Annotated in this window: 53 protein-coding genes and 1 tRNA gene (2 of these 54 only partly in view); 31 read left to right on the forward strand and 23 right to left on the reverse strand. The window is 66.4% G+C overall.

Going from position 1 to position 55,887, the window contains the following annotated elements:
- Nucleotides 1-440, reverse strand: partial view of a LysR family transcriptional regulator gene (locus ACW9UR_RS08030; RefSeq protein ID WP_458916444.1) — the 5' portion only. It extends 436 nt beyond the left edge of the window; only the first 440 of its 876 coding nucleotides appear in the window; the start codon lies at nt 438-440; its stop codon lies off the left edge, out of view.
- A 123-nt stretch (nt 441-563) separates the two neighbouring features.
- Between ACW9UR_RS08030 and ACW9UR_RS08035 the strand changes: the two genes are divergently transcribed.
- Nucleotides 564-776 (forward strand): hypothetical protein, encoded by a 213-nt coding sequence (locus tag ACW9UR_RS08035; protein ID WP_458916445.1) that lies wholly within the window; start codon nt 564-566, stop codon nt 774-776.
- 69 nt (nt 777-845) lie between these two features.
- Here ACW9UR_RS08035 and ACW9UR_RS08040 read toward each other — a convergent pair whose 3' ends face one another.
- On the reverse strand, nt 846-1,547 hold the full coding sequence (locus tag ACW9UR_RS08040) for an arylesterase (RefSeq protein ID WP_458916446.1): 702 nt from the start codon (nt 1,545-1,547) through the stop codon (nt 846-848).
- On the opposite strand from ACW9UR_RS08040, the gene ACW9UR_RS08045 reads away from it, so the two are divergent.
- The 6 genes from ACW9UR_RS08045 (at nt 1,546) to ACW9UR_RS08070 (ending at nt 7,172) form a co-directional block, all read left to right on the forward strand.
- On the forward strand, nt 1,546-2,235 hold the full coding sequence (locus tag ACW9UR_RS08045) for an ABC transporter ATP-binding protein (RefSeq protein WP_458916447.1): 690 nt from the start codon (nt 1,546-1,548) through the stop codon (nt 2,233-2,235). The genes ACW9UR_RS08040 and ACW9UR_RS08045 overlap by 2 nt on opposite strands.
- Nucleotides 2,232-4,790: an ABC transporter permease gene (locus ACW9UR_RS08050; protein ID WP_458916448.1), complete on the forward strand. Its 2,559-nt coding sequence runs from the start codon at nt 2,232-2,234 to the stop codon at nt 4,788-4,790. Before ACW9UR_RS08045 ends, ACW9UR_RS08050 begins: the two co-directional genes overlap by 4 nt.
- Before the next feature lie 181 nt (nt 4,791-4,971).
- Nucleotides 4,972-5,751: a Bax inhibitor-1/YccA family protein gene (locus ACW9UR_RS08055; protein WP_458916449.1), complete on the forward strand. Its 780-nt coding sequence runs from the start codon at nt 4,972-4,974 to the stop codon at nt 5,749-5,751.
- Nucleotides 5,752-6,001: 250 nt separating this feature from the next.
- A complete protein-coding gene (locus ACW9UR_RS08060; protein WP_458916450.1) occupies nt 6,002-6,412 on the forward strand; it encodes a DoxX family protein in 411 nt (136 codons plus the stop codon).
- 93 nt (nt 6,413-6,505) lie between these two features.
- A complete protein-coding gene (locus ACW9UR_RS08065) occupies nt 6,506-6,715 on the forward strand; it encodes a hypothetical protein (protein ID WP_458916451.1) in 210 nt (69 codons plus the stop codon).
- Nucleotide 6,716: 1 nt separating this feature from the next.
- The gene (locus ACW9UR_RS08070) at nt 6,717-7,172 is read left to right on the forward strand and encodes a baeRF12 domain-containing protein (protein ID WP_458916452.1); all 456 of its coding nucleotides are present in this window, start codon (nt 6,717-6,719) and stop codon (nt 7,170-7,172) included.
- Between the two features lie 16 nt (nt 7,173-7,188).
- Here ACW9UR_RS08070 and ACW9UR_RS08075 read toward each other — a convergent pair whose 3' ends face one another.
- The 4 genes from ACW9UR_RS08075 to ACW9UR_RS08090 all read right to left on the reverse strand — a co-directional run bounded on the left by ACW9UR_RS08075 (nt 7,189) and on the right by ACW9UR_RS08090 (nt 9,254).
- Entirely contained in the window at nt 7,189-7,719 is a 531-nt protein-coding gene (locus ACW9UR_RS08075) for a GNAT family N-acetyltransferase (RefSeq protein WP_458916453.1), read from the reverse strand.
- A gap of 112 nt (nt 7,720-7,831) precedes the next feature.
- Nucleotides 7,832-7,999 carry a 50S ribosomal protein L33 gene (gene rpmG, locus ACW9UR_RS08080; RefSeq protein WP_008330537.1) on the reverse strand — a complete coding sequence of 56 codons (168 nt, stop codon included), beginning with the start codon at nt 7,997-7,999 and terminating at the stop codon, nt 7,832-7,834.
- A gap of 121 nt (nt 8,000-8,120) precedes the next feature.
- Nucleotides 8,121-8,798 (reverse strand): NUDIX hydrolase, encoded by a 678-nt coding sequence (locus tag ACW9UR_RS08085; protein ID WP_458916454.1) that lies wholly within the window; start codon nt 8,796-8,798, stop codon nt 8,121-8,123.
- Nucleotides 8,799-8,849: 51 nt separating this feature from the next.
- Nucleotides 8,850-9,254: a DUF983 domain-containing protein gene (locus ACW9UR_RS08090; RefSeq protein WP_458916455.1), complete on the reverse strand. Its 405-nt coding sequence runs from the start codon at nt 9,252-9,254 to the stop codon at nt 8,850-8,852.
- Nucleotides 9,255-9,471: 217 nt separating this feature from the next.
- On the opposite strand from ACW9UR_RS08090, the gene ACW9UR_RS08095 reads away from it, so the two are divergent.
- From ACW9UR_RS08095 to ACW9UR_RS08105, 3 genes are read left to right on the forward strand one after another with little or no spacing between them, the layout of a single operon-like run.
- The gene (locus tag ACW9UR_RS08095; RefSeq protein WP_458916456.1) at nt 9,472-10,047 is read left to right on the forward strand and encodes an RNA polymerase sigma factor; all 576 of its coding nucleotides are present in this window, start codon (nt 9,472-9,474) and stop codon (nt 10,045-10,047) included.
- Nucleotides 10,048-10,054: 7 nt separating this feature from the next.
- Entirely contained in the window at nt 10,055-10,423 is a 369-nt protein-coding gene (locus ACW9UR_RS08100) for a hypothetical protein (protein ID WP_458916457.1), read from the forward strand.
- A complete protein-coding gene (locus tag ACW9UR_RS08105) occupies nt 10,420-10,950 on the forward strand; it encodes a periplasmic heavy metal sensor (protein ID WP_458916458.1) in 531 nt (176 codons plus the stop codon). The genes ACW9UR_RS08100 and ACW9UR_RS08105 overlap by 4 nt, the downstream gene beginning before the upstream one ends.
- 15 nt (nt 10,951-10,965) lie before the next feature.
- On the opposite strand, the gene ACW9UR_RS08110 is transcribed toward ACW9UR_RS08105, so the two are convergent.
- Nucleotides 10,966-12,363: a diguanylate cyclase gene (locus tag ACW9UR_RS08110; RefSeq protein WP_458916459.1), complete on the reverse strand. Its 1,398-nt coding sequence runs from the start codon at nt 12,361-12,363 to the stop codon at nt 10,966-10,968.
- Between the two features lie 118 nt (nt 12,364-12,481).
- Between ACW9UR_RS08110 and ACW9UR_RS08115 the strand changes: the two genes are divergently transcribed.
- The gene (locus ACW9UR_RS08115) at nt 12,482-12,769 is read left to right on the forward strand and encodes a DUF3572 domain-containing protein (RefSeq protein WP_458916460.1); all 288 of its coding nucleotides are present in this window, start codon (nt 12,482-12,484) and stop codon (nt 12,767-12,769) included.
- On the opposite strand, the gene ACW9UR_RS08120 is transcribed toward ACW9UR_RS08115, so the two are convergent.
- The gene (locus tag ACW9UR_RS08120; protein WP_458916461.1) at nt 12,766-13,245 is read right to left on the reverse strand and encodes an acyl-CoA thioesterase; all 480 of its coding nucleotides are present in this window, start codon (nt 13,243-13,245) and stop codon (nt 12,766-12,768) included. The genes ACW9UR_RS08115 and ACW9UR_RS08120 overlap by 4 nt on opposite strands.
- A gap of 156 nt (nt 13,246-13,401) precedes the next feature.
- On the opposite strand from ACW9UR_RS08120, the gene ACW9UR_RS08125 reads away from it, so the two are divergent.
- The 5 genes from ACW9UR_RS08125 (at nt 13,402) to ACW9UR_RS08145 (ending at nt 18,164) form a co-directional block, all read left to right on the forward strand.
- Nucleotides 13,402-14,148, forward strand: a complete 747-nt coding sequence (locus ACW9UR_RS08125) for an HAD family hydrolase (protein ID WP_458916462.1) — start codon at nt 13,402-13,404, stop codon at nt 14,146-14,148.
- A 29-nt stretch (nt 14,149-14,177) separates the two neighbouring features.
- Nucleotides 14,178-15,764, forward strand: a complete 1,587-nt coding sequence (locus ACW9UR_RS08130) for a trimethylamine methyltransferase family protein (RefSeq protein ID WP_458916463.1) — start codon at nt 14,178-14,180, stop codon at nt 15,762-15,764.
- A gap of 69 nt (nt 15,765-15,833) precedes the next feature.
- Nucleotides 15,834-16,373 (forward strand): tetratricopeptide repeat protein, encoded by a 540-nt coding sequence (locus ACW9UR_RS08135; RefSeq protein ID WP_458916464.1) that lies wholly within the window; start codon nt 15,834-15,836, stop codon nt 16,371-16,373.
- Between the two features lie 103 nt (nt 16,374-16,476).
- Nucleotides 16,477-17,403, forward strand: coding sequence for an ABC transporter ATP-binding protein (locus tag ACW9UR_RS08140; protein ID WP_458916465.1), 927 nt, complete (start codon nt 16,477-16,479; stop codon nt 17,401-17,403).
- Nucleotides 17,403-18,164 (forward strand): ABC transporter permease, encoded by a 762-nt coding sequence (locus ACW9UR_RS08145; protein WP_458916466.1) that lies wholly within the window; start codon nt 17,403-17,405, stop codon nt 18,162-18,164. Before ACW9UR_RS08140 ends, ACW9UR_RS08145 begins: the two co-directional genes overlap by 1 nt.
- Before the next feature lie 13 nt (nt 18,165-18,177).
- On the opposite strand, the gene ACW9UR_RS08150 is transcribed toward ACW9UR_RS08145, so the two are convergent.
- From ACW9UR_RS08150 to ACW9UR_RS08185, 8 genes are all read right to left on the reverse strand, one after another.
- Nucleotides 18,178-18,621, reverse strand: a complete 444-nt coding sequence (locus ACW9UR_RS08150) for a hypothetical protein (protein WP_458916467.1) — start codon at nt 18,619-18,621, stop codon at nt 18,178-18,180.
- Between the two features lie 139 nt (nt 18,622-18,760).
- Nucleotides 18,761-18,835 (reverse strand) — tRNA-Gly (locus ACW9UR_RS08155).
- A gap of 79 nt (nt 18,836-18,914) precedes the next feature.
- Nucleotides 18,915-20,219, reverse strand: coding sequence for an MFS transporter (locus ACW9UR_RS08160; protein WP_458916468.1), 1,305 nt, complete (start codon nt 20,217-20,219; stop codon nt 18,915-18,917).
- 112 nt (nt 20,220-20,331) lie between these two features.
- Nucleotides 20,332-23,775, reverse strand: a complete 3,444-nt coding sequence (locus ACW9UR_RS08165; protein ID WP_458916469.1) for a pyruvate carboxylase — start codon at nt 23,773-23,775, stop codon at nt 20,332-20,334.
- Nucleotides 23,776-23,882: 107 nt separating this feature from the next.
- Nucleotides 23,883-24,776 (reverse strand): GntR family transcriptional regulator, encoded by an 894-nt coding sequence (locus ACW9UR_RS08170; RefSeq protein WP_458916470.1) that lies wholly within the window; start codon nt 24,774-24,776, stop codon nt 23,883-23,885.
- Nucleotides 24,777-24,847: 71 nt separating this feature from the next.
- Nucleotides 24,848-25,750: a phytanoyl-CoA dioxygenase family protein gene (locus ACW9UR_RS08175; RefSeq protein WP_458916471.1), complete on the reverse strand. Its 903-nt coding sequence runs from the start codon at nt 25,748-25,750 to the stop codon at nt 24,848-24,850.
- Nucleotides 25,747-27,726, reverse strand: a complete 1,980-nt coding sequence (locus ACW9UR_RS08180) for a monovalent cation:proton antiporter-2 (CPA2) family protein (RefSeq protein ID WP_458916472.1) — start codon at nt 27,724-27,726, stop codon at nt 25,747-25,749. Before ACW9UR_RS08180 ends, ACW9UR_RS08175 begins: the two co-directional genes overlap by 4 nt.
- Nucleotides 27,727-27,729: 3 nt before the next feature.
- Nucleotides 27,730-28,347 (reverse strand): NAD(P)H-dependent oxidoreductase, encoded by a 618-nt coding sequence (locus ACW9UR_RS08185; protein ID WP_458916473.1) that lies wholly within the window; start codon nt 28,345-28,347, stop codon nt 27,730-27,732.
- A 142-nt stretch (nt 28,348-28,489) separates the two neighbouring features.
- On the opposite strand from ACW9UR_RS08185, the gene ACW9UR_RS08190 reads away from it, so the two are divergent.
- Nucleotides 28,490-30,877 (forward strand): ATP-dependent helicase, encoded by a 2,388-nt coding sequence (locus tag ACW9UR_RS08190; protein ID WP_458916474.1) that lies wholly within the window; start codon nt 28,490-28,492, stop codon nt 30,875-30,877.
- Here ACW9UR_RS08190 and ACW9UR_RS08195 read toward each other — a convergent pair.
- Both ACW9UR_RS08195 and ACW9UR_RS08200 read right to left on the reverse strand, forming a co-directional pair.
- Complete coding sequence (locus ACW9UR_RS08195; protein WP_458916475.1) at nt 30,874-32,484, reverse strand: BCCT family transporter; 1,611 nt, start codon at nt 32,482-32,484, stop codon at nt 30,874-30,876. The genes ACW9UR_RS08190 and ACW9UR_RS08195 overlap by 4 nt on opposite strands.
- 133 nt (nt 32,485-32,617) lie before the next feature.
- Nucleotides 32,618-33,829 carry an aminopeptidase P family protein gene (locus tag ACW9UR_RS08200; RefSeq protein ID WP_458916476.1) on the reverse strand — a complete coding sequence of 404 codons (1,212 nt, stop codon included), beginning with the start codon at nt 33,827-33,829 and terminating at the stop codon, nt 32,618-32,620.
- Nucleotides 33,830-34,096: 267 nt separating this feature from the next.
- Between ACW9UR_RS08200 and ACW9UR_RS08205 the strand changes: the two genes are divergently transcribed.
- Genes ACW9UR_RS08205 through ACW9UR_RS08215 form a run of 3 tightly spaced genes read left to right on the forward strand, consistent with a single transcriptional unit; the run spans nt 34,097 to nt 35,269 of the window.
- Nucleotides 34,097-34,441 (forward strand): GerW family sporulation protein, encoded by a 345-nt coding sequence (locus ACW9UR_RS08205; protein ID WP_458916477.1) that lies wholly within the window; start codon nt 34,097-34,099, stop codon nt 34,439-34,441.
- 7 nt (nt 34,442-34,448) lie between these two features.
- Nucleotides 34,449-35,015 carry a hypothetical protein gene (locus ACW9UR_RS08210; protein WP_458916478.1) on the forward strand — a complete coding sequence of 189 codons (567 nt, stop codon included), beginning with the start codon at nt 34,449-34,451 and terminating at the stop codon, nt 35,013-35,015.
- Nucleotides 35,012-35,269: a hypothetical protein gene (locus tag ACW9UR_RS08215; protein ID WP_458916479.1), complete on the forward strand. Its 258-nt coding sequence runs from the start codon at nt 35,012-35,014 to the stop codon at nt 35,267-35,269. Before ACW9UR_RS08210 ends, ACW9UR_RS08215 begins: the two co-directional genes overlap by 4 nt.
- Before the next feature lie 87 nt (nt 35,270-35,356).
- On the opposite strand, the gene ACW9UR_RS08220 is transcribed toward ACW9UR_RS08215, so the two are convergent.
- A complete protein-coding gene (locus tag ACW9UR_RS08220) occupies nt 35,357-35,578 on the reverse strand; it encodes a DUF1127 domain-containing protein (protein ID WP_458916480.1) in 222 nt (73 codons plus the stop codon).
- Between the two features lie 384 nt (nt 35,579-35,962).
- Here ACW9UR_RS08220 and ACW9UR_RS08225 point away from each other — a divergent pair, with 384 nt between their 5' ends.
- The 6 genes from ACW9UR_RS08225 (at nt 35,963) to ACW9UR_RS08250 (ending at nt 42,581) form a co-directional block, all read left to right on the forward strand.
- On the forward strand, nt 35,963-37,243 hold the full coding sequence (locus ACW9UR_RS08225) for an MFS transporter (RefSeq protein ID WP_458916481.1): 1,281 nt from the start codon (nt 35,963-35,965) through the stop codon (nt 37,241-37,243).
- Between the two features lie 119 nt (nt 37,244-37,362).
- Nucleotides 37,363-38,547 carry an ABC transporter substrate-binding protein gene (locus tag ACW9UR_RS08230; protein ID WP_458916482.1) on the forward strand — a complete coding sequence of 395 codons (1,185 nt, stop codon included), beginning with the start codon at nt 37,363-37,365 and terminating at the stop codon, nt 38,545-38,547.
- Between the two features lie 88 nt (nt 38,548-38,635).
- Nucleotides 38,636-39,418, forward strand: a complete 783-nt coding sequence (locus ACW9UR_RS08235) for an ABC transporter ATP-binding protein (protein ID WP_458917164.1) — start codon at nt 38,636-38,638, stop codon at nt 39,416-39,418.
- A 148-nt stretch (nt 39,419-39,566) separates the two neighbouring features.
- A complete protein-coding gene (locus ACW9UR_RS08240) occupies nt 39,567-40,271 on the forward strand; it encodes an ABC transporter ATP-binding protein (RefSeq protein WP_458916483.1) in 705 nt (234 codons plus the stop codon).
- Between the two features lies 1 nt (nt 40,272).
- Entirely contained in the window at nt 40,273-41,286 is a 1,014-nt protein-coding gene (locus ACW9UR_RS08245) for a branched-chain amino acid ABC transporter permease (RefSeq protein WP_458916484.1), read from the forward strand.
- On the forward strand, nt 41,283-42,581 hold the full coding sequence (locus tag ACW9UR_RS08250; protein WP_458916485.1) for a branched-chain amino acid ABC transporter permease: 1,299 nt from the start codon (nt 41,283-41,285) through the stop codon (nt 42,579-42,581). Before ACW9UR_RS08245 ends, ACW9UR_RS08250 begins: the two co-directional genes overlap by 4 nt.
- On the opposite strand, the gene ACW9UR_RS08255 is transcribed toward ACW9UR_RS08250, so the two are convergent.
- The gene (locus ACW9UR_RS08255; protein WP_458916486.1) at nt 42,544-43,752 is read right to left on the reverse strand and encodes a multidrug effflux MFS transporter; all 1,209 of its coding nucleotides are present in this window, start codon (nt 43,750-43,752) and stop codon (nt 42,544-42,546) included. The two genes, ACW9UR_RS08250 and ACW9UR_RS08255, sit on opposite strands and share 38 nt — an antisense overlap.
- 22 nt (nt 43,753-43,774) lie before the next feature.
- Complete coding sequence (locus ACW9UR_RS08260; protein WP_458916487.1) at nt 43,775-44,788, reverse strand: LysR family transcriptional regulator; 1,014 nt, start codon at nt 44,786-44,788, stop codon at nt 43,775-43,777.
- Nucleotides 44,789-44,847: 59 nt separating this feature from the next.
- Between ACW9UR_RS08260 and ACW9UR_RS08265 the strand changes: the two genes are divergently transcribed.
- The 3 genes from ACW9UR_RS08265 to ACW9UR_RS08275 all read left to right on the forward strand — a co-directional run bounded on the left by ACW9UR_RS08265 (nt 44,848) and on the right by ACW9UR_RS08275 (nt 46,794).
- Nucleotides 44,848-45,501, forward strand: a complete 654-nt coding sequence (locus tag ACW9UR_RS08265) for a hypothetical protein (RefSeq protein WP_458916488.1) — start codon at nt 44,848-44,850, stop codon at nt 45,499-45,501.
- Between the two features lie 87 nt (nt 45,502-45,588).
- Nucleotides 45,589-46,227, forward strand: a complete 639-nt coding sequence (locus ACW9UR_RS08270; protein WP_458916489.1) for a GNAT family N-acetyltransferase — start codon at nt 45,589-45,591, stop codon at nt 46,225-46,227.
- A 12-nt stretch (nt 46,228-46,239) separates the two neighbouring features.
- Nucleotides 46,240-46,794 (forward strand): isochorismatase family protein, encoded by a 555-nt coding sequence (locus ACW9UR_RS08275; RefSeq protein ID WP_458916490.1) that lies wholly within the window; start codon nt 46,240-46,242, stop codon nt 46,792-46,794.
- A 677-nt stretch (nt 46,795-47,471) separates the two neighbouring features.
- Here ACW9UR_RS08275 and pbpC read toward each other — a convergent pair.
- Nucleotides 47,472-49,490: a penicillin-binding protein 1C gene (pbpC, locus tag ACW9UR_RS08280; protein ID WP_458916491.1), complete on the reverse strand. Its 2,019-nt coding sequence runs from the start codon at nt 49,488-49,490 to the stop codon at nt 47,472-47,474.
- A complete protein-coding gene (locus ACW9UR_RS08285; protein ID WP_458916492.1) occupies nt 49,487-54,937 on the reverse strand; it encodes an alpha-2-macroglobulin family protein in 5,451 nt (1,816 codons plus the stop codon). Before ACW9UR_RS08285 ends, pbpC begins: the two co-directional genes overlap by 4 nt.
- 203 nt (nt 54,938-55,140) lie before the next feature.
- On the opposite strand from ACW9UR_RS08285, the gene ACW9UR_RS08290 reads away from it, so the two are divergent.
- The gene (locus tag ACW9UR_RS08290) at nt 55,141-55,785 is read left to right on the forward strand and encodes an ABC transporter ATP-binding protein (RefSeq protein ID WP_458916493.1); all 645 of its coding nucleotides are present in this window, start codon (nt 55,141-55,143) and stop codon (nt 55,783-55,785) included.
- Between the two features lie 62 nt (nt 55,786-55,847).
- Nucleotides 55,848-55,887, forward strand: partial view of an ABC transporter permease gene (locus ACW9UR_RS08295; protein WP_458917165.1) — the beginning only. The gene runs 2,327 nt beyond the window's last position; 40 of the gene's 2,367 nt are visible here — the first part of the coding sequence; its start codon is at nt 55,848-55,850; the stop codon falls past the right edge of the window.

Raw genomic sequence — 55,887 nt, forward strand, 5'->3', positions numbered from 1 at the left:
AGGATCAGGTCCAGTTCGCCGCGCGAGAACTGCTCCTTCAGGCCGCGGGTGAACGAGGAGATCAGCTCGACCCGAACCCGCGGGAACTCTGCGGCGAAGCGCTGCAACACCGCCGGAATGTGCGGATAGACGATGTCGTGCGGCACACCGAAGCGCAACTCCCCCTCGAAGGCATCGTCGCGCATCTTGCCCCAGATCTCGTCATTCAGCGCCAGCATCCGCCGACCATAGCTCAGCAACTGCTCGCCATGCGCCGTCAGGCCGATGCTTCGGCCCGACCGGTCGAGCAGCGGCTGACCAAGGGCCTCTTCCAGTCTTTTCAACTGCATCGAAACCGCGCTCTGAGTCAGGTTCAGCTGCCCGGCGGCGCGCGTCACCCCGCCGGTTTCGGCGACGGTGACGAAGGCGCGCAAGGCGGTCAGATCGAGATTTCGAGGCATATCACGAACCTTGATGTAACGGTCATGAATCATTCATTGGCGTAATGTACGACCATCCCCCATATGCATCAATGTCCGAAATGGTTCGGGCGCGATACATCAACTTTTGTCATGGGGAACATCATGGAACAAGTTACTTACGGGGGTATGTCCCTCGGCCTGCCGCAGCAGTCGATCTGGCAGCGCATCCTCGGCTTCCTGATCGAGCGCGACGCCGCCTTCCGGCAGAGCCACGCCTACGGTCAGCTGGACGACCACCTGCGCCGCGACATCGGCCTGACCGACGGCCACACCGTAGCCCGCGATTCGCGCGTGGCGGCACTTCTCCGCCCGTGAACGCGCGCAAGATCGGCCGACCGGTCCGGCCAATGACCGGGATCACGAAAAACTGAACAGGTGCGTCCGCTAGTCGGCTCGCGCCTGCTCGACCAACCGAGCCACCTCGGGTCCGATGTCCGCGACGATCATCGCCACGCCCTTTGAGTTCGGATGGATGCCGTCGCCCTGCATAACCTCCCGCGCGGAACTCAGATCCTCGGCCTCGCCCAGCCCCTGCAGGAAGAACGGGTACAGGATCGCGCCGTACTGCTCCGACAGTTCGGGGAAGATCGCGTCGAAATCCCGCTTGTAGTCCGGACCGTAGTTCCCCGGCGCGCGCATCCCCGCGACCAGCATCGGCAGGCCCCGCGCCCCGATCGCCTTCAGAATACCGTCCATGTTGGCCCGCGAGGCCGCCGGGTCGATCCCGCGCAGCACGTCGTTGCCGCCCAGCGCCACGATCACAGCATCGACCTCGTCCGACAGGGTCCAGTCGATCCGCGCCAGCCCCCCTGCGGTCGTGTCGCCGGAGACGCCGGCATTGATCACCTCCACCCCCGGATGACCGTTCTCGTGCAGCCACGCCTCAAGCTGCGGCACGAAACCCTCTTCCTCGGGCAAGCCGTAGCCTTGCGTCAGGCTGTCGCCCAGCGCCGCGATGGTGATCTGCTCCTGCGCCAGCGCCGTAGCCCCGGAAAGTGCAAGGACGACCAGTGCGGCGACCGCCTTGCGTGCCTGACCCAAGGTCCCATATGCAAAACTGCGCGCACGACCGGAAAGAGATTGCATGAAAGACCCCGTCATCTCGCTGAGCGAGGCCAGCCTGACCCTGATGGGCAATGCCGGCAAGGTGGAAATCCTCAAGGGCATCACGCTGGACGTGAACCGGGGCGAAACGCTGGGGCTGGTCGGGCCGAGCGGGTCGGGCAAATCGTCTCTCCTCATGGTCATGGGCGGGCTCGAGCAGGCTACCGGCGGTCGTGTCGGCGTGCTGGGCCACGACATGACAGCGATGAACGAGGACGAGCTGGCCTTGTTCCGCCGGGATCATATGGGCGTCGTCTTCCAGTCTTTCCACCTGATCCCGACGATGACCGCGCTCGAGAACGTCGCCACGCCCCTGGAACTGGCAGGCGCCCGCGACGCTTTCGAGCGCGCAGCCGAGGAGTTGCGCGCCGTGGGATTGGGCGACCGGATGGACCACTACCCGACGCAGCTGTCGGGCGGCGAACAACAGCGCGTGGCGCTGGCCCGCGCCGCCGCGCCGCGCCCCGAGATCCTTCTGGCGGACGAGCCGACCGGAAACCTCGACGGCGTCAACGGCGAGGCGATCATGGACATGCTGTTCGGCCTGCGTGACCGTCACGGCGCGACGCTGGTACTTGTCACCCATGCGCGCGAGTTGGCCGAACGCTGCGACCGGGTGATCCGGCTGCGCGATGGACGGCTCGATACTCTGGCCGAGGCGGCCGAATGACCGGTCCGCAATTTCGCGCGGCAGCCCGGATCGCCGGGCGCGAGCTGCGCGGAGGGTTGTCGGGCTTCCGCATCTTTCTTGTGTGCCTGGCGCTCGGCGTCGCCGCGATCGCTGCAGTCGGTTCGGTCCGCACCGCCATCCAGTCGGGTCTGGAGCGCGAGGCCTCGGCCTTGCTGGGCGGCGATGCCGAGGCCGAGTTCACCTATCGCTTCGCCACCGACGAGGAACGCACCTGGCTCGAGGACAAGTCCGACCGCCTGTCCGAGGTCGTAGATTTCCGGTCGATGGCCGTCGCCGACCCGGAGGGCGCCGCCGAACGCGCGCTGGCGCAGGTCAAGGGCGTCGATGCCGCCTACCCGCTTTACGGAGAAATCGGACTCGAACCTGCGATACCGCTGGCCGAGGCGCTGGCAGGCGCAGACGGCCTGCCCGGCCTCGTCGCCGCCCCGGCACTGCTCGACCGGCTGGCGCTCGCTCCCGGAGACGAATTGCGCCTTGGCACTCAGGACTTCCGCATCATGGCCGCGCTCACCGACGAGCCGGACGGGGTCACCGCCAGTTTCGCGCTCGGCCCCAGGATCATCGTCGCGACCGAGGCGCTTCGGGACAGCGGCCTGATCACCGAGGGCACACTGTTCGAGACCAAGTATCGGTTGGCGATCCCCGAAGGCACGGACATCGTCGCCCTTGGTCGCGAGGCCGAAAGCCGCTTCCGCGACGCGGGCCTCGGCTGGCGTGACAACCGCAATGGCACGCCCAGCGTCTCGCGCTTCGTCGACCGGCTGAGCGCCTTCCTCGTGCTGGTGGGACTTGCCGGTCTGGCCGTCGGCGGCGTTGGCGTTTCGGCGGCAGTGCGTAGCTACCTGGACGGCAAGACCGCGACCATCGCAACGCTCAAGACCGTGGGCGCGCAGGGCGGCACGATCTTCACGATCTACCTGTTGCAGATCGGCGTCCTCGCCGTCGCGGGCGTCGCTATCGGGCTGGTTCTGGGCGCGGGCATCCCTTGGCTCTTCGCACCGCTGATCGAGGCCAGGCTACCGGTTCCGGCGGAGTTCGGCCTCTTCCCGAACCCGCTGATCGAGGCCGCGTTCTACGGGTTGATGACTGCACTGATCTTCACGCTATGGCCATTGGCCCGCGCCCGACAGATCCGCGCGGCGGGCCTGTTCCGCGACGCAACCGAAGCCGACACCCACCTGCCCTCGGCCCGGTTCATCCTGCTGATTGCGGCGCTCGCCGGCCTGCTGATCGCCACGGCTGCCTGGGCTTCCGACATGGAGTTCCTTGCCCTCTGGGCCGCTGGTGGCGTGCTGGTCGCGCTTGGCGCGCTGCTGCTGGCTGCGCGGGGCGTGCGCTGGCTGGCGCGGCGACTGGCCCACTCCGGCTTCGCACGGGGCCGCCCAGCCCTGCGCCTTGCGCTTGGCTCGGTCGGCGGACCGGGCGGCGAGACCGCCTCGGTGACACTGTCCCTGGGGCTGGGACTGGCAGTCCTTGCGACCATCGGCCAGATCGACAGCAACCTGCGCGGCGCAATCCAGCGCGAGATCCCGGACATCGCCCCGGCCTACTTCTTCATCGACATACAGAACGACCAGCTGGACGGCTTCCTCGAGCGCACCGACGCCGCCGAGGGCGTGACGGAGATCGAGACTGCGCCCATGCTTCGCGGCATCCTGACCCGGATCAACGGCGAACCGGCCCGCGCCTATGTGCGCGCGAAGACCGGCCAAGGCCACTGGGTTCTGCGGGGAGACCGGGGCGTAACCTATGCCGCGACGCCCCCCGAGGGAACCGAGATCCTCGCCGGCGACTGGTGGTCCGAGGATTACGCGGGCCCGCCGCTTCTCAGCTTCGCCGAGGAGGAGGCGCGCGAGATGGGCCTCGAACTGGGCGACGAGATCACCGTAAACGTGCTGGGGCGGGATCTGACCGCCACCATTGCGAACTTCCGCAAGGTCGAGTTCCAGGACATGGGCATCAACTTCGTGATGCTTTTCAATCCCGGCGCGCTGGCCGGCGCACCGCACACGCATATCGCCACGGTCTATGCCGACCGGGGCGTCGAGGGTAGCCTGCTGCGTACCCTCGCCGGGGCCTATCCGAACATCACCGCGATCAGCGTGCGCGAGGCCATCGACCAGGTGACCGAGGCGTTGGACGGGCTCTCCGCCGCAGTGCGCTATGGCGCGGCGGCGACCCTGCTGACTGGATTCGTCGTGCTGATTGGCGCGGCGGCGGCGGGCGAGCGGCGGCGAATCTTCGAAGCCGCCGTCCTGAAGACCGTCGGCGCAACGCGGGGGCGAATCCTGGCCAGCTTCGCGCTGCGCTCGGCGATCCTCGGTGCGGCAGCGGGCGCGGTGGCAATCCTTGCGGGCGGTCTCGCTGGCTGGGGCGTCATGCGCTTCGTGATGGAGACCGCCTATGTCTTCGAACCGATCTCGGCGCTGGCCATCGTCGCCGGCGGGGCGCTGGCTTCGCTGCTGGCAGGATTGGCCTTCGCCTGGCGCCCGCTGCTGACCCGCCCGGCGCGGGTTCTGCGCGCGCAGGACTAAGTCGAGAAACGACCTGCGGCGGCGGGCCGCACGGATGCAACCCCGAAACATGATCGATTTCGTCATGTTTCGGCGTCTCCGGCCTGCCGAGCCACTTGAAATACAGGGGCTATCTGCCAATATCATGTCCAAACAACGGGCGCCCCGCGTCCCGTGGGACGGCTGCTATATGGAGGATTCAATGGCCGAATTCGAAACTGTCCGGCGCTCGAGCGCAGGCGTTCGCACCGCGCAGATCGACGAGGGCCTGCGCGCACACATGAACAAGGTCTACGGCACCATGTCCGTAGGCATGCTGATCACCGCGCTTGCCGCGTGGGCGATCTCGGGTCTGGCCGTGACCACCGATCCCTCGCTGGCACAGGCGCAGATCGGCGCTGACAAGTATCTGAACAGCTTCGGCATGGCGATCTACGGATCGCCGCTGAAGTGGGTCATCATGTTCGCGCCCTTGGCCTTCGTCTTCGGCCTGAGCGCGGGCATCAATCGTCTGTCGGAAGGCGCGGCGCAGCTAGTATTCTACACCTTCGCCGCCGTGATGGGCCTGTCGATCAGCTCGATCTTCCTGGTGTTCACCGGCGCGTCGATCGTTCAGACCTTCCTGATCACCGCAATCGCCTTCGCCGGCCTGTCGCTCTACGGCTACACGACCAAGAAGGACCTCAGCGCGATGGGCACCTTCCTGGTGATGGGCCTGATCGGCCTGATCCTGGCGATGGTGGTCAACTTCTTCCTGCAGAGCTCCGCGATGCAGTTCGCGATCTCGGTGATCGGCATCCTGATCTTCGCTGGTCTGACCGCCTTCGACACCCAGAAGATCAAGAACCAGTACCTTGAAATGGTGCAGATGGGCGCCACCGACTGGCTTGGCAAGGCTGCCATCATGGGCGCGCTGAACCTGTATCTCGACTTCATCAACATGTTCATGTTCCTGCTGCAGTTCCTCGGCAACCGCGAGTAAGCTCGTAGGCACACCGAAACTACGGAAAGGCCGGCCCAGTGCCGGCCTTTTCTTTTGCGCGGTGGCCATCGTCCGACCACGCTGCCGATCACGACCTTGTCAGCAGGAAACGCGACGGACTGGCCGTCGCCGGGACGTTCAGGAGACCCGGCGCGGTGTATCGGACATGGCGCCGCACAGGTCCTGCCTGGCCCGACCGTTTCCCCGGGGTCTGGCGGGACCGCTCACTGCACAGAACAAGGACTTCCCGATGATCGACACCCGAAACCTCGAAACCATCTGGGGCCCGCGCATGCTTAGCGTGCTGCGGATCGCCTCGGCCCTGATCTTCACGCTGCACGGTTCTCAGAAGCTCATGGGCATTCCGGCGACCGAGCACGCCCCGGCAATGTTCTCGCTGTTCTGGTTCGGCGGCATCCTCGAGCTGTTCGGGGGCCTGGCGCTGCTGCTGGGCCTCTACACTCGGCCCGTCGCCTTTGTCCTCTCGGGAATGATGGCGGTTGCCTACTGGGGCTTCCACGCACCCGGCAGCCTGTTCCCGACACTGAACGGCGGCGACGCTGCGATCCTCTACTGCTTCGTGTTCCTCTACATCGCCGTCGCCGGCGGAGGCGCGTGGTCACTGGACGCCCGCCTGACCGGTCGCCCGGCAACGGCCTGAGCGGCGGACCGCGCCGCCCCATGGCGGTGCGGAACCGCCCCCGCAAACCCGACGTTTTCCTTCGAGTATCAACGATTGGAAGGAGACCCCCGCATGGCGGAACGGAAACGCTCCAAGGACGGAGGCAGAGACACGGATCTCGTGCTCGGCGAGCCGGGCGGTATCGCGCAACAGGGCCGGGCGGGCGGACGGCTTCCCCGAAACATCGGCTCGCAGGACGAGTTGAAGAGGGCGACCGAGCGTCCGGCCGGCATGACTCGTGTTACAAAGAAGCTGGAGGAAGACGACGAGGGGGAATCCTGAGATGAACAAGCTGAAGACTGGCGCATGGGTGCTCGTCGCGGACGGCGAAAAGGCCCTTTTCCTCGAGAACGAGGGCGACACGCAGGACTACAACCTCAAGGTCCGCCGCAAGGAAGAGCACGAAAACCCGCCCGCACGCGAACAGGCGGCGAACCGTCCGGGCCGTCTCAACGACGGCCCCGGGGAACACAAGTCGGCGCTTGATGACACCGACTGGCACGAACTGGAAAAGGAACGCTTCGCCGACGACCTGGCCGAGATCCTCTACAAGCGCGCCCATCGCGGTGCCTTCAAGGAGATCGTGCTCATCGCCGCCCCCGACACCCTAGGTGCTCTGCGCAACGTCCTGCACCCCGAGGTAGCGCGTTGCGTCGTCGGGGAGATCCCGAAGAACCTGACGAACATGCCCATCGACAAGATGGAGAAACACATCAAGGCGGGGCTGGAAGCTGACTAGCCCCCGCCGGCGGCCCTCATCCCAGGGGCCGCCGCATCCTGACCGCCGGAAAAGTGATCCCCGGTCGCAGGACGAAGCTGCGTTCATCGATGACCGTGAAGCCCTGCGATTGGTAGAACGGCACCGCGCTGCGGGTGGAATAGCAATTGAAGGCGGCGAGACCGGCGGCGCGCGCCTCCTCGATGGAATGTGCGAGAAGCTTGCGCGCGACGCCTTGGCGAAGAAACCCCGGATCGGTCGCGAAATGCCGCACATGCCCGCTCCGGCTGCCGCTGGCCGCCCCCGAGAACGGATCGTGCGGCGTCCAGCCCCCAGCTCCCACGATGCCCGACGTACCGGCATCGGCGACGTAGTACGTGCCGCAGGTCACCAGGCCTGGCTGCGCGCGCGCCAGCAGCGGGATCGCGGTCACCCGCACCGAGGGCGGGTAGTCTTCCTTCAGCAGAAGCGGGTAGGCACGGCTCAACAGGGTGTCCACAGCCTCGATGTCCGCTGCCGTCGCCGGGCGGATCCGGAACTCGATTTCAGCCAGCCGGGTGCCGGTCATCGCGACTCCCCTTTCCTGAGCCAATCGCCGTGTGCACGCATTCAGTTCCTGCAAACGCGAAAGGGCCGCGCGTCGCCGCGCAGCCCCTCGCATACAGCAGGACAGGCAGATCTTACTTGATCTTGCCTTCCTTGTACTCGACGTGCTTGCGCGCGACCGGATCGTACTTCCGCACGGTCATCTTCTCGGTCATGGTACGCGCGTTCTTTTTCGTCACATAGAAATGGCCGGTGTCCGCGGTGGAGTTCAGCCGGATCTTGATCGTGGTGGGCTTCGCCATCTGTCGCTCTCCGTCGCAGGGGCGCAGCGACCCCGCGGTTCATGTCTGAAACCCGCCTTCTACACGCCGGCAAAGCAGAGTCAACCCGAGTTCGGGCCGCGACTTGAATTCGGGGCCGGTTTCACAACGCCCGGAACCGCGACACCGATGCGCCATGCTGGAAGAACGGGATCGGGCGGTGGACATCCGGCGCGTCGAGCCGGGCCTGGACCTCGCCCAACGCGATACGCGTGACAAATGGCAGATCGAGCCCCCGCGCCGCATCGAGCGGCAGCCAGGCCAGGTGGCTCAACTCGTCATCGGCATGGGTGAAGTCGTCCGGGTCGCCCCAAACCGCCTCGGCGCGGGCCAGGAAGAAGCGCGCATCGAAGCGGCGCGGCCGGCCTGGCGGGGTGATCGCGCGGAAGAAGAAGTCCAGCGCCTGCCCATCGGGCGCGAGGCCGCCTTCGCAGAAAGTCTCCCACCCGGCCGGGGCCGGAAACGACCCGCCCGCCGAGACAGCCAGGCGGAGCCCGGTCTCTTCCCAGAGTTCGCGGATTGCGGCGACGGCGAGTGCAGCCGGCGGCGCGTCGCCCTCGACCTTCAAACGCGCAGCCGCATCATCCGGCAGCGGGCGGGCCAGTGGAACGGCGGCATCCGCCGCATCGACACGCCCGCCGGGAAAGACGAACTTGCCCGGCATGAAGATCGCGCCCTTGCCGCGCTGGCCCATCAAGACGTGCGGCGTGCCCTCGATCCGGCGCACCAGCACCAGGGTCGCGGCATCTCGGATTGGCTGATCTGAAATGCTGTCGCTCATTGCGCGACTATTGACGCGCTCGGCCCGACGCGTCCAGCGGTTCCGGCACGCTCAGCGCCTGCCGAACCCGTGCATCCGCCGCGCCCACTGGAAGCCTACGAATGCCCCCTTGAGCCTTGGCAGCAGGTAAAGCGCGAGGATCGTGAAGCCTAACGAGAAGCCTACGGCCATCTCCCACGCTTCGGGGCGCCAGGCCATGTAGACCGTGATCATCAGCGGCGCCAGGATGTGGCCCGTGATCAGGATCGTGGCCCAGGCCGGGCCGTCGTCGGCCCGGTGGTGGTGCAGCTCTTCATTGCAGACGGCGCAGTGGTCCCGCACCTTCAAGTATCCAGCCATCATCGGCCCGGAGCCGCAGTTCGGACACTTCCGCGCCCAGCCACGCAGAACGGCGCTGCGTGTGTCTCGCTCGCTGTCCTGCATCGGCATGTCGTCCTCGTAAGCGTTATCGCGCATGAGTCTCTCCATAATTCACCACTGGTACCGCATCGCTGCGGGGGACGCCCTGCGCCAAGCTGACTTGCGGCGGGATGTCGCAAAATTCCGCGACGGAATCCTGCAGCCGCCCCGTTCTATGACTGAAGAATGACAAGGAGCGCAGAATGCGCGGCGACGACATAGCGGGCGACGGGCCCGGCTGGCGGGATCGGCGGAAGAAGTTTAACTGGTTGGCATGACTGCGGATCAGACCTCCGAACGCGACCGCGACGCCGCCCTGCTGGCAGCCTATGCCGCGGGCGACGCACGTGCGGCGCGCACGCTGATCGAGGACCACGCGCCTCGGGCGCTGGCGCTTGCGCGGCGGATGCTGGGCAATGTCGCGGAAGCCGAGGAGGTCGCGCAGGAGGCGATGCTGCGCCTTTGGAAGATCGCGCCGGAATGGCGCGCGGGCGAGGCGCGGATATCGACGTGGCTCTACCGGGTGGTTGCCAACCTCTGCACCGACCGGCTGCGGCGGTCCCGCACCGTGCCGCTGCCCGAGGGGCACGATCCGCCAGACGAGCGCCCGAGCGCGCTTGCGGGCATGATGCAGGGACAGCGGGTCTCGGCGCTGGAACAGGCGCTGGCGGATCTGCCCGAGCGACAGCGCCTGGCCGTGGTGCTGCGCCATCTTGAAGAACGGCCGAACCCCGAGATCGCCGAGATCATGGGGCTGACCGTCGACGCCGTCGAAAGCCTTCAGGCCCGGGGACGCCGACGTTTGCGCGAGCTGCTGGCCCGTGCTGAACTGAGCTATCACGAGGGGTGACATGAACATGACCTACAGACCAGACCGCACCCCGCCCGAAGACCCGGCGAAGCTCGATGCGCTGTTCGCCGAACTGAGGGACGGGGAGGCGCCGCCGCGCCCGGCCTTCATGGAAACGCTGATGGCCGACGCGCTGGCCGAAATGCCGGCTACCGCGACCGAGCGCCGTAAAGGCGGTTTCGGCCGTACCATACTGGCCGCGCTGGGCGGCTGGATCGGCGGTGCCGCGCTTGCCGGAGCAACGGCCGCAGGGCTGACCATCGGTTATCTCGACCCGGTCGGGCTGCCGCTGCTGCCCGGCTCGGACACTGCCTACAGCACGACGACCGACAGCACCGACATCATGCTCGCCTTTGCCGAGGAGGTCGGAATATGACCGACAGCCCTTCCACCGTCGAGCGGAGGATACCGCGCTGGGCCAAGGCCGCGCTGACCGTCTCGCTGGCGGTGAACCTTGCCGTGATCGGCCTCGTCGGCGGCGCGATGCTGCGCGGCCCCGATGCGCCGCCACCGGTGAACCTGCCGATCGAGGGGTTCCGGGACATCAGCGCCGCCATGTCCGAGCCGGACCGCGAGGCGCTGCGCGAGGACCTGCGCGCGCGACGCACGGATATCCGGAAGACATGGACCACGATCCGCGCGCAGAACGAGGCCTTCCTCGAGGCGCTTCGTGCCGAGCCGTTCCAGCCTGCGGCGGTCGCCGAAGTGCTCGATGCGCAGGCCGCACAATGGGAGGCGTTCGGCGCCGGCACCCGCGAGATACTCGTTCAGCGGATCGACGCGATGACCCCCGAGGCGCGGGTGCAGTTCGCCGACATGCTTGAACAGCGGCTCAGGGAACGCCGGGATCGGTTCGACAAACGCCGCCACGGCAAGGAGGGTCGGGACAAGGACGGTCGCTAGCCAAGCGGGGCGGGTTCAGGCCGCTTCGCCCGCCCGGCAGACCCGGTTGCGTCCGGCGCGTTTCGAGGCATAGAGCGCCTGGTCCGCCGCCTCGAGCATCGACGGCAACGCTTTTTCGGCGCTCGCGCCAGGCGCGGCAACAGCAACCCCCACGCTGATCGTAACCCTGAGCGGCGGCAGTCCCCGTGCCGGGCGGATCTGCAAGGTGGACACAGCCTGGCGCACCCGCTCGGCCGCGCGCAAGGCGGTCTCCGGCGCGGCGTCAGGCATTGCAATGAGAAATTCCTCGCCACCATGACGGGCGACGAGATCCACGTTTCGCACATTGTCGCGCAGGCGTGTGGCGACAGCGCGCAACACCTCATCCCCGCAAGCATGCCCGTAGCGGTCGTTGATCGCCTTGAACCCGTCGAGATCCAGCATCATCAGGGTGAAGGCCCGGTCAGCAGCGCTCGACCGGTCGATGAGCCGCTGGATATGCCGCAGCGCGTAGTGCCGGTTGTAGAGGCCCGTCAACGGGTCCGTGATCGCAAGTCGCATTCCGGACCGCACAGATTCGCGCAACCTGTCAGAAAGCGAGCGCCGCCGATCCAAGGCATCAACCCGTGCAACCAGTTCGGACAATGGCACATCAGGCGGGACGACATCGGCCGCTCCCAGTTCCACCGCGCGGGTGGCAAGCGCATGGTCGCTATCATCGACGACAGCCAGTACAGGGGTATGTCGGGTCGCAGGATCGGCCTGCATCTGCCCCAGCAGGTGCAGGCTCGCATCGGCGGCTCGCGGCGCGGTCATACCGCAAAGTACGGCGGCAACGGGCTGGGCGGTGCAGCTCGACATCGCCTCTCCGGCCGAGGCGCAACGCAGAGCCGGACGCGACAGCGCCGAGAACAGTCGCCCCGACAGCGCGGCGATGGCGCGCGGCTCGGGGTCGAAGATCAGCAGCGGCGTGGGCGGGCCATGCCACTCACGGCCCGGTTCTGCCAGCCCCACGCCGGTCAACAGGTCGGCCGTCTCGTGCCGCAGGCACAATTCATCCTGCATCCGCTTTACGCGAACGAACATCCTGAGCCGCGCCAGCAGCCGCAGATCGTTATAGGGCCGCCGCATCACGTCATCCGCACCGGCCGAGAATGCGGCCAGCAGTTCCCCTTCGCTGGCGCTACCGGCGGGCAGGGTCGCGATCACCGGCAGATGCGCGGTCTCAGGCGCGGCCTTGATCGCGCACAGGAACCCCGATGCACCCCGAGCGCCCCATTCGAGGAACACCAGGTCGACCTCGGCCGCCTGTACCAGCGCCATTGCGTCAGGCTCGGCCCGAGTTTCGACCGCGCAATAGGCGTGGGTCAGCACGCTTTTCAGCAGAAGCCTGTTCCCGGGATTCGGATCGATGATAAGTACGCGCCCAGCCATCTTCCCGCCTTCGGATTCGCGCGCCGAGAAGCGTCGCGGCCAGGTTCTCCCGGCAGAATCGACCATAGGCAGAGGGCGGTTAACGAAGTCTTTCCCAGAGGCGGGGTTACGTCAGGACATGAACAGCATTTCTTCGGAACGCGCCGAGTCCATCGCCATCGCGGCACTCGGCTTCATCGCTGCAGAACCCGAGCGCGCCGGGGCCTTCCTGGGTGCGACGGGCGCTTCTGTTGAGGATCTTCGGCAGCGCGCGCGGGACCCGGAATTCCTGGGCTTCGTTCTGGATTTCCTGCTACAGGACGACCAGGCGGTGATGGACTTTGCGTCCGAGATGCCCTGCCGCCCCGAAGATGTATTGCGTGCTCGCGCCGCCCTTCCCGGCGGCAATCTGCCGAACTGGACCTAGGGCAGCCGCAGACTCTCCAGCGCGGCGCGCAGCGCCTCAGGCAGCGGAACCGGGCGACGGCTGTCCGCGGCCACATAGACATGGGTGAACCGCGCCTCGGCAGAGGCGGCCTCGCCGCCCTCGCGGAAAATGCCGACCTCATACTGGACCGAGGACGTGCCAATGCGTGAAACCCGCAGCCCGGCCTCGATCCGGTCGGGCCACGCGATGCTTTCGTGAAAGACACAGGCGCTTTCAACGACCAGCCCGACCACCGTACCGCCGGGCACGTCCAGCCCCCCCTCATCGACCAGCCAGCCATTCACCGCACTGTCGACGTATTCGTAGAAGACCACGTTGTTGACGTGGCCGTATACGTCATTGTCCCTCCAGCGCGTGCCGATCACGCGGAACCGGGCGAAGTCCTCGCGCCGCGCACGCGGACGCCGCTCCCGCGTGTGGGGTTTCACAACCGATGGAGTGGGTTTCTCGCTCATCGCTTCGAGGCCTCGCCGATCCGGTGATCGGGCGCAGGGTAGTGGTCTGAACCTCGAACGCAATCTCCACGTGCCGGCCAGAGGGCGCGCCCGCAGCTATGGACGACAGGGTGGCCCCGGCGCTACACCGGCGGCAGGCGTCAGAGAGGAACCAGCATGCGTACGATCGAAGCCATCCTGTTCGACAAGGACGGCACGCTCTTCGACTTCGGACAGACCTGGGGGCCATGGACGGCGGGCTTCATCCGCAGCCTCGCGCGCGACCCGGACCATGCCGACACCCTGGCCGAGGCGATGCGCTTCGACATGCAGGCCGAGCGGCACCTGGCCGACAGTCCCTTCGTAGCCGGCACCATCGAGGACTGGCTGCCGGTGCTGCTGCCCCACGCGGACGGCCACGGGCCCGACTCGCTGAAGGCGCATATCGACAGCCAGACCTCCGAGGCGCCGCAGGTCCCGGCCACCCCGCTGGTCCCGCTGCTCGGCCACCTGAGGGCCGAAGGCTACCGGCTGGGCGTTGCGACCAACGACGGCGAAGCCCCCGTGACGCGGCACCTCGCGCAGCACGAGGTCTCGCACTACTTCGAATTCGTCGCGGGCTACGACAGCGGCCACGGGCCCAAGCCCGAGCCCGGGATGCTGTTGGCCTTCTGTGCCCATGTCGGCGTCGCCCCCGAGGCCGCGCTTATGGTCGGCGACAGCCTCCACGACCTGACGGCCGCGCGCGCGGCGGGGATGCCGGCGGTCGGAGTGCTAACCGGAACAGCGCCCGCCGAGGTGCTCGCGCCCCATGCGCTCGCAGTGCTGACCTCGATCGCCGAGTTGCCCGAATGGCTGTCGGCGCAGAAAACCGGCGCGAATGGGTCGCAAACGGAACGGAACGGCGCCCCGATGGCCGATTGACTGGTCTCGACCAGCAAAAGGACCATCAGATGTCAGACCGCACGGGGCTTCGCACCGCGGGGCGCGCAACAACCTCCCGCCGCAGCGGCGGGCGGGCCGCAAACGCGCGGCGAAGCGGCGGGCCGGCCATCGCCCAGATCGACTGGCGGATCCCGGTCAATACCGACCACCCGACCGAACCGTTGCCGCCCGAGGGCGTCGCGGCGATCCACGATGCTGCGATGCGGGTGCTTGAGGAGATCGGCATCGACTTCCTGCACCCCGAGGCGCGCGCGATATTGGCGAAAGCGGGCTGCACGGTAGAACCGGGCGGCTACACCGTGCGCATGGATCGTGCCTGGGTAATGGAGAAGGTCGCCCTCGCACCCGAGGAATTCACCATCACGCCGCGCAACCCGGATCGGGCGATCCGGCTGGGCGGGCGGCACATGGTGTTCTCGGCGGTGGCCTCGCCCCCCAACGTGATGGACCTCGACCGGGGCCGCAGGGTCGGCGACTTCGAAAGCTTCCGAGACCTGACCAAGCTGACGCAGTACTTCAACTGCCTTCATGTCGCCGGCGGCTACCCGGTTGAGCCGGTGGACCTGCACGCCTCGACCCGGCACCTAGACTGCATCCACGCCGCGCTGACGCTGACCGACAAGGTCTGCCACGCCTATTCGCTGGGCCCCGAACGGGTCGAGGACGTGATGGAGATGGCCCGCCTCGCCACCGGCCTGCCCGAGGACGAATTCTTCGCAATCCCGCGGCTCTACACCAACATCAACTCATCCTCGCCGCTGAAACACGACTGGCCGATGCTGGACGGCGCAATGCGCTTCGCCCGGCGCGGCCAGCCGGTGATTGTCACACCGTTCACGTTGGCGGGCGCGATGGCGCCGGTAACGATGGCGGGCGCGGTGGTTCAGTCGGTAGCCGAATGCCTCGCTGCAATCGCGCTCTTCCAGGAGATCAATCCCGGCACACCCTGCGTCATGGGCACGTTCACCTCGAACGTCGACATGAAGTCCGGCGCCCCCGCCTTCGGCACGCCCGAGTATATGCGCGCGACGCAGATGACCGGACAAATGGCTCGCTACTACGGGCTGCCGCTGCGGGCTTCGAACGCCTGCGCCTCGAACGCGCCCGACGGTCAGGCGATGTGGGAAAGCATGAACTCGCTCTGGGCTGCGGTGCAGGCCCGGACCAATTTCGTCTTCCACGGCGCAGGCTGGCTGGAGGGCGGGCTGATCGCGAGCTACGAGAAACTGGTGATGGACTGCGAGGCGATCCAGCAGATCCAGCGTTATTTCGAGCCAGTACTGGTAGACACCTCTCCCGAGGCACTGGCTGTCGATGCGATCCGCGAGGTCGGACCCAATGGTCATTTCTTCGGTGCAAGCCACACGCAGGAGCGCTATTCGACCGCCTTCTACGCCCCGTTCCTCAGCGACTGGCGCAATTTCGAGGCCTGGAGCGAGGCAGGCGGCGCATGGACGTCCGAACGCGCGAACACCGTCTGGAAGAAGATCCTGGCTGAATTCGAACCGCCACCGATGGACGCGGAGAAGCGCGAAGCGCTCGACGAATTCGTGGCGCGGCGAAAGGCCGAAGGCGGCGCGCAGACCGATTTCTGAGCGCGCCCCATCGAAGCGTCGTATTAGTCGGGTAAAGCTCTGACCGGAGCGATCGCTGGAGGACGTCTCATGACCACCCTGCCCCGCAACCTGACCGCCGCCGCGCTCAGCCTTCTCGCCACGGCCGCACTGGCCGTAGGCGCGGATGACAGCGATCCGCCGACGCCGACCGAGACCAGCACAGAGTGCGCCGACGGTCAGGTCTGGGATCCGAAATCGGGCGCTTGCGTGAAGGCAGACAGCAGCAACCTCGACGACGACACCCGCTACGGCGCGGCGCGCGAGTTGGCCCATGCGGGCCGGTACGACGAGGCAATGATCGTTCTGGCCGCCGCCGACAATCCCGATGACCCGCGTATCCTCAACTACAAGGGTTTCGTGCACCGCAAGACCGGCGACAACGAGACCGCAATGGAGTTCTACCGCCGCGCGCTGGAGATCGACCCGGATTACATCCTCGCCCGCTCGTACATGGGTCAAGGTCTGGCAGAACTGGGCGACATGGACGGCGCCCGGGAACAGCTGGCCGAGATTCGCGCGCGCGGCGGGCGCGATACCTGGGCCTATGTCTCGCTGAAGAAGGCGATCACCGCTTCGGGCGGCTACTGACAACCGGCCCTGCTGACACCGTTCTGTCAGCAGGGTGATGTTGAGCATTGCCACACGCGCCGGCCCCGCTAGGGTGCCGCTGAAACCTTCGCGGGGCATTTCCATGACGGCAATCGTAGACATCCGCGACCTGACCAAGACCTATGGCTCGGGTCACCAGGCGCTGAAGGGCGTCAACCTGCAAATCGAAGAGGGCGAGATCCTGGCGTTGCTCGGCCCCAACGGGGCCGGCAAGACGACGATGATCTCGGTTATCTGCGGCATCACCAATCCCAGCTCGGGCACGGTCACCGTGGCCGGGCACGACATCATCAAGGACTTCCGCGCGGCCCGCGCGGCAATCGGCCTCGTGCCGCAGGAAGTGGCCCTGGAGCCATTCTCCAAGGTGCAGGATACCGTCGCCTATACCCGTGGCCTGTTCGGTAAAGCCCCCGACCCGGCCCGGATCGAGGCAATCCTGCGCAACCTCTCGCTCTGGGAGAAGCGCGACGCGCAGATCAACGAACTGTCGGGCGGCATGAAGCGCCGGGTGCTTATTGCCAAGGCGCTGAGCCACGAGCCGCGCGTGCTGTTCCTGGACGAGCCCACCGCAGGCGTCGACGTGGAGCTTCGCAAGGACATGTGGCGCATCGTCGAGGAGCTGCGCGAAAGCGGCGTCACGATCATCCTGACCACCCACTACATCGAAGAGGCCGAGGCCATCGCCGACCGGGTGGGCGTCATCAATCAGGGGCAACTGCTGCTGGTCGAGCAGAAGGATGCGCTCATGGCCCGCATGGGCCGCAAGGAGATGCAGATCGAACTGCAGGAACCTGCCACAGACCTGCCGGAGACGCTCTCGGGCTACAACCTCGAGCGCAACGAGGACGGCAGCGTGCTTACCTACGTCTACGACAGCCAGGCCGAACGCACCGGCATCACCCGCCTGTTGTCGGACCTGAACGCCGCCGGGCTGAACGTACGGGACGTGCAGACACGCCAAAGCTCGCTCGAGGAAATCTTCGTCGGACTGGTGAAGGAGGACGCCTGATGAACTGGCAAGCCATCCGCGCGATCTATTTCTCGGAGATGGCGCGTACCGTGCGCACGCCGCTGCAAAGCCTCGTGTCGCCGGTCATCTCGACCTCGCTTTATTTCGTCGTGTTCGGATCGGCCATCGGCAACCGGATCCAGGAGGTAGAGGGCATCGAGTACGGCGCCTTCATCGTGCCGGGTCTGATCATGCTGACGATCATGATGCAGGCGGTGTCGAACGCGTCCTTCGGGATCTACTTCCCGAAGTTCATCGGCACGTTCTTCGAGCTGTTGTCCGCTCCGATCACCTACCTCGAGATCGTGATCGGCTTCGTCGGGGCGGCGGCCACCAAGTCGCTGGTGATCGGACTGATCATCCTTGCGACCGCCGCCTTCTTCGTCGACCTGCGGATCGCGCACCCGGTCCTGATGACGGCCTTCCTGGTGCTGACCTGCGTGACTTTTGCGCTGCTCGGTTTCATCATCGGCATCGTCGCGAAGAACTTCGAGCAGTTGCAGCTTGTACCGCTGCTGGTCGTCACGCCGCTGGTCTTCCTCGGCGGTAGTTTCTACTCGGTCGCGATGCTCTCGCCGTTCTGGCAGACGGTGACGCATTTCAACCCGGTGCTCTACCTGATCAGCGGCTTCCGCTGGAGCTTCTACGAGGTTTCGGACGTCGGCGTAGGCATCAGCCTGTTCGCGATCACCCTGTTCCTGGCGCTTTGCCTCGCGGTGACCTGGTGGCTGTTCCGCACCGGCTACCGGATCAAGAGCTGAGCCGGCGGGCGGCTCAGCCGTTCTGCAGACGATACTCGAGGCGGGGCCAGTCCGGTCCCGCCAACCAGGTGCCAAGCTCCGCTCGGAACGCCTCTCTGTCCGGGCTTGTGCCAGTCCGCCACCACCACCGGACCCGCGCCGCCCTCTCGCCTTTCAGCGACGGATAGACGTAAAGACAGCCGAGGTACGTGCCCTCGCCGTCCTCGATCACCCAGGCAAAGCTGCGGCGGCAGTCGAACTCCCGTTGATGCCAGGCGAGGTCGAGGTAGTTTTCCTCGGCGGTCAGCCCCTCGGGCCAGGTCATGTTCGGATTGGCCGCCTTGATGTCCGCCGCGCTTTCCATCACCGCCGCATAATCACGATCTTGGTCCGAGACGCCCAGCGCCTTGAGGCATACGGCCCCCAGATCATGCTCTCGGGGGATCTTCCATCCGGCGAATTCGGGATGCGGTTCCACGGGTCACGCTCCGGCAAGGGCTGGCGGTCGCGGATATGATGCCCGCGACACGGCCCGCTTGTCAGCAGATTCGAGGCTCTGAAACGACGAAGGGCCGCTTGCGCGGCCCTGTCATGCTCCGCCAGGAGCGTCCGAAATCTGGAGCGGGCGATGAGATTCGAACTCACGACCCTTACCTTGGCAAGGTAATGCTCTACCCCTGAGCTACGCCCGCGCTCCGATTTCGTGGGGGCGGTTATGATTGATTCACGAACCGGCTGCAAGCGGAAAAATGCACCGCCCCCAGAAGTTTTTCACGCATCTTCCCGGTCCATTTCCGGCTTGCTTTCCAGCGCAGTTTCCGCTGCGTTTTCAGCACCTTCCTCATCCTCGATACCGGGATTCAGAACGTTGGTCTGAGGCGTGGTCTGGGCGCCGACGGGCGCGGTGTGGAAGCTGGCCTTCTCGTCCTGTCGGGGCGCTTCGCGCCGCGAAATCCGCCAGGCGCCGTACAGAATCAAGGCGACATGTGCCGCCAGCGAGTTCATGAACAGGCCCGACGGTCCGGCCAGGTTCATCATCAGACCGCCGAGAAGCGGGCCGATGATCGAGCCGATCCCGAACAGCAGCAGCAGGCCCCCGCTGGTCCTCAGGAAATACCCCTCCGGCGCGTGGTCGTTGGCATGGGCCACGATCACCGGGTACATCGCATAGACCGACGCCCCGAAGACGCTGGCGAGGCCAAGGACAAGCATCGGCGTGGTCGGCGCGATGAAAACGAAGGTCACGTCCACTGCAGCGGCGACCGCAGCCAGGCCCAGCAGCACGAAGCGCCGATCCATCCGGTCCGACAGGAAGCCGACCGGCACCTGAAGCGCCGCGCCCGCGACAACGGCGATCGACATGAAGATGGCGATGGTGTCGACGGTCAGCCCGATCCGCGCGCCATAGACGGCGCCCAGCGTACCGAAGGCCCCGTTCGAAACGCCGACCAGGATCACGCCGATCACCGCCAGTGGCGAATTTCGCCACAGCGCGGGCAGATCAAGGCTGACCCCGACCATCGGCTGCGGCGCAATCTGCCGCGTCACGGCCGTGGGCAGCAGCGACAGCGCGTAGAAGATCGCCGCCAGCACGAAGAACGAGTATCCCGTCGGGTCCCCGGTCATCAGCAGCATCTGCCCCGCGGTCGTCGCCGCTAGGTTGACCATGGTGTAGATGCCGAAGACACCACCCCGCGCCTCGCCCGGGGTGCGCTCGTTGATCCAGCTCTCGACGATCATCGCCGCGCCCGCGAAACAGAAGCCCGCCAGGGCGCGCAGCACGATCCAAGCCCAGGCGTGGATGAACAGCAGCGACAAAAGGATCGACACCGCCGCCAGTCCCGCCATGACCGAGAACGCCCGGATATGTCCGACGCGGCCCACCAGCTTGGGCACCGACAGGCAGCCGCTGACATAGCCCAGCGCCCAGCCCGTCCCCAGCAGACCCAGCGAGAAGGACGAGAACCCCTCGGCCGTGCCCCTGAGCGGCAGGATCAGACCATTGATCCCGCCTGCGAACATCAAGGCCGCCGAACCCAGCAGCAGCGCCCCGATCGTTGCGAACCGATTCTGCACCGCGGTGCCTCCCGTGCTGATACCGGGTCCTTTTGCAGCCGGGCGACGACGCTATCAAGGCCGCCCGGCGCATCGGCGAGGAGCCGCCCGAATGCCCGGGCGGCCTGTTCCGTCAGTCGGCCTCGAATTCGACCAGCAGGTCCTTGGCGTCGATCTGCGCGCCGGCGGGAACGTGTACCGCCTTCACCACCGCGTCGCGGTCGGCGTAGATCCCCGTTTCCATCTTCATCGCCTCGATGGTCAGCAGCAGATCACCCTCGGCCACCGACTGGCCCGCCGAGACCGAGATGCTGGCGACCACGCCCGGCATCGGTGCACCGACGTGGGCCGGGTTCGCCATATCCGCCTTGGCGCGCGCCACATCGCTGCCCGAGACCTTGCGGTCCGACACACGGATCGTGCGCGGCTGGCCGTTCAGCTCGAAGAAGACGCGGACCTGGCCCTCCTCGTTGGTCTCGCCCACGGCCTGCAGGCGGATCTCGAGGATCTTGCCCGGGTCGATCTCGACCGAGATCTCCTCGCCCGGCTCCATGCCATAGAAGAAGACCGGCGTCGGCAGGGTGCGGACGGGACCGTAGATCTCGTGCCGCTGGCGGTAGTCGGTGAAGACCTTCGGGTACATCAGGTAGCCGCAGAGGTCCTCGTCATCGACCTCGCCGCCGTCCAGCTTGTCGGTGATCTCCTTACGCGCGGCCTCCATGTCCACCGGGGCCATCTTTGCACCGGGACGGCCCAACTCGGGCTCCTCGCCGCGCAAAATCTTCTTTTGCAGCGCCGCCGGCCATCCGCCCGGAGGCTGACCGAGGCTGCCGCGCATCATGTCGACGACCGAATCCGGGAAGGACATGTCACGCCCGGGGTCTTCGACGTCCGCGCGGGTCAGGCCCTGTGCGACCATCATCAGCGCCATGTCACCGACGACCTTGGACGAGGGCGTCACTTTCACGATGTCGCCGAACATCTGGTTCACCTCGGAGTACATCTTGGCGACCTCGTGCCAACGGGTGTCCAGCCCCATTGAACGCGCCTGCGCCTTGAGGTTGGTGAACTGCCCCCCCGGCATCTCGTGCAGGTAGACCTCGGATGCCGGGGCCATCAGCCCGCTTTCGAAGGCCGCGTACTTGCGGCGCACGGCCTCCCAGTAGTCCGAAAATTCGCGGATCACCGCCGGATCGATCCCCGTGTCGCGCGGCGTGTTGCGCAGCGCCTCGACGATCGAGCCGAGGCAAGGCTGCGAGGTCCCGCCCGACAGCGCGTCCATCGCCGCGTCCACGGCATCCGCACCGGCCTCGGCGGCCGCCAGAACGGTCGCCCCCGCGATCCCCGAAGTATCGTGCGTGTGGAAGTGGATCGGCAGCCCGACCTCTTCTTTCAGCGTGCGGATCAGCTTGCCCGCCGAGGCGGGTTTCAGCAGACCCGCCATGTCCTTCAGACCCAGTACATGCGCGCCCGCGTCCTTAAGCTGCTGGCCCATCTCGACATAGTACTTCAGGTCGTACTTGGCCCGGTCCGGGTCCAGGATGTCGCCGGTGTAGCAGATCGTGCCCTCGCAGATCTTGCCGCTTTCCAGCACCGCGTCCATGGCGACGCGCATGTTCTCGACCCAGTTCAGGCTGTCGAAGACGCGGAACACGTCGACGCCGCTTTCGGCGGCCTGCGCCACGAAACCCTTTACCACGTTGTCCGGGTAGTTGGTGTAGCCCACCCCGTTCGAGGCGCGCAGCAGCATCTGCGTCAGGATGTTCGGCATCCGCGTGCGCAGGTCGCGCAGACGCTGCCACGGGCATTCCTGCAGGAAGCGATAGGCCACGTCGAAGGTCGCGCCGCCCCAGCATTCCATCGAGAACAGCTGCGGCAGGTTGTGCGCATAGGCGTCCGCGACCTGCACCATGTCATAGCTGCGCATCCGGGTCGCCAGCAGGCTCTGATGGCCGTCGCGCATGGTGGTGTCGGTCAGCAGCACCCGCTCCTGCGCCAGCATCCAGTCGGCAACCGCCTGCGGCCCCTTCTCGTCCAGTAGCGTCTTCGTTCCCGGCGGCGGCGCATCCGCACGCAGCGCAGGGGGCTTGGCCTGGGTCTCGGCCGGGCGCGGATGGCCCTGCGTCTCGGGGTGCCCGTTTACGGTGATGTCAGCGATATAAGTCAGCACCTTCGAGGCGCGGTCGCGGCGCGGCGCGAACTCGAACAACTCGGGCGTCGAGTCAATGAACTTCGTCGTGTACTCGTTGTTCAGGAACGTCGGGTGCTTCAGCAGGTTCTCGACGAACGCGATGTTGGTGCTGACGCCGCGGATCCGGAACTCGCGCAAGGCGCGGTCCATGCGGGCGATCGCCATCTCGGGCGTCGGCGCCCAGGCGGTGACCTTCTCAAGCAGCGAGTCGTAGTAGCGGGTGATGACCGCACCGGAATAGGCGGTGCCGCCGTCGAGGCGGATGCCCATGCCCGTCGCGCCCCGATAGGCGGTGATCCGGCCGTAGTCGGGGATGAAGTTGTTCTGCGGGTCCTCGGTGGTCACGCGGCACTGGATCGCGTGGCCGTTCAGGCGCACACCGTCCTGGCTGTCGACGCCGGTCGCCTCGGCGATGGTCTTGCCCTCGGCCAGCAGGATCTGGGCGCGGACGATGTCGATGCCGGTGACCTCCTCGGTCACGGTGTGCTCGACCTGGACGCGGGGGTTCACCTCGATGAAGTAGAAGGCGCCGCTGTCCATATCCATCAGGAACTCGACGGTGCCGGCACAGTGATAGCCGACATGGGCGCAGATCTTCCGGCCCAGAGCGCACAATTCTTCGCGCTGCTCCTGGCTGAGGTAGGGCGCCGGAGCGCGCTCGACGACCTTCTGGTTGCGGCGCTGGACCGAGCAGTCACGCTCCCACAGGTGATACATTCCGCCGAACTGGTCGCCGAGGATCTGCACCTCGACGTGCCGGGCGCGCAGGATCATCTTCTCCAGATAGCCCTCGCCGTTACCGAAGGCGTTCTCGGCCTCGCGCCGGCCCTCCAGCACCTTGTCCTCAAGCTCGTCCGGGCTCATCACCGGGCGCATGCCGCGCCCGCCGCCGCCCCAGCTGGCCTTGAGCATGAAGGGATAGCCGACCTCCTCGGCCATCCGGCGCACCTCGTTCATGTCGTCGGGCAGGACCTCGGTCGCCGGAATGACCGGCACCCCAGCCTCGAGCGCCACGCGGCGGGCGCTGGCCTTGTCGCCGAGCGCGCGCATCGTCTCGGCCTTGGGGCCGATGAAGGTGATGCCGGCCTTCTCGCAGGCATCGACCAGCTCGGGGTTCTCAGAAAGCAGGCCGTAGCCCGGGTGGATCGCATCGGCGCCGGACATCTTGGCGACGCGGATGATCTCGGGAATCGAAAGATAGGCCGCAACCGGCCCCATCCCTTCTCCAATGCGGTACGCCTCGTCCGCCTTGAAGCGGTGCAGCGAGAGCTTGTCCTCCTCCGCAAAGACCGCGACTGTTCGCTTCCCCATCTCGTTCGCGGCGCGCATCACTCGGATGGCAATTTCGCCTCGGTTTGCGATCAGGATCTTGCGAAATGTTTTCATGGGAAGCAGCCTTCGTGCGGGATTGTTGCGCCGCAAGCTAGCTTGTCGCGGCGCAACATACAATCGGATCGACGAAATGCCGTGTTCGAGGCCCGGCACAAGCCCCTTCAGTCGAAAACGACCGAGTCCATCAGCGTGCTACGCGCCGACTGCAGGTGCTTTTCGAAGGCAACGCGCGCGGCCTCTCTGTCGCCTGCCAGCAGCGCATCTATCACCGCCAGGTGCTCGTGCGTGGCGGTCAAGTTCCGGGCCTTCTCGTCACCCTTGTGCCAGCGGTAGTGGAAGTGGAAAATCAGCGAGATCAGCTCATAGAAATCACCGATGAACCGGTTGTCGAGCCGGTCGATGAACAACCTGTGGAACTGCTCGTCTAGGCGAGGAAACTTCAGGTAGTCCTCGTCGATATACTCCGCCAGCGACTGGTGCGCCTTACGCATCTCCCGCAGGGTTTCTGCCTCTTCCGCGATACCGCCCGACGCGACGAACGCCTCGAAGGCGCGGACCTCGAACATCTCGCGCACGTCGAAAAGCTCGGATGCATATTCGCGGGTGAAGCCCAGCAGCACCCAGTGCCGGTTCGGCTCCTTACGGATGAGCCCGAAACGCGAAAACCGGATGAGGTACTCGCGGATCGCCGAGGAACTGACGCCGAACTCCCGCGCCAACTCGCTCTCGCGCAGGATAGCCCCGGGGCGCGGATCGCCGCCCAGCAGGTACTCCATGAACCGGGTCTCGATCTTCTCGCCGGCGGACTTGGTCTCGTCCTCGGGAAAGTAGTCCGCCTTCACCGGCGCGCGAAGCACCTGCTTGCGGCGGCCTTCCCAGACGATGATGCCGGTCTGGCTGAGATGGTCCAGCACCGCCCGCACGGTCGTGCGGCTTGAGTTCAGAACCGTCGCAAGCTCCGCCTCGGGCGGCAACTGTGCGCCACGCCCCAGATCTGCGATATACCCCAGACTGCGGTTGAAGGCTTCCTTGTAGACGCTGTTGCTGCGCGACACCGTGCATTTCCCGTTATTTTGGCAGGCAGGTTATTCGGCGGCACGCACCAGTTGCAATGGAATTGCGTGCCTCAGCGTCCGATCGGGGCGAATGGGAAGGGTCTGAGCGAGCCATAAAGCGACAAGCGCTCGGCCCCGTCTACCGCGTCACCGCGACGATGGAAACCAAGTGTGTCGGCAAGAACCAACGTGTTCGCCGGCACCTCGAATACGCGCGGTTTGGCCATATCCAGATCGTGCAGCTTGTCCTCGTCGATGCGGAACGCTCCGAAACGGGTGCCCCGCCGCCACCGCACGATCCGTTGCGCCTCGGAGTTTTCCCAGGCCAGCCGCTTTGCATCGAGCCGGTGCGTGCCCGGCACGAAGATGAACGGCCCCTGCTCCAGCTTCACCGGGCGCAGGAAATACCAGAACTTGACTGACGCATGGAACGTGTCCCGGTGCATGTCCTTCTGGTCATCGTGGGCGTCCACCTGCCGGCCGTGGCGGGTGATGTAGATCGAGACCTTGCTGGCAGGAAAAGGCAGTCCGACTGCGGCCTTGCTCAGCGATGACAGACGTTCGTCCGCCGCGGCTCTCGCCGTCTCGGGCATGGTTGCGGGGTCGATGTTGATGAACCGGTTGATCGTGCCGCCGTCAGCCCGGTCGAAGCCCCACGGGAAATGCTTCGGCTTCCCAAAACCTTCGTCGTGAGACGGTCCGAGCGGGGATTGTTCGGCGACCCGCGCGACCGTCGCTTCGACTTCGCGTGAAAGAGCGTCGAACCGCTCGGGGGGCAGGAAATCCCGGATCTCGACGCAGCCGTCACGGCGGAGGGTCTCCGCGTCGGTGCTTCCGGTCCTTCCCCGCCGTCGCATCTCGTTGGCGATATCAGCGGCACGCATCCGCGCGGCGTGCAGCCCACGGTCGTTCAGCCAGCGATTGCCGAGCCAGCGGTCATTGAGATCCTTGCTGGCAGAAAAGATGCTTATCATACCTTGCCCTCTACTTCCGGCGCGTCTGGCGTGTCTTCGTTCGCGTCGTCCGCCGCCCCCTTGTTCCGGTTTACAGTCCCGCCCTTCGGCGGCGGGGTCCATGCGCGCTCGGCCTTCTCGTGCAGGGTCCGGCGCAGGCCCATCATCGACTCGTTCAGGCGCTGATTGATCTCGCGGGCCTTGTCGGCATAGGCCTCGTTCTCCCACAGGGTCAGGTCCGGGTCCCAAAGCCGCGCGAGGTCGGCGAGGTCTGCACGGTCCTGCTTGACGTAGAGCCGCGCGGCGCGCTCGGCCTCGAACGGATGATGACCCATCGCCAGCATCGCGTAGCGCCCGGCGCGAACGGACGCGTCGAAGGTCTCGCGGACGATGTCGCGGGCCCCGGCGGCGTAAAGCCGGTAGACATGCTCCCGGTCATAGGCGCGGGCGACGACGTGCACATGCGGATGTTCGCGAGTGACATAGTCCACCATCTTCACGGCGGCCTCGGGATCGTCCACCGCGATCACGATCACCCGGGCGTCGCGGATGCCGGCAGCCAGCAGCAGGTCCGGTCGCGAGGGATCGCCAAAAAAGGCACGCACGCCGAACTTGCGCAGCCCCGAGATCAGGTCGTTGTGATAGTCCAGAACCACCGTCTTGTGGCCGTTCGCCAGCAGCATCCGGTTGACGATCTGCCCGAAGCGGCCGAGGCCCGCGATGATCACCGGTCCGGTCTCGTCGATCTCGTCGTCGTCGGGCCTGTCGACGTCGACCCGGCTGGCGATCAGCTTGTCGTAGGCGATGAACAGCACCGGCGTCAGCAGCATGGAAAGCGTGACGATCATGTTAAGCAGTTGCCCCGTCTCGCGCGGGATCACGCCGTTCTGCGTCGTGAAGCTGACCAGCACGAAGCCGAACTCCCCCGCCTGGGCCAGGCTCAGCGTGAACAGCCAGCCCGCCGAGCCGCGGATCCGGAACAGCTTGGCCAGCGAGAACAGCACCCCCGCCTTCAGTGCCATCACCAGTAGCGTCAGGCTGACGATCAGAAATGCGTCCTGGGCGAAAGCGTCGAAGTTGATCAGCGCCCCGACGGTGATGAAGAAGAGGCCCAGAAGCAGGCCCTTGAAGGGTTCGATGTCCGCTTCCAGCTCGTGCCGGTACTCCGAGTTGGCCAGCACAACACCCGCAAGGAAGGTCCCCAGCGCCGGAGACAGGCCGACCACGGTCATCAGCAGGGCGATGCCGATGACCAGCAGCAGCGCGGCGGCGGTAAAGATCTCGGGCAGCTTGGCCTCAGACAGGAAGCGGAAAACCGGTCGTGTCAGGAAATGACCGCCACCGACGATCACCCCGACCGAGCCGAGCAGCACGAGAGTAACGATCCAGCCCGGCTGCCCCTCCAGCAGGTTCATGTCCTCGCCACCACCCCCGGCAGTGAAGATGATGTTCGAAAGTCCGGCGTCGGTGGCCTCGATAAGCTGCGGCGCCGCCAACAGCGGGATCAGCGCCAGCATCGGGATCACCGCGATGTCCTGGGTCAGCAGCACGCTGAAGGCCGCACGCCCACCGTCCGTGCGGGTCAGCCCCTTCTCGCCCAGCGTCTGCATCACGATCGCGGTCGACGACAACGAGAACGTCAGACCGATCGCAAGCGCCACAGTCCAGTGAAGCCCGAACGCCATCGCCGCCAGCGTGATCAGCACCGTCGTCACGCTGATCTGCAAGCCGCCGAGGCCCAGCAGCCGGTGCCGCATGCCCCACAGGTGGCGTGGCTCGAGCTCCAGCCCGATCAGGAACAGCATCATCACCACACCGAACTCGGCATAGTGCTGAAGGTCCTGCGTCTCGGTGCCGACGATGCCCAGGATCGGGCCTATGATCATGCCCGCGATCAGGTAGCCCAGTACCGAACCGAGCCCCAGCCGCTTGGCGATCGGCACCATGATCACCGCTGCAAGCAGGTAGATGAACGCCTGGTAGAGGAACGTGGCCACCGTTCAGTCCTCCGCGATCAGGTGGCGCTCGAGGTCCATCTCGTCACCCTGCGCCGCCAGGTCCAGATCCAGCCGGTTGTCGACCAGCGCTTCGAGAAGGTCCTCCCAACGCTCTAGATGCGCCTCGACTTGGCCCCGCTCCCGCGCCGAGCGTGCGCCGTGCAGCACGAAGGGCGGCAGGTAGCGCATTCCGCACAGCGCCGCCGTCTGCTCCAGCGGGGCCAGCAGCTGGCGCATCGTGAAGTTGTTGTACCCGCCCGGCCCATAGGCATCCGCCGGACCGCCGGTGGAACAGGCGCTGAAGAAGGTCTTGCCGTGCAGCATGGTGCCGTTCTCGCCATAGGCCCAGCCGTATTCGAGTACCAGATCCTGCCATTCCTTCAGCATTGCGGGCGTCGAATACCAGTAGAACGGGTGCAGGAAGATCAGGACCTGGTTCTCTTCCAGCCGCTCGTGCTCGGTGTCCACGTCGATGTCCAGGTTCGGGTATTCGCCATAGAGGTCGACGACCGTCACGCCCGGGACCCATTCCGCAACGCGCGCCATCGGCAGGATCACCTCGGACCGGCGGGGCGACGGGTGTGCGTACAGGATCAGCACCTTGCTGCGGGGTCGGGTCATGGGGCGGCCTCGTCACTTCTGACATGACCCTAGATCGGCGGAAGCCCCCCGTCGACAACCCAGCGGCGCACGCGATGCCGAAACATGGAACATCTGGCGAACATACTTTTCATTTCCGGCGTTTGACGCTAAATCTGGGGCCATGAGCAGTTGGCAACACGATGAATCGCGCGCCTTCGAGGAATGGGAGCAGCGACCGTTGTCGGAACGCGCCATGGCGGCGCGTCCGATGCCCTATCTCGACGGGCTGAATCCCGCCCAGCGCGCAGCGGTCGAAGCACTCGACGGTCCGGTGCTGATGCTGGCAGGCGCGGGCACCGGCAAGACGCGGGCGCTGACCGCGCGGATCGCGCATCTGCTGACCACCGGCAAAGCCCAGCCGAACGAGATCCTCGCCGTGACCTTCACCAACAAGGCCGCGCGCGAGATGAAGGACCGCGTCGGTGGGCTCGTCGGCGGCCGGATCGAGGGAATGCCGTGGCTCGGCACTTTCCACTCGATCTGTGTCAAGCTGCTGCGCCGCCATGCCGAACTGGTCGGGCTCAAGACCAACTTCACCATCCTCGACACCGACGACCAGCTGCGCCTGCTGAAGCAGCTGATCCGGGCCGAGAACGTGGACGACAAGCGCTGGCCCGCGCGGATGCTGCTGGGCCTGATCGACCGCTGGAAGAACCGCGCCTGGACGCCAAGCCAGGTGCCGGGGTCGGAGGCCGGCGCCTACAACCATCGCGGCACCGAGTTCTACGAGCAGTACCAGGAACGGCTCAAGGTCCTGAACGCCGTCGATTTCGGCGACCTGCTGCTGCATGTGGTCCGCATCTTCCAGGAACACCCCGACGTGCTGGAGAAATACCAGCGCTGGTTCCGCTACATTTTGGTGGACGAGTACCAGGACACCAACGTCGCCCAGTACCTCTGGCTGCGGCTGCTGGCGGGCGGACACAAGAACATCTGCTGCGTCGGCGACGACGACCAGTCGATCTACGGCTGGCGCGGGGCCGAAGTGGGCAACATCCTGCGGTTTGAAAAGGACTTTCCAGGCGCGACCGTGATCCGGCTGGAGCAGAACTACCGCTCGACGCCGCACATCCTCGCGGCGGCAAGCGGCGTGATCGCGGCAAACGAGTCGCGGCTTGGCAAGACACTTTGGACCGACGCGGACGAGGGCGACAAGGTCCGCCTGATCGGCCACTGGGACGGCGAGGAAGAGGCACGCTGGATAGGCGAGGAGGTCGAGGCTTATCAAAGCGGCACTCGCGGGCACGAGGCGCTCTCGCTCAACGACATGGCGATCCTTGTCCGCGCGTCCTTCCAGATGCGCGCCTTCGAGGACCGATTCCTGACCATCGGCCTGCCCTACCGCGTCATCGGCGGCCCCCGCTTCTACGAGCGGATGGAGATTCGGGACGCGATGGCCTATTTCCGCGTCGTGGTCAGCCCCGACGATGGCCTCGCCTTTGAACGCATCGTCAACGTCCCCAAGCGCGGCATCGGCGACAAGGCGCAACAGACCATCAACCAGGCCGCCCGGATGAACGGCGTCTCGCTGCTGGAAGGCGCGCGCATCGCGCTGGCCGACGGCGGGATCAAGGGCAAGGCGGCGGGCGAGTTGCGCGCGCTGATCGACAGTTTCGACCGCTGGTCCAAGCTGCTTGCGGAAGGCACGCACACACACGTCGAACTGGCCGAGATCATTCTCGACGAATCCGGCTACACAGCCTTCTGGCAGAACGACAAGACGCCCGAAGCGCCGGGCCGGCTGGAAAACCTCAAGGAACTGGTGAAGGCGCTCGACGAGTTCGAGAACCTGCAAGGCTTCCTGGAACACGTTTCCCTGGTGATGGAGAACGAGCAGGAGGACGCCGCCGCCAAGGTCTCGATCATGACGCTGCACGCGGCCAAGGGCCTCGAGTTTCCCTGCGTCTTCCTGCCGGGATGGGAGGACGGCCTCTTCCCCAGCCAGCGCACGATGGATGAAAGCGGCTTGAAGGGCGTCGAGGAAGAACGCCGCCTCGCCTATGTCGGTATCACCCGCGCCGAAAAGCACTGCACGATCAGCTTCGCGGCGAACCGGCGTGTCTACAACCAATGGCAATCGGCCCTGCCCTCGCGCTTCATCGACGAACTCCCGGCCGAGCATGTCGAGGTGCTGACGCCACCCGGCCTCTACGGCGGCGGCTACGGCGCGGCGGCCCCGGCGGCGCACGAGATTCCCGGCGTGATGCGCGGCAGCGACCTGCCCGAGAAGGCGGCGCGCGCCGATGTCTACAACTCGCCCGGCTGGAAGCGGATGCAGACCCGCGCCGGTCACCGGTCGGCCCGCCAGCCGCAGGAAGCGCGCAATATGGTCATCGACGCGCAGGCGACGCCCGCGTTCGATCTGGGCGAGCGGGTCTTCCACCAAAAGTTCGGCTACGGCGCGGTCACCGAGATAGAAGGCGACAAGATGACCGTCGAGTTCGAGAAGGCGGGCACCAAGAAGGTCGTCGCCTCCTATCTCAGCGCAGCCGACTCGATCCCGTTCTAGAACTCCTCGAGCTCGGGCCGCTTGCCGATCGTGATGTGGTCGATCTCCTCAAGCGCGAAGCCGCGGATGATCGACGGGATCATCATGCTCACGAGGCAGAAGATCGGTAGCCCGACGACGGTGATGACCTCCTGCAGGGCGGTCAGACCCGCGTCGCCGGCCAGGACGATCAGCATGGCCGCGACCAGCCCCTCAGCCGCGCCCCAGAACACACGCTGACCCACCGGGCCGGGGCGTTGCTCGCCGGTGCAGAGCATGTCCACCACCAGCGAGGCCGAGTCGGACGAGGTCGCGAAAAAGATCGCCACGATGACCACGGCCAGTCCCTGCACCAATTCGACCATCGGGAAATGCTCGAAGAAGGCGAACATCGCCAGCGGCACGGACTCGGCGACAGCCACGCTGATCTCGCCGGCGCTGCCGTTCATGCCCGCACGGTGCGCGAGGCCGATCCCGTCAATCTCCATCGCCTGCCAGCCAAAGATCGCGAACCAGACCAGCGTGAACAGCGACGGCGCCAGCAGCACGCCGAAGACGAACTCCCGGATCGTGCGCCCGCGCGAGATGCGCGCGACGAACAGGCCGATGAACGGCGACCAGGTTACAGTCCAGGCCCAGTAGAACACCGTCCAGCTGCCCTGCCAGCCCCAGTCCGCATTGTCCGGGTTCTGGTTCGCCAGCATGTCGTTCCAGAACGCCAGTCGCGGCAGGTTCTCGAAATAGAGCCCGAAGGTCTCGACGATGCCGCGCAGCAGGAACAGGGTCGAGCCGGTCACAAGAACGAAGATCATCAGTCCGACCGCCAGGCCGATGTTGATGTTCGAAAGCACCTTCACGCCCTTGTCGAGCCCCGCGACGATCGAGCCGACCGCGACCAATGTCAGCACCGCGAGGATCGCCACCTTCAGCCCGACGCCGTCGCCCCAACCGAAAAGCGCCGACAGCCCCGCCGCGATCTGGCTTGAGCCCAGCCCCAGCGACACCGCCACGCCGAAAAGCGTGCCGAGAATCGCCGCGATATCGATGGCCTTGCCGATCGGCCCATGGATTCCCTCGCGCAGCAGCGGGTAGAAGACCGAACTCACCCGCACCGGCAGATCGTAGCGGTTGATGAAGTAGGCGAAGGCCAGCCCCGGCAGCGTGAAGATCGTCCAGGTGTGCAGGCCCAAGTGATAGATCGCGATCGAGATCGCATCCCGTGCCGCCTCTTCCGAGTAGGGCGCAACGCCCGGCAGGGGCGGTTTCGAGAAATGGCTGATCGGCTCGGCCACGCCCCAGAACATCAAGACAGTGCCGATGCCGCCCGCGAACAGCATGGTGAACCAGCTGAGGTCCGAGTACTCGGGTTTGCTGTCCTTCGGTCCCAGCCGGATATGCCCGTGCCGACTGCTGGCGGCCCAGATCAGAAAACCCAGCCAGACATTGACGCCGAGGATGAAGAACCAACCGAGGTTGCGGACGATCCAAGCCCGCCCCATGGCAAAGGCCTCGCCGATGGGACCGGGCAGCAAAACCAGAAGCAGGACAAAAAGCGCCATGAAACCGGCGGAGAAGAAGAAAATTACGGGGTCGGTGCGCAATCCAAGGCGGCTGGCCAAATGCTTCAAGGAATCCTCTCGGGCGTCTTAGCGGTCTGTCGGCTCAATGTCTCTCACGAGCGCGCCACACACAGCGCGCCCGTTGAGGGAAATTCCCCACCCCTGTCATTGTTCCGTACCGATTTGAGCCGTGCGTCCGGCCTCAGCCGGGGATCACGTTCGCCTCGGGACCGTAAGGAAAGCCGGTGATGTTCTCGGAGCCCTCGGGCGTGACGATCAGGATGTCATGCTCACGGTAGCCGCCCGCGCCCGGCGTGCCCTCGGGCACCCAGAGCATCGGCTCCATCGAGACGACCATCCCCGGCGCAAGCACCGTGTCGATATCCTCGCGCAACTCCAGCCCTGCTTCGCGGCCGTAGTAGTGGCTGAGGATGCCGAAAGAGTGCCCGTAGCCGAAGCTGCGATATTGCAGCAGACCCTCGCCCTCGAGGAACCGGTTCAGCTCCGCGCAGATCTGGGCGCAACTGATACCGGGGCGGATCAGCGACAGGCCCAGTTCGTGAGCAGCTACGTTCGCGCGCCACAGCCGCAACGTTTCGGCATCCGGCTCGCCCAGAAACAGCGTCCGCTCCAGCGCAGTGTAGTAGCCAGAGATCATCGGGAACGTGTTGAGACTCAGCAGATCGCCCGATCGCAACGCCCGCGTGGTCACCGGGTTGTGTGCGCCGTCGGTGTTGAGCCCGGACTGGAACCAGACCCAGGTATCGCGCAACTCGCTGTCCGGATGCGCGCGGGCGATCTCGGCCTCCATCGCATCGCGCCCGGCCATCGCCACGTCGATCTCCCGCGCGCCGGTGCGGATCGCATCCCGTATGGCAGCGCCGCCCAGATCCGCGATCCGGGCCCCCTCGCGGATCAGGGCGATCTCCTCGTCGGACTTCAGCATCCGCGCGGCCATGGTCGCCGGGGCGATGTCCACCGGCTCGGCGCCCAGGAACTCGCCCAGCTTGTCGCGCTGCGCCAGCGTCAGGTGATCCGCTTCGATCCCCAACCGGGTCGGTGGGCCGACCAACTCGCGCACCGCGCGCCAGTAGTTGTCGCGCCGCCAGTCGGTGTAGATGACGTTCTCGCCCACCGAGCGCCGCCAAGGTTGTCCGCCGTCGATGTTCGCGCTGACCGTGGCGCAAGCGTCCTGTGTCACCACGCAGCCATAGGGCCGCCCGAAGCTGCAATGGAGGAACCCCGAGTAGTAGGCGATGTTGTGCATCGACGTCAGAAGCACGGCCGGCAGGTCCTGCGCGGCCATGATGCGGCGCAGCTCGGTCAGTCGCCGGTCGTACTCGGCGGCGCTGAAGGGCAGCGGAGCCTTTTCGCCGTTGTGGCAGGTGAAGCGGTCTGGGCGTTCGCTCGACATGGCGCATCCTCGTCCAAGGACCGGACGCGACGACACGCGCCCGGCGTCTCGTCCGGGCGTTCAGGACAGGGGATCATCGAACAGATGATTGCGCGGCGGCCTTGGTCAGCGACGCCATCGCCGTGCGCCACGCGGGCGCAGATTACGACCGCTCCAATCGCGGATCAAGCGCCCCGGGCCGCGTGCCGGGGACTTGATACCGGTCAAGGCGCGGCCGCGCGTCAGAGGTGATCCTGCCGCCACAAGAGTCTTCAGAAGGAGGGGGCAATGGAAGACGTGGAACGGCTGCTCAAGGGCACGGTCGAGGAACTCGACCGCCTGCTGAATGCGCGCAACGTGCTGGGGGATCCGATCGAACGCGATGGGACGACGGTGATCCCGATCGTCAGCTTCGGGTTCGGATTCGGCGCGGGCGGCAATACCGGAGGCAAGTCGGGCACCGGGTCGGGCACGGGCGCGGGCGGCGGCATCAAGCCGCTGGGCGCGATCATCTTCGACTCGCAGGGCGTCCGCGTCGAGGCTGTGAAGGGCGCCGCCTCGAACATCGCCGAGGCCATCGGCGACGTCGCCGGCAAGGCGATGGAACACGCGAACAAGGGCTCCGGCGGCTGAGCGAGCGATGGTGACCGCGCTGCTCTGGGTGCTCGCGGCGCTAGGGCTGCTGCTGGTGGCAGCCCTCATGCTGCCTGTCCGGATACGCCTGACAGCGGGGACCGAGCCCCATCGCCGCGCGCAGATATGGATCAGCGCGCTGGGCGGGGTGATACCGCCGCTTCCGGCCTGGGACAGCGACAAGCGCAAACAGGAAGCAAAGCCGCAGCAGAAGGCCAAGGCCCGGCCCGCCAAGCATAGGGATACCGCGCGGACCCGGCGTCTTTTCATGGCCGGCGTCCGATTGATCCCCGACCTGCTGGGAGAGATCCGGCTCCGCAAGCTTGAAGTCGACGGCGTCCTGGGACTCGACGATCCGGCGGATACCGGCGCGGTGTTCGGGGCACTGTCGCCGCTGCTTTATGCCTTGCCATCGGCGCTACCGGCAGAGACTGCGATCACTCTGCGCCCCGAATTCGGCGGACGGCATCTGGAGGGGCGCTTAGAAGCCGAAATCGGCCTGATCCCAGCCCGCTTCGCCCTTCCGGTCCTGCGCTTCGCATGGGCGGGTTACGGCGTGGGGACCGGGCGATGAGCCTGGCGCTCGATATCGGGCCCACCGTCGCGGGACGGCGCGTCGCGGCACTGGTCGTCTGCGGTGTCCATTCAATACGCGGGGCGCATGGGGTGGGAGTTGCAGGCGGAAAGCAACCGCTCGCCATCCTCGTCGCAAGCGGCGAGCGCGTTGATGCCTGGGACCTATCCGGCGGAAAGATTACCGTCGATCACCTCGACCGACGTTATCCGGGCGCGGCACGGCTCGCCGGGTCGCTTCTGTCCGGATCATGACGCACAAAACGAAAACGCCTGGCGTGATCGCCAGGCGTTTTTGCAATATCGTGCTCGCGTCGATCACACGACGCGCCGCCCTGTCTCTCAGACGGTGCGGGCAGCTTCGCGAGCGATGCGCGGGATGTCGTAGCGCGAAATGCCCAGGTCGGCCAGGTCGCGGTCGGTCAGGGCCAGAAGTTCGGCTTCGGTGCGGCGAACCAGCTTGGCTTCTTCGTAGCGGGCGCGCAGGTCGCGCAGCACGGCGTTGAAACGCTCGCCGAAGGTCGGGCGGGCGGCATAGGCGGTGTTGTGGGTCGTGGTAGCCATCGTATCTTCCTTTCATCGGGCCAAAGGCCCATCTCGTGTCGCCGCAAGGTCCGGCTGCTTCGTGCAGCCCGTACCGCCTTGCGCGCGGTGCGGCGTCATTGCCGCGGGTTTCGTGTTCCGTCGGGGCCATGCCCCGGTTCAGAGTTCCCAGGGGCCTTCTGTGCCCCTCCTCCCGGTCGCGCGGCTGGTCCGCGCCGTCTGTCCGGCCACCGTAGCCCGCCCATGGCGGGGCGCCGGCCGGGAACCTGGGCTGGCACGGCGGGCGGATCATGCTATCTGTGATCCACCGTCCCGATCGGGCATTGCCCGACTTCCCGGTTCCTGTTGCACTGCAATATGGACGCTTTGGCGAAAGCCTCAAGCGGTCCCTTTGGAAAAGCCGTTATGCGTTTAGTTCATAGCCTCGACGACACTGCCCACAAAGACCCAGAACCACCCCGACAACGTGACAAGCCACGAAAGATAAAAGGTAATTTCGCCGCCCTGAAATCCCGCAGCTTCCGGCTCTACCTGGCGGGGGCCGCGTTCTCGCTCCAGGCGATGTGGATCCAGCGCATCACATTTGCCTGGATCGCATGGCAACTGTCCGGATCGGCGGCCTTCGTGGGCCTTGTCGCCTTTCTCGGATTTGCCCCCACGATGCTCTCGGGACCGGTGTTCGGTGCGCTGATCGACCGGGTGCCGCTGATCCCGGCGGCCAAGACCGCACAGGCCGCATTGCTGGGACTGGCCGTGCTGGCGGCGGCGATGTACTCCGCCGACATGCTGGGACAGACCGCGCTTGCCCTGCTCTCGCTCACCTACGGGTTCATAATGTCGGCGCACCACCCGGTCCGGATGAGCCTCGGCCCACTTCTCGCGGCACAGGAGCACGTCTCCTCGGTGATCGCGTTCACGTCGATCAACTTCAACCTCGCGCGCAGCATCGGCCCGGCGATCGGCGGCGCGCTGATCCACGCCTGGGGACCGGGCGCGGCGCTCTGGGTGATCGCGGCCTGCCTTGTCCCGAACCAGATCGCTCTGCGCATGCTCAGACCCCGCGACCGCGCGCCCTCGGACGAGAAACCCGGCAGCCTGATCGAGGGCCTTGCCCACGGCGTCAGCTATGCCTGGAGCAACCGCTTCCCACGGCTGATCCTGCTGCTGACCGGCTCGTTCGCGCTGCTCGGCCGCGGTATGCTCGAGATCCTGCCCCTTGTCGCGGACGGCGTGTTCCAGCGCGGGCCGACGGGTCTCGGCACGCTGACCTCGGTCGCGGGCCTCGGCGCACTGGCGGCGGCGGCGCTGGTGATGATCCTGCCCGCGCCCCTGCCCGGCCGCCTGCCCCGCCCGGCGGTGGCGGCAGTTGCCCTCGGCCTCGGCCTGACGCTTGTGGTCGCGCTCTCGACCAACTGGCCGCTGACCGTCGCCTCGGTCGCGCTGCTGGGCGCGGCGGGCACGGTGATGGGCGTCTCGGTCCAGTCGGCGCTGCAGCAGGTGCTGACCGACGGCTACCGGGGCCGGGTCATGAGCCTGTGGGTGATGACCGGGATCGGAGGCTCGGCCCTCGGCGCACTGCTGATGGGCGGCCTTGCGGATCTGCTCGGCCTCGGCTGGGCGGCGGTGATCCTGCTAGTGCTGGCGCTGCTGCCGCTGACGCTGGCCCGGATGCGCCCGGCGATCTGACGCACCGTTCCCTCTGCGCCAACCCCTTGGGCGGCTTGCGCGTTCCGGGCAAGTCGATAATGTTCCGACTGTCGAATCCAGCCGGGACATGCATCCCGGCACCTACAGGGAGAATAGTCATGCGCAACCTTCTGCTCGCCACCGCGGCAGGCGCCCTCGTCGGGGGCGCCGCCATGGCGCAGGACACCAACGTCGGCATCATCTTCGGCTTCACCGGCCCGATCGAATCGCTGACCCCGCCGATGGCCGCCAGCGCCGAGCTGGCGATGAAGGAAGTCTCGGACAGCGGCAAGCTGTTGGACGGCATCACGCTGACCCCGGTGCGCGCCGACTCGACCTGCGTCGACAGCGCCGCCGCCACCGCCGCGGCGGAACGCCTGGTGACCTCGGACAACGTCGTGGCCATCGTCGGCGCCGACTGCTCGGGCGTGACCACCGCCGTGGCCAACAACGTGGCCGTGCCGAACGGCGTCGTGATGGTGTCGCCCTCGGCGACCTCGCCGGCGCTTTCGAGCATCGAGGACAACGACCTGTTCTTCCGCACCGCCCCCTCCGACGCCCGCCAGGGCGAGGTTCTGGCGAACATCGTCAAGGACAATGGCTATGACGAAGTGGCCGTGACCTACACGAACAACGACTACGGCAAGGGCCTCAGCGACAGCTTCATCTCCAGCTTCGAGGCGCTGGGCGGCTCGGTATCGATCAACGCCGCGCACGAGGACGGCAAGGGCGACTACTCGGCCGAGGTCGGCGCGCTGGCTGCGGCCGGCGGCGGCCTGCTGGTCGTGCTTGGCTACGCCGACCAGGGCGGCGTGGGCATCGTGCAGACCGCGCTCGACACCGGCGCGTTCGACACCTTCGCCTTCGGCGACGGCATGTTCGCCGACAGCCTGCTGGAAGCCATTGGCGACGGGCTGGAAGGCTCGATCGGCTCGGTTCCCTGGTCCGAGGGCGAAGGCACCGACGCCTTCACCGCCGTGGCCGAAGCCGGCGGCGTGGATCCCTCGTCCACCTTCACCCGCGAAAGCTATGATTCGGCGGCGCTGATCGCGCTGGCCATGCAGGCCGGCGGCGCAGCCACCCGCGAGGCGGTTGCCGCGAACCTGCTGGCCGTCGCAAATGAGCCGGGCGAGAAGATCCTGCCGGGCGAACTGGCCAAGGGTCTCGAGATTCTTGCCGAGGGTGGCGAAGTCGATTATGTCGGCGCGACGAATGTCGAGCTGATCGGCCCGGGCGAGGCCGCCGGCACCTATCGCGAATACGTCGTCGAGGCGGGCGAGTACAAGACAGTCCAGTTCCGCTGACACGACGCACAGTTCAACCGGGGGACCCGAGGCGCAGCCGCGCCTTGGGTCCTTCCTTTAACGTGAAGAGCCTGTCATGGCCCGACCCATCATCGAAGTGCGCGACCTGCACATGCACTTCGGCGGCATCCGCGCCGTGGATGGCGCCAGCCTCTCGATCGCCGAGGGATCGATCACCGGGCTGATCGGCCCGAACGGCGCCGGAAAAAGCACCCTGTTCAACGTGATCGCCGGTCTCTACGCGCCGACCTCGGGCCAGGTCCTGCTTGACGGGCAGGACATTTCGGGCCTGCCGCCGCACGAGCTGTTCGGCCGGGGCCTGCTGCGCACCTTCCAGATCGCGCACGAATTTTCGACCCTGACCGTGCGCGAGAACCTGATGATGGTCCCCTCGGGCCAATCGGGCGAGACGCTCTGGGACAGCTGGTTCCGCTACGGCAAGGTCAAGACCGAAGAGAAGGCCATCCGCGCCAAGGCCGACGAGGTGATCGAGTTCCTCGAGATCTCCCATGTCGCGGACGAACTGGCCGGGAACCTTTCAGGCGGGCAGAAGAAACTGCTGGAGCTTGGCCGCACGATGATGGTCGACGCCAAGATCGTCTTCCTCGACGAGGTTGGCGCGGGCGTGAACCGCACGCTACTCAACACGATCGGCGACGCGATCCTGCGCCTGAACCGCGAGCGTGGATACACGTTCTGCATGATCGAGCACGACATGGATTTCATCGGCCGCCTCTGCGATCCGGTCATCGTCATGGCCGAGGGACACGTTCTGACCGAGGGCACCGTGGACGAGGTCAAATCCGACGAGCGCGTGATCGAGGCCTATCTGGGCACCGGGCTGAAAAACAAGCCGGGGGTCGAGGCATGAGCGCCGAAAAATGGCCCGCTGGGGCGGCCCCGAAACAGCCCAGAATCGGCGTTAACGAAGTTTTCACAAACAGTCTGCCTGCAAGATCAATGAGTTACTTGGGTTTTCACGATGAAAACCTCGCCTTTTCATGGTTCGGGGGCAAGCGATGCCCTTCCTGATCGGCGAGTCCATGACCGGCGGCTATGGCGGCGCCGACATCCTCCACGACTGCACGATTTCCGTCGAGAAGGGCGAGATCGCGGTGATCGTCGGCCCCAACGGTGCGGGCAAATCCACCGCGATGAAAGCCGTCTTCGGGATGCTCCCGCTCCGCAAGGGCCGGGTCATGCTGGACGGGCAGGACATCACCGCGCTCAGCCCGCAGGACCGGGTCGCGGCGGGGATGGGGTTCGTCCCCCAGACCTCCAACGTGTTCACCTCTCTGACGGTGCGCGAGAACCTCGAGATGGGCGCCTACCTGCGGGAGGACGATTTCACCGGAACGATGGAGCAGGTCTTCGACCTGTTCCCCATCCTGCGTGAGAAGGCAGCCCAGCCCGCCGGCGAACTCTCCGGCGGCCAGCGCCAGCAGGTCGCCGTCGGCCGCGCGCTGATGACCCAGCCCTCGGTCCTGATGCTGGACGAGCCCACCGCCGGCGTCTCGCCTATCGTGATGGACGAGCTTTTCGACCGCATACTCGAGGTCGCTGCCACCGGCATCGCGATCCTGATGGTCGAGCAGAACGCCAAGCAAGCGCTGAACATCGCCGACCGCGGCTTCGTGCTGGTCCAGGGCGCCAACCGCTTCACCGATACCGGGCAGGCCCTGCTGGCCGACCCGGACGTCCGCAAAAGCTTCTTGGGGGGCTGAGATGACCGACATCCTGAACGCCCTCGTCCTGTTCTCGAACTTCGTCCTGGTCCCCGGCCTTGCCTATGGCGCGCAGCTCGCGCTCGGCGCGCTTGGACTGACGATGATCTACGCGGTTCTGCGCTTCACCAACGTCGCCTATGGCGACACCATGGCTTTCGGCGCGATGTGCACGATCTTCGTGACGTGGGGGCTGCAGGCCCTCGGCATCTCGTTCGGGCCGCTCCCGACCGCGCTGCTGGCCCTGCCCTTCGGCATCATTGGCGCGGTGCTGCTATGCCTGATGTTCGACCGCACGGTCTATCGCTTCTATCGCAGGCAGAAGGCGCCGCCGGTGGTGTTCCTGATCGCCTCGATCGGGGTGATGTTCATGACCAACGGCATTGTCCGTCTGATCATCGGCGTCGATGACCAGCGCTTCGACGATGGCGCACGTTTCATCGTGCAAGCCCGCGAGTTCAAGGAATGGTCGGGCCTGGCCGAAGGGCTGGCGATCCGCTCCACCCAGGCGCTGACCGTGGTGGTGGCGATCATCGTCATGATCGCGCTCTTCTGGTTCCTGAACCGCACCCGCATGGGCAAGGCGATGCGCGCCTATTCCGACAACGAGGACCTGGCCCTGCTGTCCGGCATCAACCCCGACCGGGTGGTGTTCTGGGCCTGGGTGATCGCAGGCGGGCTCGCGACCATCGCGGGCGTGCTCTACGGCCTCGACAAATCGTTCAAGCCGTTCACCTACTTCCAGCTCTTGCTGCCGATCTTCGCCGCAACCATCGTCGGCGGCATCGGCAACCCGCTGGGGGCCATCGCAGGCGGCTTCCTGATCGCGTTCTCCGAGGTGACGGTGACCTATGCCTACAAGCGCTTCCTGGGCTACCTGGTGCCCGAGGACATGGCGCCTGACGGGCTCGTGCAACTGCTGTCGACGGACTACAAGTTCGCCGTCAGCTTCGTGATCCTGGTGGTGGTGCTGCTGTTCCGGCCCACAGGCCTGTTCCGGGGGCGCGTGATATGATCCGCAATGCCATGCTTTTCGCCGCCATGGCCGCCGCGCTTGTCGCGGTCGGCCTGTTCCAGAGCTGGAACGTCGCGCTGGCGATCCTGAACCTTCAGCTGATCTCGGCCGTCATGGCGCTGGGAACCAACATGCAATGGGGCTACGCGGGCCTGATCAACGTCGGGATCATGGGCTTCGCGGCCGTAGGCGGCGTGACGGCGGTGCTGATCTCGATGCCCCCGGTGCCCGAGGCTTGGCGGGCGGGCGGCACCGGCGTGCTGCTGGCCGGCGTGGCGCTGGTCGCCACGGTGTTCGCCGCCGTTCTGGTGCGCGCCAGGCTGGAGGGCAGGCTCAAGACCCTCGCCACGCTGGTGATCGTCGCCGTGGGCTACTTCGTGATCCGGCACTTCTACGATCCGGCCGTCGACGCGATCGAGGCGGTGGATCCGGCCAAGACCGGCTACCTCGGCGGGCTGGGCCTGCCGATCCTGCTGGGCTGGCTGGCGGGGGGCATCGCCGCCGCGGGTGTCGCCTGGGTCATCGGCAAGGTCGCCCTGGGCCTGCGCTCGGACTACCTGGCGATTGCGACTCTGGGTATCTCCGAGATCATCATCGCGATCCTGAAGAACGAGGACTGGCTGAGCCGCGGCGTCAAGAACGTCACCGGCCTGCCCCGCCCCGTGCCCTACGAGGTCCAGCTTCAGCAAGAGCCCTGGTTCATCGATCTCGCCGCGCGCTGGGGGCAGGACCCGGGACTGTTCTCGGGCGTCATCGTCAAGGGCATGTACGCAGTGCTCTTCGCCATCGTGCTGCTCGTGCTCTACGCGCTGGCACAGCGAGCGCTGGCCTCGCCCTGGGGCCGGATGATGCGGGCGATCCGCGACAACCGCGACGCGGCGGCGGCGATGGGCAAGAACGTCAAGAAGCGGCACCTTCAGGTGTTCGTGCTGGGTTCGGCCGTCGTCGGTATCGGCGGCGCCATGCTGACCACGCTTGACGGGCAGTTCACGCCGGGCAGCTACCAGCCCTTGCGCTACACCTTCCTGATCTGGGTGATGGTGATCGTAGGCGGCTCGGGCAACAACACCGGCTCGATCCTCGGCGCGTTCCTGGTCTGGTTCGTCTGGGTCGAGGCGGAGCCCGCCGGCATCTGGCTGATGGAAACAGTCTCGACCGTCCTGCCCGACGGATCGGCGCTGGAGGCGCATCTTCTGGACGCAGCGCCGCATCTGCGGCTGTTCCTGATGGGCCTGATCCTGCTGGTCGTGCTGCGCTTCAGTCCGCGCGGCCTGATCCCCGAGCCTCGCCGCTAAGCGGCGGGGCCAGGATCAGCACAGCTCCCGAGCCCACGCAGAACAGCATTACCAGCGCCATCGGCAACGCCGTGCCGTCGTAGAATTGCGCCGACAGATAGCCCGCAGCAGCCGACAGCCCCAGTTGAAGCGACCCGAGCAGTGCCGAGGCCGGCCCCTGCGGCGCGTCCGGCACCGCGCCCAGCGCCTCGAGTGGACCGGCCGCGAGCACCAGCGCGAGACTGCCGCCATAAAGTGCCGCCGGTAGCAGGATCGCCGCCATCTGTAGCTGGCCCAGCGCCATCGGGACCGCTAGCAGGGCCGTCGCGGTCAGCGCCATGATCGCTCCAAACCGCAGAACGCGCGCCGACGACATGCGTCGCCCCAGCCGCGAGGCGACGACGTTGCCAACGATGAACGCAGACACGACCGCCAGGTTGGTCATGCCATAGCGTTCCGTGGGCAGGCCCAGAAGCTCGATGAACACGACAGGTGCGGTCGTCACATAGGCGTAGAGCGCCGCGAAGATCAGGGATACACCCACCGCAGGTCGCAGGAATCGCGGCGTCGACAGCAGTGCGCCGTAGGCTGTCAGCGTCCCGCGCAGGTGCAGGCGGCGGGTTTCCAGCAGCGACTCGGGCACCCGGCGCCAGAAGGCGGCCGCGACAAGCAGCGCCAGGACCGCGACGAACCAGAACCCCGCCTGCCAGCCGAACCAGACATGCAGATACCCGCCAATGAGCGGTCCGATGGCCGGGGCCATGCCCAGCGCGGCGCCATAGATCGCCATGACAGCCAGCGCGCGGCCTGGACCGTAGAGTTCCCGGATCATCAGCACGATGACCACTGAGGGCACGCTGGAGAACAGGCCCTGCATGAATCGCCCGCCCAGCAACCAGTTCATCCCCGGCGCCAGCGCGCAGGCAACCGAGGACAGGGCGAAGGCGATGAAGGCGCCCAGCAGCAGGCGGCGACGGCCGATGGCGTCTGCGACCGGGCCGTGGACCAGCTGAGCCAGCGCATAGGCGGCAAGATTGATGCTGACCGTCAACTGCGCTGCGGTGATCGACGTATCGAATGCCTCCGGAAGGTCCGGGATCGACGGTGTGATCAGGTCTGTGGACAGGATGCTGACCGCGGTACAGGCGGCCAGGATATAGGGGACGCTCCGGCCGGGCGACGGCCGGGTCATGGTAGCGGACAAACCGGCTGCCTCAGCCGATGTCCCGCAGATTGCCGGTCGACGCAAACCCGCGCGCGTTGCTGTCCTGCCAGTGACGGCTGTCGAACTCGCCGAAAGCGCTGGGGTGGATGAATTCGTCCCGGAACCACGGGTACTTGCTGGCGTCGAAGGCCCCAATCAGCCAGTCGATGATCGTCGCGATGCGCGGCGTACGCCGGGCGTCGGGATGATAGGTCATCCAAATATCAATGCGGTGATGGATGCCGATGTCGATCGGCACCAGATCCGCGCCCAGCGCCGAGGCGAAGGTCGGCAGGCCGCCGATCCCTGCCCCACGCTCCACGGCATAGAAATGCGCGGCGGAGGAGTTGGTCCGGATGCCCACAACGCCCTCGATATCCTCGATGCCCAGGTAGCGGGGCCAAGCACCCTCGTCCAGCTGCGGGCCGACCTGGTCGACCAGCCGGTGATCCAGCATCTCGGCCCGGCTTTGCGGGGTGCCGTAGACATCGATGTAGCGGCGCGACGCATAGGGGTAGACGTGCAGCGAGGCCAGCCGGCGGCGCATCACATGGGGGTTCTGGGGTTCGGCGAACTGGATGGCGACGTCCGCTTCCATCCGGGAGACGTCGACCGGGACCTCGGCGGCCTTGAGGTCGATGACCATCATGGGATTGCCGCGTTGAAACTCGATCAACCGCGGCATCAGCCAGTAGGAGCCGATGCCCTCGGTCGCCGCGATGCGGACGATCCCGCGCTTGTTGGGATCGAATGTCTCGATCCGGCGCTGGAAGTCGAAGGCGCCCTGTTCGATCTGGTTGGCCGAGGAAACCAGGCGAGACGCCTCGCGCGTCAACTGTACGCCGTTGGGCAGCCGGTCGAACAACTGGAAGCCCAGTTCTTCTTCCAAGGCACTGATTCTTCGCACAACTGTAGAGCTAGTAAGGCCGAGCTTCTTTGCCGCCGCGCGGAAACTCAAAGCGCGAGCACAGGCCAAAAAAACCTTCAAATCGTCCCAAGAAGGGTCCGGAGTCGCGTTTTTCATGTCGCCCCGCTGCAATTCCGCATCAGTCCATTGCAAACACTATGCGCTGCAAAGGCGAAATGGGCAAGATACTTTTCAACCATAAATACTGGTGTGTGGCAGAAATAAGGAGGAAGTTTGGTCTTTTTGGCCGAATAGTTCGCGACATGATGCACGTATCCAAGGAATTCGACACCCTGGACCCTGAACCGGCACGACGCCGGGTCGTGGTTTCACGGGCCCGGGACGTCGAACTCCGCGCGATATACCCCCGAGCAGCCGCAGCGCTGATGCAGCGCATGGCAACGCTCGATACATGCGAGAGTATACGAAAGCGTCATCTTGACAACCTCTGGTCGATTACGGATCGGCGCAGCGGCGAACTGATCGGCATGTACGCGATGGCGATGCTGACCGAGGACGGCCACGCGGCCCTGCTCGACGGAAGCTTCGAAGCGCACGACCCGCGTCTGTCCCACGTGGCCGCCACCGGTGAACCGGTCTCGGCGATCTACAAGTGGGGGGTCTTTGCGCCGGCCATGGCAGCCGCCGCGATCCCGTTGATCGCCGAGCGTCTGTCGGCTCCCGACTATCGCGACCTGGACCTCTATGGGAACGGCTCGACGCCCGCAGGGCGCCGGATCATGCGGTCGGTCGGTTTCCGGCCCGTGGACACGCCGAAGACACCCAACCTGTTTGTGTACCCGCGCCTGGCGAAACGCCTGCGCACCTGAGTAACTCGCATCCCCTGTTCGGGGGCCTATCAAACCCATCGTCTGCAAACGATCTCGAACAGCCTGGATTCTTAGGAGAATACCCCAATGCCCGACGGTCAGATCGCCTTTGGCGCCGAAGCCCAGAACGCAACACCCGCCCGCCCGCGCCCCAAGCTGGCGGTCACCACGGCCAAGACCATCGAGGACATCATGCGGGTCACGACGATCCGCGCCGCGGTCTACATGGCCGAGCAGGACTGCCCCTACGAAGAAGAGTTCGACGGCAACGACTTCTGTGCCACCCACATGATCGGCTGGGTCGACGGCGAGCCGGTCGCCTGCCTGCGCATCCGCTACTTCGGCGGCTTCGCGAAGATCGAGCGCCTGGCGGTCCGTCCGCGCTACCGCAAGTCGCGGATCGCATTCAAGATGATCCGCTCGGCTTTCGACCACTGCCTGCGCAAGGGCTTCACCAAGATCCTGGGCCATGCCCGGAACGAGCTGATCCCTCTTTACAAAATGTTCGGATGCCGCGTGGCAGACACGGGTCGTAGCCTTGTGTTCTCCGATTACGCGTACACCGAAATGATCTGGGAAGGCGAACTGCCCGCGAATGCGATCACCCTGGAAAGCGATCCCTACGAGCTGCTGCGCCCCGAAGGCGACTGGGACAAGCGCGGCGTCCTGGAAGACTCGGTCGATCGCACCGCCGAGCAGAGCAGCTACGCCATCGCGGCCGAGTGAGGAAGCACTGACATGAGCATCATCATCCGACCCTCTGCAGGCGTGTTTCAACGCACCATGCCGCTGGTCGTCGTCTTCGGCGCCTATCGCCGCTACGACATCGACCCGCCCCTCTCGCGGGAAGATCTGGAAACCATCTCGGGCGTGGTCGAGACCACGCGGCGCATGCACGCTCCGCTGGCGTTCTCACGCCAGGTTCCCGCCGACCGCTCGCCATCCCCGGGTGTATGGCTGCCGGGCTGCCGGCCCAAGATTACCGATCGCGTCTTCGACCACGATGGCGGATCGCTGTTCGAGAACCGCGAGTTCGCGAACGTGTTCCGGAGCATCACCCGCCGCGAAGTGGTCCTGGTCGGCGCCCGTGGCGATTCGGCACTGATGGCGACCGCACGTGATGCGCGCCCCTATGGCAGGGACGCCAAGGTCGTTCTGCCCGACGGCGCGCTGCATATCCGCAGCGCAGCGCGCGACGCGCTCCGCGAGGATTTCATGGTGACGCCACAATCTGGGCGAATTTCGACGATGAACTTCAGTGAATGGGAGCAGTCGGTCTGCGTCCTTGAGTAGCGAGGAAGTTCTTGAGCCGCACGACAGAAATACAAATGGAGAGAGAAGCAATTTTGCGCATGCTACTCTATATAAAGGGAGAGCTCTTCAAGAGCGGCCTCTGCAAGGAAGCGTGCGATATCTACAAAATAGTTTTGAGTATTGAAGATAAGTCCGGAATCAATATTGAGAACTCGGACGCAGAATACTGACTGTGCATTTCATCACCTGACGCACGGAAAGCGCCGATGCAAATACGCACATTCTGGCGCGCTCAAACAATTTGACTATAATTGACGATGTCGGCGGCGCTGAGGCCGCTGGCGGGGTCTGCACACTCTTTTCGGGGGATGCGAAATTGGACCCTGCCAGGGGCCTCGAGGGCACCGACCGGGGGTTCGGCGTGTAACGGATCACCGGAGTACCAGGTACCGGTAATGGTTCGCGGACTACGCAACCGGCACCGTTGTGCGGGACTATCGGAGCGACGATGGGGGTTGTCGCTCGCGTGTGGGAGGGGGGCTCGGCGTAATCGAGCACCAGCCGCCTTCAGGGGTTGCTTAAGGAGCGAGTGTTGCGTTGCTCCGCGTAGGGGTGGTTTCCTGTCCTGCGCCCTGCCGTCACGGCTTGTAGAGAAGTGCCCGGGCTCGCGGGGGTGAGCCCGGGCATTCTGTATTCCGGGCACCTTATTGGGCGTTTCAGGGTTTGACGAGGCGCACCGTCGTTCGATCCGATCCTCCGGCCGCATCCAGCACAGTAACGGTGACGAAGCCCGCCGCCTCCACGGGCCAGACGAGGCTCCGCGCCCGCCCATCCCAAGGAACAACCTGGCCGTCGATCATCCACGTGAATGGCGGTGTGCCATGTTCCAGCTTGACGACGAAGCGCGCCGCGTTTCCCTTCGCCACGGACAGTTGCAGGGTCGCGCCATCCGGCGGGTAGGCCAGAGAAAGCGCCCGCGCGGGCGTTTCGGATCCGAACGTGCGCAGCGGCGGCGGCAGGTCCGAGTGCGAGACGGTCAGCGCGTCACGCGGAGCGGGCGGTAACGGCGCGCGCACCGGGCCTAGCCGACCGAAGGTCTGGAACAGCAGCGGCGCGGCCGTCCCGAGTCCCGAAAGTCCCGCTACGCTGCCCCCGTCCGGGCGGCCCAGCCAGACGCCGATCACATGTCGACCATCGTAGCCCACAGCCCATGCATCCCGGTACCCGTAAGAGGTACCGGTCTTGAAAGCGATCTCGCCCCCTGGACCAGCCTCTGGCGGAGGCGCGCCGCGCAAGATGTCAGTGACATGCCAGGCAGCGGCAGGATCCAGCAGGCGTCGTCCGGTCTCGTCACGTCCCTGCCGGGCCAGCACCGCGTAGAGGCGCATCATGTCCTCCAGCCGCAAGCCCACGCCGCCAAGCGCTGCGGCGAGGCCCGGAGGTGCGCTGTCCGGTGTCTGCGGCGGAGCCTCGGCGCGCGTCAGGAACGCCGTCAGCCTTCGCGGTCCGAGTGCATCGAGCAGCGCCACCGCCGGCACATTGAGCGATGCCTGTAGCGCGCGGCGGGCGGATACCGGTCCTTGGAACCCGCCGTCGAAGTTCCGCGGCGCATAGCCACCGAAATCGGTCGGGCGGTCGTTCAGGCGGGTTTCGGGATGCGCGTGTCCGTCGGCGAAGGCCAAGGCATAGACGAAGGGTTTCAGCGTCGAGCCAGGGGAGCGCACCGCCCGCGTCATGTCAATGAACCCGCCGCGGCCCGCGCGCCCCGGATCGACGGCGGCGACTCGGGCAAGCAATCGGTTTTCCCGGTGGTCGTAGACCATTGCCGCAGCCGTCACTCCCGGCGGCAGCGAGGCGGCGGCACGCAGCAACAGTGCCTCGACCGCACGCTGTGTATCGGCTTCGACGTCAAGCCTCAGCACCGGGTTCTCCGGCGCCGCCTCCCGGGCCTGTTCCGCCATGTGCCAGGCGCTATCGGGGAAGTCTTGCCGCCGCTGTGGAACACCGTCGGCACGCGCGCGGGGCAGGAGCGCGGCGTCGAGCGCCCCGGCGGCTGCGGTCCTGACGAGTACGCTGTTCCGCGCCGTAAGCGCCGCTTCCGGCGCGCGGTCCGGACGACGGGCCTCGGGCGCCTGCGGCAGGGCTACAAGCAGCGCGGCTTCGGCGGGGGAAAGCCTGCGGGCGTCCTTGCCGAACCAGCTGAACGCGGCGGCGCGCACGCCCTCGATATTGCCGCCGAATGGGGCGCGGGTCAGGTAGATCTCAAGGATCTCACGTTTCGAAAGCACCCGCTCCAGCGCCAGCGCCAGCCGGATCTGACGCACCTTGCCGACCCATCGCCCCGTGGTGCCGCCATCCAGAAGGCGGGCAACCTGCATTGTCAGCGTCGAGCCGCCCGAGACGATCCGTCCCGCCAGAAGGCTGTCGCGGGCGGCGCGGACCAGTGCCAGCGGATCGACACCGGTGTGATCGTGGAAACGCTTGTCCTCATAGGCGATCAGCATCGCCAAGTAGCCCGGATCGACCGTTTCCAGCGCCACCGGCAGGCGCCAGCGGTCGTCCGCAGCCAGGAACACGCGCAGCGGCGTGCCGTTCCGGTCAGTGGCCAGCACCGAGGTCGGCGCCGAAAGTGGCGGCAGCGGCGCGGCGTCTACCCAGCGGTCGAGCGCGATACCACCGGCCACCAGAAACGCGGCGCCCGTAAGCGCCGCGCGCAGGAAGGTTCTCCGCCTCATTCGCCCCCGGCCACAACAACGCGGCCGGTCCCGGTGCGGGCGCGATTGGCCGGGCGGTACATGTCTTCGACCGAGGCCGCCGGGTGACGAAACTCGCCCGGCGAGACCGCGCGGACGACATAGGCCAGCCGGAACGGTTCTGTTCCACGCCAGTCGACGGCAGCGGTGAACCTGTCAGTCTCGGCCGCGCGGTAGTGTGCCACATCGCCCATGTTCAGCCAGTCGATCCCGCCGACTTCACCGCTGGACAGGATGTTCGGGTTCTCGATCTCGAAGCCCGCCGGCAACGGATCCTCGACCATCAAACGCGCCTCGCTGTCGCGTTCAGGCGCGATCCGCAGCACGACGACGAGGCGATCGTTCCGTTTCACTTGTGCGCCGTCCACTGGCGTGCCGTCGAGAGCGTAGAGCGCGCGCTCGATCCGGTAGCCATTGCCTTGCGCCGGTTCGTCCGTGGCAGGTGTTCCGAAGACCGACAGAACCACCGGCACCTCTGAGGCGCTGTCATTGCGCAAAGTAAGCGGGGCCGGAAGCTCGGCTTCTGTCAATTGCCGAGCCGGGGTATCGCCGAAGGGCGCTCCTCCGAGTGAAAGCCCCTCGACAGCGCCATCTGCACCGAGCGCATGGGCTGCCAGAACGGTCCACAGCTTCTCTTGCGTGGAGGAGCCTGCCCTGGACGGACCGGCGCTTACCGCGACAGCCTGCGACAATTGCGGGCGATCGATGACGTCGCTGCCTGCTTCGACGGCGAGGGTCAGTATCCCGGCGCGGTCTCGGGCAAGGCTTCCGTAGTCGGCGCGCCAGCCTGAACCGGGGGCGACGATCTGATCCAGCCGCTGCGACGCTTCCCGGAACATCGCGTCCGCCCGGCCGGGATCACCATAGGAGGCCAGCGCGGCGCCCAGCTGCGCCAGCGCCAGCGGGGTCGCGAAAGCCTCGGCGCGTGCATCTGCATAGTAGCGCAGGTCGCCAATCGACGCGGCCCCTTCGCGGGCCAGAACCAGCAAGGCGTAGGCGATGCCCTCTCCGCCTTCCTCGAAGTCCGACGCGGCGTTCACCTGGTTCGAAAGGTTGTCCAGTGCTGCCTCGAAAGCCTGTTCGGGCACGTCATGCCCCGACGCACGGGCCCGGGACAGGAAGTCCGTCACGTAGGCATCGAGCCAGAGGTTCTCGCTACTCGCATACCACATGCCGAAGCCGCCATCGCGGGCCTGCCGACCGAGGACCGTCTCGATCGCCTTCTGCAGCCGCGTCTCGAGCGGGGCAAGGCTTTCGAGGTCGAGTGCCCCCGCCAGTCGGTCGTAATAGAGTAATGGCAGCGCGCGCGAGGTGATCTGCTCGGTGCAGCCGTAGGGATAGGTGTCGAGCGCTGTCAGCAGGCCGGGCACGTCGAAGTGCGCCATCGGGCCGGCCGAAAGCATGAGCCGCCCGGTGCCCGGCACGAGGCCGGAGAAGAGGTCAGGGCCAAGGTCGAGCGAGCCCCCGGCGGCAAGATCCAGCCGGGTCTGCCGCGCGATCTGGGGGTCGTTGGCGCGGATCCCGAGCGTCAGGGTCTTGGTCAGCACCCGCCCATCAGCAGTCGTCACCGCGACCTGCAGCCGATTGTCCCCCACCTCACCCGCGGCCAGCGGGAAAGAGAGCCGGGCGCGCCCACCTTCGTCCAGCACCACCTGCTGCGGAGCAGCGGGCAGCGGCACGGCCTCGGTCCCCGTGAGAGAAAGCTGCACATTGCCCGCCGGGCCTGCCACATGCGCCAGTTCCAGCGTCAACGAAGCACGGTCGCCCGGGGCCAGAAAACGCGGCAGGTTTGCGCTCACAACCACCGGATCGCGCACCAGAAGATCCTGCGAGGCCTGCCCGACCCCGTCCGCGGACCAGACCACAGCGGCCAGCCGGACCGTGCCATTGAAGTCGGGCAAGTCCACCGGAACTTCCACCGTGCCGTCCGCACCAACCCTTAGTGGACCCGAGAACTGGGCAACCAGTTCCTCGGTCGGCGGAGGGGCCTGACGCCCGGACGCGCCACCGTCGCCGCCCTGGCGCAGCAGACCCGGGGTTCCGCCCAAGCCGTCGATCAGCCGGCCATAGACATCTCGGAGCGCCACGCCGAGCCGCCGCTGGCCCAGGTAATGCCCCTGTGGATCGGGGTCCTCGAAGCCTGTGATGTTGAGAATGCCGACATCCACAGCCGAAACGGTTGCCCAGACTTCCTGCCCCGGCTCAGCCCCCGAAACCTCGAGCACTGCCATGTGGATGCTGCGCGGATCGGCCTCGCCCGCCGAGACGAACCGGGCCTCCAGCACGCGCGAGCCGGGGTCGACGCCGACCCAGGAGATCCCGAGCGCACGCGCTGGGTTCTGGCCGGCAGCCTCGTCCAGTGGACGGATGTGGCTGGCGAGGACATAGGCCCCCGGCCCCCAGTCTTCGGTGACCGGAAGCGCGATCTCGAGCGGACCGGCCTGTTGCGCAGTTACCGTGTGGCGGTCAATCAACCCCTCGGCCAAAACCGATACTTCGATCTCGCCTGCCGCTCGCGGCTCCAGCCGAAGGGTCGCGGTCTCGCCGGGCGCGTATCGATCGCGGTCAAGGGACACTTCCAGCAGGTCAGGCGTTTCGGTTCCCGCCTCAGCCGAATACCAGCCTGCGTCGAACCCGAGTAGGGTGCGGGCATAGCCGCCCTGTTCGCCCGCGACCTGCAGCTCGTAGTGCCCCCAGTTCACCGGAACCTCCAGCGTAGCCGGGGCATCGGTGCGCGTATCGAGGGTTCCATCGGCAATCCGTTCGCGGGTCGTGATCGGCTCATAATTCCACCGCCCACCGACTTCGTACCACTGGTAGTCGGTGTGGACGCGGAAGACCTCCCACCGCAGGCCATCTCGCGCGCTGCGCTCCCCTCCTGCAGCGAGGCTGATGACTTCGAACCGCGCGGTGCCTCCCTCTTCGGCCGCGCCGTCGAAGAGCGGGCGAATACCGATCAGAGGGACGGGCGGCGCGATCTGGCGTGTCTCGCGACGCTCGACCGGGCGGCCGGATGTGTCGGTCAAGCGGACGGTCAGACGCGCTTCCAGCGGCCGGGTCACCTCCTCGGGCAGCGGCAGATTCAGCGAGAGGCGTGCGGTGCCGTCCGGGCCCGTCGTGCCGTTGGGCAGAAACTCCTCCAGCGGGTCCGTGGGCTCGTCGGTCGCGCCGAAGCGATAGCCGGGCCAAGCCTCTACAGTGTCGATCGGGGTCACGCGCAACTCGCCCTCGATCCCCAGATCCGAGCCGGGCGCGCCGTAGAGATAACGCGCCTCAATGGTCAGTGGCACCGGCTGCGCCGGGTCCAGCGCGCCTCCAGGCAGGTCGAGATCGAAGTCGATCCGCTCGGGCACGAAGTCTTCGACCAGCACAGACGACCTCGTGAGCGCGGGCGCTTCGGGATCGGCATGCACCGCTATGGTCCAAGACCCGCGCTGCGCGCCCGCCGGCAGCGCAAGCGACAAGGCGCGGCCCCCTGCCCCGGCGTCCGGCAGTACGCGGCGGTCATGCTCAACCCCGTCGGGCCGCGTTGTGATGACGGTCAGCGGCAGGGCGGGCACGGCGCGGGCATCGGTGTCGCGCGCCAGGATCGTGGCGTGAAGCGTGTCGCCCGGACGGTAGATGCCCTGCTCGGTCGAGAGAAACACGTCGACCGGTGGCGGCGCTGCGCGCCCATCGACACCGCGATCCGACAGGTCGAGCGCCGAGCCGGTCAGATCCAGGTAGGCATAATCGCCATCCGTACCGGTCGCGGTCAGCAGCGCGGGCGCATCGCCGCCGGTGCCTCGGGTCAGCGCAGCCGGGAAGCTGGCGAAGCCCTCGGGGTCCGTGGTTGCGGTGCCGAGCTGAGCGCCGGAACGCGCGACAAGCGCGAGGGTGATACCTTCCTTGGGAGCGGCGGAACCAAGAGAGCGCACGACGGTATGCAGCCCGTCGTCACCCTGCAGCGTCGAAAGGCCCAGGTCCGTCACTATGAACCATTGGGTGGCGACGCTCTCCCAATCCCCGGTGCCAGGAAGGCTTGCGGTCATGGCGTAGACGCCCGGCTCGAAACCAGTCACGGCTTCGCCGACCGGCAGGGCCGACGTGACGTCCTGGTTCAGCCGGGTGTCGACCTCGGCGGTCCCGGTCCAGGCCTGCTCGCCCAGCGCGTCCGAGATGCGCTCTTCCTCGTAGGCCGAGATCTGGCTGCCGACCAGCTGATCCCGCAGCGCCGAACGGAGCCCGGCATCTGGGATGCGGTGGATCGAGACCTGAACCTCGGGCGCGTTCACACTGACCAAGGGGATCGAGGCCGTCGCCGTGCGCGGCAGCACGTAGGCGCGGCCGGGAAAACGGACCGACGGCGCCCGGTCGCGAACATAGACCGATTGCTCGACACTGCGCACCAGTGCCTCGCCGCTGACCGAGGGAAGCCCGGCGCGCAACGTGAAGGACAGGCGGCTGCCGTGGCTGGCGCCTTCGATGCAAAGCTGGCGGTCCTGCGCGCTGACCGAGAGATCGGCGATGGGAAGCTGCACATAGTCCGCATAGTCGATGGCCCCGGCGACCAGCGGCTCGGAGAAGCTGACGCAGACGCGCGGGCTGGCCGCGTCGCTGTCCACGTTGGTGTCGGTGACCCGAAAACCGTAGAGGTTGCGCGCCCGCTCCAGCGCCGCCTCGAGGTCGCGCCGAGGACCGCTTTCGAGCGCCAATTGCAATGCGTCGATCGAGCGGCGGCCATCGTCGGCAGCCTCAAGCGCCTCGGCGAGGCGCTGGGCTGCGGTCGCCTGCGCCGAGCCATCCGGAGCGCGAAGCCAACCGTTGATAGCTGAAAGCAATGCCTCGCGGCGCAGGCGGCGGCGTTCAGAATAGTCGTCGGTCTCGACGGCATTGGCGTATTGCGAGAAGGCGATCCACATGTCGCTGCGGTCCGCAAGCGCAACAGCGACGCCGGCCTGCTGCATCGCCCCGCGCGGATCCCCTGCCTGCGCCAGGCTGCGCGCCTGCGTCAGCCGGGCCTCGGCGTCGGAGCCGCCACGGAAGTCCATTGCAATGCGCTCGGCCTGCTCGCGCGCCGCGCCGATGTCGCCCGGCTGGAGGAAACCGAGCGCCGCCGCGCGCGCCTGCGCCTGCGCGATGACCCCCGGCTCGGTCGGCAGCATAAGCGCCGAAATCGCGCCCTGGTAGGGATCCCGGCGCGTCACGTCGGTCTTCAGAAAACAGGCCGCAGCGCGGGTGTTGTACGTGAAGGCCCGGCAGGTCTGCTCTGCCTGACAGGCGGTACGGCACAGCCCAATCGTCGTATCGAAGATTGCCCGCAGGTCGCCGCCGTAGAAGTCCACATCCTGCTCGAACACCGGGCGCTTCGAGGGCACCGGCTCGGTCTGGGCGTGAACGCCAGTCGCAAGAGCCAGCATGGCGGTCAGGATCAAAATCGGGCGGTGCATGAAATTCCTCCGGGGCGGTAGTCTGGTCCGACACTGGCCCACCCCCCGATTCCCCTCAACCCTGCATCAGCCACGATACGCCCAGCCTTGTCGGCTTTGTCACCCCGTCACCGGTTCCAAGCGCGGTCTAGGGTCGCAAGCCGAGCAGGCGGCCTTGGCTTCGAGCGGCGCGGTGCTACCGTCCGGTCAGACTGCGGGAGCGAATGATGCTGGACGTCCAGAACGTGACCAAGCGCTACGGGCGCGTCGTGATCCTCGACGATGTGAGTCTCAGCCTGAAAAAAGCCGAGACAATGGCACTGGTCGGCGAGTCCGGCAGCGGCAAGAGCACGCTTCTGCACCTGATTGCAGGGCTCGATGCACCCGATGCGGGGCAGGTCATGCTGGATGGCGATGACCTGACCCAGTTGAGCGACAGCGGCCGTGCGGCGGCACGGCGCGACAGGATCGGGCTTGTCTTCCAGCAGTTCAATCTGGTGCAGAGCCTGACGGTTGCGCAAAACGTTGCGCTGCAGGCGCGGCTTGCGGGGCGACATGATCCGGAACGCGACGCGCGCCTGCTGGCGCGTCTGGGCCTTGAAGGGCTGGACGCGCGCTATCCCGAACAGCTTTCGGGCGGCCAGCAGCAGCGCGTGGCCATTGCCCGGGCCTTGGCCGCAGCCCCGCCCCTTCTGCTGGCGGACGAGCCGACAGGGAACCTCGATGAAGCGGCCGGTGACCGGGTGATGGACCTGCTGCTCGAGCTGGTGTCCGAGGCCGGAATGGCGTTGATCCTTGTCACGCATTCCGCCCGGCTGGCCCAGCGGCTAGGCCGCGTCGAGACTCTTGCTGGAGGACACTTGGTGTGACCGGCTTCGGCGCCATACTTGCGACGCTTCTCAGCCATTGGCGACGGCGACCGTGGCAACTCATGGCGCTGGTGCTGGGTCTCGCCGTGGCCACTGCGCTCT

The sequence above is a fragment of the Halovulum sp. GXIMD14794 genome, from assembly GCF_054457455.1.

Coding starts and splice junctions, on each gene's coding strand:
- ACW9UR_RS08035 (WP_458916445.1), top strand. CDS start 564: ATGGAACAAGTTACTTACGGGGGTATGTCCCTCGGCCTGCCGCAGCAG.
- ACW9UR_RS08045 (WP_458916447.1), top strand. CDS start 1,546: ATGAAAGACCCCGTCATCTCGCTGAGCGAGGCCAGCCTGACCCTGATG.
- ACW9UR_RS08040 (WP_458916446.1), bottom strand. CDS start 1,547: ATGCAATCTCTTTCCGGTCGTGCGCGCAGTTTTGCATATGGGACCTTG.
- ACW9UR_RS08050 (WP_458916448.1), top strand. CDS start 2,232: ATGACCGGTCCGCAATTTCGCGCGGCAGCCCGGATCGCCGGGCGCGAG.
- ACW9UR_RS08055 (WP_458916449.1), top strand. CDS start 4,972: ATGGCCGAATTCGAAACTGTCCGGCGCTCGAGCGCAGGCGTTCGCACC.
- ACW9UR_RS08060 (WP_458916450.1), top strand. CDS start 6,002: ATGATCGACACCCGAAACCTCGAAACCATCTGGGGCCCGCGCATGCTT.
- ACW9UR_RS08065 (WP_458916451.1), top strand. CDS start 6,506: ATGGCGGAACGGAAACGCTCCAAGGACGGAGGCAGAGACACGGATCTC.
- ACW9UR_RS08070 (WP_458916452.1), top strand. CDS start 6,717: ATGAACAAGCTGAAGACTGGCGCATGGGTGCTCGTCGCGGACGGCGAA.
- ACW9UR_RS08075 (WP_458916453.1), bottom strand. CDS start 7,719: ATGACCGGCACCCGGCTGGCTGAAATCGAGTTCCGGATCCGCCCGGCG.
- rpmG (WP_008330537.1), bottom strand. CDS start 7,999: ATGGCGAAGCCCACCACGATCAAGATCCGGCTGAACTCCACCGCGGAC.
- ACW9UR_RS08085 (WP_458916454.1), bottom strand. CDS start 8,798: ATGAGCGACAGCATTTCAGATCAGCCAATCCGAGATGCCGCGACCCTG.
- ACW9UR_RS08090 (WP_458916455.1), bottom strand. CDS start 9,254: ATGCGCGATAACGCTTACGAGGACGACATGCCGATGCAGGACAGCGAG.
- ACW9UR_RS08095 (WP_458916456.1), top strand. CDS start 9,472: ATGACTGCGGATCAGACCTCCGAACGCGACCGCGACGCCGCCCTGCTG.
- ACW9UR_RS08100 (WP_458916457.1), top strand. CDS start 10,055: ATGACCTACAGACCAGACCGCACCCCGCCCGAAGACCCGGCGAAGCTC.
- ACW9UR_RS08105 (WP_458916458.1), top strand. CDS start 10,420: ATGACCGACAGCCCTTCCACCGTCGAGCGGAGGATACCGCGCTGGGCC.
- ACW9UR_RS08110 (WP_458916459.1), bottom strand. CDS start 12,363: ATGGCTGGGCGCGTACTTATCATCGATCCGAATCCCGGGAACAGGCTT.
- ACW9UR_RS08115 (WP_458916460.1), top strand. CDS start 12,482: ATGAACAGCATTTCTTCGGAACGCGCCGAGTCCATCGCCATCGCGGCA.
- ACW9UR_RS08120 (WP_458916461.1), bottom strand. CDS start 13,245: ATGAGCGAGAAACCCACTCCATCGGTTGTGAAACCCCACACGCGGGAG.
- ACW9UR_RS08125 (WP_458916462.1), top strand. CDS start 13,402: ATGCGTACGATCGAAGCCATCCTGTTCGACAAGGACGGCACGCTCTTC.
- ACW9UR_RS08130 (WP_458916463.1), top strand. CDS start 14,178: ATGTCAGACCGCACGGGGCTTCGCACCGCGGGGCGCGCAACAACCTCC.
- ACW9UR_RS08135 (WP_458916464.1), top strand. CDS start 15,834: ATGACCACCCTGCCCCGCAACCTGACCGCCGCCGCGCTCAGCCTTCTC.
- ACW9UR_RS08140 (WP_458916465.1), top strand. CDS start 16,477: ATGACGGCAATCGTAGACATCCGCGACCTGACCAAGACCTATGGCTCG.
- ACW9UR_RS08145 (WP_458916466.1), top strand. CDS start 17,403: ATGAACTGGCAAGCCATCCGCGCGATCTATTTCTCGGAGATGGCGCGT.
- ACW9UR_RS08165 (WP_458916469.1), bottom strand. CDS start 23,775: ATGAAAACATTTCGCAAGATCCTGATCGCAAACCGAGGCGAAATTGCC.
- ACW9UR_RS08175 (WP_458916471.1), bottom strand. CDS start 25,750: ATGATAAGCATCTTTTCTGCCAGCAAGGATCTCAATGACCGCTGGCTC.
- ACW9UR_RS08185 (WP_458916473.1), bottom strand. CDS start 28,347: ATGACCCGACCCCGCAGCAAGGTGCTGATCCTGTACGCACACCCGTCG.
- ACW9UR_RS08190 (WP_458916474.1), top strand. CDS start 28,490: ATGAGCAGTTGGCAACACGATGAATCGCGCGCCTTCGAGGAATGGGAG.
- ACW9UR_RS08200 (WP_458916476.1), bottom strand. CDS start 33,829: ATGTCGAGCGAACGCCCAGACCGCTTCACCTGCCACAACGGCGAAAAG.
- ACW9UR_RS08205 (WP_458916477.1), top strand. CDS start 34,097: ATGGAAGACGTGGAACGGCTGCTCAAGGGCACGGTCGAGGAACTCGAC.
- ACW9UR_RS08210 (WP_458916478.1), top strand. CDS start 34,449: ATGGTGACCGCGCTGCTCTGGGTGCTCGCGGCGCTAGGGCTGCTGCTG.
- ACW9UR_RS08215 (WP_458916479.1), top strand. CDS start 35,012: ATGAGCCTGGCGCTCGATATCGGGCCCACCGTCGCGGGACGGCGCGTC.
- ACW9UR_RS08220 (WP_458916480.1), bottom strand. CDS start 35,578: ATGGCTACCACGACCCACAACACCGCCTATGCCGCCCGCCCGACCTTC.
- ACW9UR_RS08225 (WP_458916481.1), top strand. CDS start 35,963: ATGCGTTTAGTTCATAGCCTCGACGACACTGCCCACAAAGACCCAGAA.
- ACW9UR_RS08230 (WP_458916482.1), top strand. CDS start 37,363: ATGCGCAACCTTCTGCTCGCCACCGCGGCAGGCGCCCTCGTCGGGGGC.
- ACW9UR_RS08240 (WP_458916483.1), top strand. CDS start 39,567: ATGCCCTTCCTGATCGGCGAGTCCATGACCGGCGGCTATGGCGGCGCC.
- ACW9UR_RS08245 (WP_458916484.1), top strand. CDS start 40,273: ATGACCGACATCCTGAACGCCCTCGTCCTGTTCTCGAACTTCGTCCTG.
- ACW9UR_RS08250 (WP_458916485.1), top strand. CDS start 41,283: ATGATCCGCAATGCCATGCTTTTCGCCGCCATGGCCGCCGCGCTTGTC.
- ACW9UR_RS08255 (WP_458916486.1), bottom strand. CDS start 43,752: ATGACCCGGCCGTCGCCCGGCCGGAGCGTCCCCTATATCCTGGCCGCC.
- ACW9UR_RS08260 (WP_458916487.1), bottom strand. CDS start 44,788: ATGAAAAACGCGACTCCGGACCCTTCTTGGGACGATTTGAAGGTTTTT.
- ACW9UR_RS08265 (WP_458916488.1), top strand. CDS start 44,848: ATGGGCAAGATACTTTTCAACCATAAATACTGGTGTGTGGCAGAAATA.
- ACW9UR_RS08270 (WP_458916489.1), top strand. CDS start 45,589: ATGCCCGACGGTCAGATCGCCTTTGGCGCCGAAGCCCAGAACGCAACA.
- ACW9UR_RS08275 (WP_458916490.1), top strand. CDS start 46,240: ATGAGCATCATCATCCGACCCTCTGCAGGCGTGTTTCAACGCACCATG.
- pbpC (WP_458916491.1), bottom strand. CDS start 49,490: ATGAGGCGGAGAACCTTCCTGCGCGCGGCGCTTACGGGCGCCGCGTTT.
- ACW9UR_RS08285 (WP_458916492.1), bottom strand. CDS start 54,937: ATGCACCGCCCGATTTTGATCCTGACCGCCATGCTGGCTCTTGCGACT.
- ACW9UR_RS08290 (WP_458916493.1), top strand. CDS start 55,141: ATGATGCTGGACGTCCAGAACGTGACCAAGCGCTACGGGCGCGTCGTG.